40 protein-coding genes (2 of these 40 running past the window's edge) are annotated in these 57671 nt (G+C 67.4%); 22 read left to right on the plus strand and 18 right to left on the minus strand.

The features are described from left to right. The 5 genes in view from HHL15_RS05135 to pdxH are tightly spaced (at most 57 nt apart) and all read left to right on the plus strand, a layout consistent with a single transcriptional unit that may run on beyond the window. Positions 1–2681, plus strand: partial view of a response regulator gene (locus HHL15_RS05135; protein WP_169144760.1) — the 3' portion only. Its footprint begins 733 nt before the window's first position; only the last 2681 of its 3414 coding nucleotides appear in the window; its start codon lies off the left edge, out of view; it ends in the stop codon at positions 2679–2681. Beyond that, entirely contained in the window at positions 2678–5623 is a 2946-nt protein-coding gene (locus HHL15_RS05140) for an EAL domain-containing protein (RefSeq protein ID WP_169144761.1), read from the plus strand. Before HHL15_RS05135 ends, HHL15_RS05140 begins: the two co-directional genes overlap by 4 nt. 57 nt (positions 5624–5680) lie before the next feature. Further along, on the plus strand, positions 5681–6811 hold the full coding sequence (locus HHL15_RS05145; protein ID WP_169144762.1) for a metallophosphoesterase family protein: 1131 nt from the start codon (positions 5681–5683) through the stop codon (positions 6809–6811). After that, positions 6808–9447: an AAA family ATPase gene (locus HHL15_RS05150; RefSeq protein WP_169144763.1), complete on the plus strand. Its 2640-nt coding sequence runs from the start codon at positions 6808–6810 to the stop codon at positions 9445–9447. Before HHL15_RS05145 ends, HHL15_RS05150 begins: the two co-directional genes overlap by 4 nt. A gap of 10 nt (positions 9448–9457) precedes the next feature. Then, positions 9458–10105 carry a pyridoxamine 5'-phosphate oxidase gene (gene pdxH / locus HHL15_RS05155; RefSeq protein ID WP_169144764.1) on the plus strand — a complete coding sequence of 216 codons (648 nt, stop codon included), beginning with the start codon at positions 9458–9460 and terminating at the stop codon, positions 10103–10105. 98 nt (positions 10106–10203) lie between these two features. On the opposite strand, the gene HHL15_RS05160 is transcribed toward pdxH, so the two are convergent. The 3 genes from HHL15_RS05160 to HHL15_RS05170 form a co-directional block, all read right to left on the minus strand. After that, the gene (locus HHL15_RS05160) at positions 10204–10482 is read right to left on the minus strand and encodes a hypothetical protein (protein WP_169144765.1); all 279 of its coding nucleotides are present in this window, start codon (positions 10480–10482) and stop codon (positions 10204–10206) included. 14 nt (positions 10483–10496) lie between these two features. Further along, the gene (locus tag HHL15_RS05165; protein WP_169144766.1) at positions 10497–11183 is read right to left on the minus strand and encodes a hypothetical protein; all 687 of its coding nucleotides are present in this window, start codon (positions 11181–11183) and stop codon (positions 10497–10499) included. A 288-nt stretch (positions 11184–11471) separates the two neighbouring features. Beyond that, a complete protein-coding gene (locus tag HHL15_RS05170; RefSeq protein WP_169144767.1) occupies positions 11472–23855 on the minus strand; it encodes a hemagglutinin repeat-containing protein in 12384 nt (4127 codons plus the stop codon). Between the two features lie 253 nt (positions 23856–24108). Between HHL15_RS05170 and HHL15_RS05175 the strand changes: the two genes are divergently transcribed. The 8 genes from HHL15_RS05175 to HHL15_RS05210 all read left to right on the plus strand — a co-directional run bounded on the left by HHL15_RS05175 (position 24109) and on the right by HHL15_RS05210 (position 32219). Beyond that, positions 24109–24822 (plus strand): CerR family C-terminal domain-containing protein, encoded by a 714-nt coding sequence (locus HHL15_RS05175; RefSeq protein WP_169144768.1) that lies wholly within the window; start codon positions 24109–24111, stop codon positions 24820–24822. Next, entirely contained in the window at positions 24819–26285 is a 1467-nt protein-coding gene (locus HHL15_RS05180; RefSeq protein WP_169144769.1) for an efflux transporter outer membrane subunit, read from the plus strand. Before HHL15_RS05175 ends, HHL15_RS05180 begins: the two co-directional genes overlap by 4 nt. After that, complete coding sequence (locus HHL15_RS05185; protein ID WP_169144770.1) at positions 26282–27430, plus strand: efflux RND transporter periplasmic adaptor subunit; 1149 nt, start codon at positions 26282–26284, stop codon at positions 27428–27430. The genes HHL15_RS05180 and HHL15_RS05185 overlap by 4 nt, the downstream gene beginning before the upstream one ends. Positions 27431–27440: 10 nt before the next feature. After that, positions 27441–30536 carry an efflux RND transporter permease subunit gene (locus HHL15_RS05190; RefSeq protein ID WP_169144771.1) on the plus strand — a complete coding sequence of 1032 codons (3096 nt, stop codon included), beginning with the start codon at positions 27441–27443 and terminating at the stop codon, positions 30534–30536. Between the two features lie 122 nt (positions 30537–30658). Continuing rightward, positions 30659–30967 (plus strand): DUF883 family protein, encoded by a 309-nt coding sequence (locus tag HHL15_RS05195; RefSeq protein WP_169144772.1) that lies wholly within the window; start codon positions 30659–30661, stop codon positions 30965–30967. Positions 30968–30979: 12 nt separating this feature from the next. Continuing rightward, positions 30980–31363, plus strand: coding sequence for a phage holin family protein (locus tag HHL15_RS05200; RefSeq protein WP_169144773.1), 384 nt, complete (start codon positions 30980–30982; stop codon positions 31361–31363). Continuing rightward, positions 31360–31644 (plus strand): YqjK-like family protein, encoded by a 285-nt coding sequence (locus HHL15_RS05205; RefSeq protein WP_169144774.1) that lies wholly within the window; start codon positions 31360–31362, stop codon positions 31642–31644. The genes HHL15_RS05200 and HHL15_RS05205 overlap by 4 nt, the downstream gene beginning before the upstream one ends. A 17-nt stretch (positions 31645–31661) precedes the next feature. After that, positions 31662–32219 (plus strand): hypoxanthine-guanine phosphoribosyltransferase, encoded by a 558-nt coding sequence (locus HHL15_RS05210; RefSeq protein ID WP_169144775.1) that lies wholly within the window; start codon positions 31662–31664, stop codon positions 32217–32219. Positions 32220–32240: 21 nt separating this feature from the next. Here the strand turns inward: HHL15_RS05210 and HHL15_RS05215 are convergent, their stop codons facing one another. Continuing rightward, positions 32241–32693: a MarR family winged helix-turn-helix transcriptional regulator gene (locus tag HHL15_RS05215; RefSeq protein ID WP_169144776.1), complete on the minus strand. Its 453-nt coding sequence runs from the start codon at positions 32691–32693 to the stop codon at positions 32241–32243. An 85-nt stretch (positions 32694–32778) separates the two neighbouring features. On the opposite strand from HHL15_RS05215, the gene HHL15_RS05220 reads away from it, so the two are divergent. Further along, positions 32779–33987: an aminotransferase-like domain-containing protein gene (locus tag HHL15_RS05220; protein ID WP_169144777.1), complete on the plus strand. Its 1209-nt coding sequence runs from the start codon at positions 32779–32781 to the stop codon at positions 33985–33987. 39 nt (positions 33988–34026) lie between these two features. Here the strand turns inward: HHL15_RS05220 and HHL15_RS05225 are convergent, their stop codons facing one another. The 9 genes from HHL15_RS05225 to HHL15_RS05265 all read right to left on the minus strand — a co-directional run bounded on the left by HHL15_RS05225 (position 34027) and on the right by HHL15_RS05265 (position 46547). Beyond that, positions 34027–35460, minus strand: coding sequence for a cobyrinate a,c-diamide synthase (locus HHL15_RS05225; protein ID WP_206198603.1), 1434 nt, complete (start codon positions 35458–35460; stop codon positions 34027–34029). Beyond that, a complete protein-coding gene (gene cobA / locus HHL15_RS05230; RefSeq protein WP_169144778.1) occupies positions 35457–36251 on the minus strand; it encodes a uroporphyrinogen-III C-methyltransferase in 795 nt (264 codons plus the stop codon). Before cobA ends, HHL15_RS05225 begins: the two co-directional genes overlap by 4 nt. A 23-nt stretch (positions 36252–36274) precedes the next feature. Further along, positions 36275–38224 (minus strand): SAM-dependent methyltransferase, encoded by a 1950-nt coding sequence (locus HHL15_RS05235; RefSeq protein WP_169144779.1) that lies wholly within the window; start codon positions 38222–38224, stop codon positions 36275–36277. A 246-nt stretch (positions 38225–38470) separates the two neighbouring features. Next, positions 38471–38935, minus strand: coding sequence for a DUF2269 family protein (locus HHL15_RS05240; RefSeq protein ID WP_206198604.1), 465 nt, complete (start codon positions 38933–38935; stop codon positions 38471–38473). Then, on the minus strand, positions 38923–40185 hold the full coding sequence (locus HHL15_RS05245) for an SDR family oxidoreductase (protein WP_169144780.1): 1263 nt from the start codon (positions 40183–40185) through the stop codon (positions 38923–38925). The genes HHL15_RS05240 and HHL15_RS05245 overlap by 13 nt, the downstream gene beginning before the upstream one ends. 157 nt (positions 40186–40342) lie before the next feature. Continuing rightward, positions 40343–40870 (minus strand): GbsR/MarR family transcriptional regulator, encoded by a 528-nt coding sequence (locus HHL15_RS05250; RefSeq protein WP_169144781.1) that lies wholly within the window; start codon positions 40868–40870, stop codon positions 40343–40345. Positions 40871–40984: 114 nt separating this feature from the next. Beyond that, the gene (locus tag HHL15_RS05255) at positions 40985–44872 is read right to left on the minus strand and encodes a DUF3683 domain-containing protein (protein ID WP_169144782.1); all 3888 of its coding nucleotides are present in this window, start codon (positions 44870–44872) and stop codon (positions 40985–40987) included. A gap of 239 nt (positions 44873–45111) precedes the next feature. After that, positions 45112–46089, minus strand: coding sequence for an SGNH/GDSL hydrolase family protein (locus HHL15_RS05260; protein ID WP_169144783.1), 978 nt, complete (start codon positions 46087–46089; stop codon positions 45112–45114). A 101-nt stretch (positions 46090–46190) separates the two neighbouring features. Beyond that, positions 46191–46547 (minus strand): RidA family protein, encoded by a 357-nt coding sequence (locus HHL15_RS05265; RefSeq protein WP_169144784.1) that lies wholly within the window; start codon positions 46545–46547, stop codon positions 46191–46193. Positions 46548–46575: 28 nt separating this feature from the next. On the opposite strand from HHL15_RS05265, the gene ilvA reads away from it, so the two are divergent. After that, complete coding sequence (gene ilvA / locus HHL15_RS05270) at positions 46576–48165, plus strand: threonine ammonia-lyase, biosynthetic (protein WP_268967081.1); 1590 nt, start codon at positions 46576–46578, stop codon at positions 48163–48165. A 113-nt stretch (positions 48166–48278) separates the two neighbouring features. Next, positions 48279–48749, plus strand: coding sequence for a phasin family protein (locus HHL15_RS05275; protein WP_169144786.1), 471 nt, complete (start codon positions 48279–48281; stop codon positions 48747–48749). Positions 48750–48819: 70 nt separating this feature from the next. Here the strand turns inward: HHL15_RS05275 and HHL15_RS05280 are convergent, their stop codons facing one another. The 4 genes from HHL15_RS05280 to HHL15_RS05295 form a co-directional block, all read right to left on the minus strand. Then, positions 48820–49968, minus strand: coding sequence for an NAD(P)/FAD-dependent oxidoreductase (locus tag HHL15_RS05280; RefSeq protein WP_169144787.1), 1149 nt, complete (start codon positions 49966–49968; stop codon positions 48820–48822). A gap of 7 nt (positions 49969–49975) precedes the next feature. Then, a complete protein-coding gene (locus HHL15_RS05285; protein WP_169144788.1) occupies positions 49976–50140 on the minus strand; it encodes a rubredoxin in 165 nt (54 codons plus the stop codon). Between the two features lie 42 nt (positions 50141–50182). Continuing rightward, complete coding sequence (locus HHL15_RS05290; protein ID WP_169144789.1) at positions 50183–50668, minus strand: rubrerythrin family protein; 486 nt, start codon at positions 50666–50668, stop codon at positions 50183–50185. Between the two features lie 203 nt (positions 50669–50871). Further along, positions 50872–51654, minus strand: a complete 783-nt coding sequence (locus HHL15_RS05295) for an exodeoxyribonuclease III (RefSeq protein WP_169144790.1) — start codon at positions 51652–51654, stop codon at positions 50872–50874. Between the two features lie 38 nt (positions 51655–51692). On the opposite strand from HHL15_RS05295, the gene pyrE reads away from it, so the two are divergent. The 4 genes from pyrE to HHL15_RS26885 all read left to right on the plus strand — a co-directional run bounded on the left by pyrE (position 51693) and on the right by HHL15_RS26885 (position 54663). Then, complete coding sequence (gene pyrE / locus HHL15_RS05300; RefSeq protein ID WP_169144791.1) at positions 51693–52340, plus strand: orotate phosphoribosyltransferase; 648 nt, start codon at positions 51693–51695, stop codon at positions 52338–52340. Positions 52341–52344: 4 nt separating this feature from the next. Continuing rightward, entirely contained in the window at positions 52345–52977 is a 633-nt protein-coding gene (locus HHL15_RS05305) for a hypothetical protein (RefSeq protein WP_169144792.1), read from the plus strand. Between the two features lie 243 nt (positions 52978–53220). Continuing rightward, complete coding sequence (locus tag HHL15_RS05310) at positions 53221–53862, plus strand: MBL fold metallo-hydrolase (RefSeq protein ID WP_169144793.1); 642 nt, start codon at positions 53221–53223, stop codon at positions 53860–53862. A 69-nt stretch (positions 53863–53931) separates the two neighbouring features. Then, positions 53932–54663, plus strand: a complete 732-nt coding sequence (locus HHL15_RS26885) for a response regulator transcription factor (protein WP_169144794.1) — start codon at positions 53932–53934, stop codon at positions 54661–54663. Between the two features lie 47 nt (positions 54664–54710). On the opposite strand, the gene mscL is transcribed toward HHL15_RS26885, so the two are convergent. After that, positions 54711–55133: a large conductance mechanosensitive channel protein MscL gene (mscL, locus tag HHL15_RS05320; RefSeq protein ID WP_169144795.1), complete on the minus strand. Its 423-nt coding sequence runs from the start codon at positions 55131–55133 to the stop codon at positions 54711–54713. Positions 55134–55357: 224 nt separating this feature from the next. Here mscL and HHL15_RS05325 point away from each other — a divergent pair, with 224 nt between their 5' ends. Both HHL15_RS05325 and HHL15_RS05330 read left to right on the plus strand, forming a co-directional pair. Further along, entirely contained in the window at positions 55358–56929 is a 1572-nt protein-coding gene (locus HHL15_RS05325) for a FecR domain-containing protein (protein ID WP_169144796.1), read from the plus strand. Next, positions 56926–57671 carry the beginning of a CHASE2 domain-containing protein gene (locus tag HHL15_RS05330; protein WP_169144797.1) on the plus strand. The gene runs 1591 nt beyond the window's last position, so the window shows 746 of its 2337 coding nt (coding positions 1–746); the start codon lies at positions 56926–56928; its stop codon lies off the right edge, out of view. Before HHL15_RS05325 ends, HHL15_RS05330 begins: the two co-directional genes overlap by 4 nt.

Raw genomic sequence — 57671 nt, forward strand, 5'->3', positions numbered from 1 at the left:
GCCTGTCCGACAACGAGGCCCAGCTCAAGGCCGTCAACGAAGCCCTCGAGCAGCGGGTCCGCGAACGTACCGCCGAACTGCAGGCCCTCTTCGATTCGGCCAGTGTCGGCATCGTGCTGGTGCGCGACGGCCTGATCATGCACGGCAACCGGCGCCTCGACGAGCTCTTCGGCTACCCGCCCGGCGCCCAGCTGGGCCGCCCGGCCCGCCAGTGGCTGGCCTATCCGGACGCCGGCCTGGCCGACGACGCGGAGTCCACCGCCCGCCTGGCACGCGGCGAGACCCTGTGCCAGGACGTGGAGGTGCGCCGGGGCGACGGCGAACACTTCTGGGTGCGCCTGTCGCGGCGGGTGATCGACCCGGCCAACCCGCGGCGGGGCATGGTCGGCGTGCTCGAGGACATCACCGCCGAACGCGACGCCATGGACGAGATGCTGAAGGCCAAGACCCTGGCCGAGGAGGCCTCGCGGATGAAGTCCGACTTCCTGGCCAACATGAGCCACGAGATCCGCACCCCGATGAACGCCATCATCGGCATGCTCTACCTGGCCCTCAACGCCGAGCTCACCCCCAGCCTGCAGAACTACCTGTCCAAGGCCCAGGGCTCGGCCCACGCCCTGCTCGGCATCCTCAACGACATCCTGGACTTCTCCAAGATCGAGGCCGGCAAGCTGGAGATCGAGGCCATCGAGTTCGGCCTCGACACGGTGCTGGAGCAGCTCAAGGACAGCATCGGCCTGCAGGCCGAGCACAAGGGCATCGAGTTCCTGATCCGCTACGACGTGACCATCCCGCCGGTGCTGGTGGGCGACCCGCTGCGCCTCGGCCAGGTGATGCTCAACCTGTGCAGCAACGCCATCAAGTTCACCGAGAAGGGCGAGGTGGAGCTGGCCTTCCGCTGCCTCTCCGCCACCGACGACGAGCTGGTGCTGCATTTCTCGGTACGCGACACCGGCATCGGCATGGAGCCGGAGCTGGTGGACCGCTTGTTTCAGAAATTCACCCAGGCCGACCAGACCACCACCCGCCGCTTCGGCGGCACCGGCCTCGGCCTGGCCATCAGCAAGCACCTGGCCGGGCTGATGGGCGGCCGCCTGTGGATCGAGGACTCCCACCCCGGCAAGGGCACCACGGTGTGCTGCACGGTGCGCCTGCAGATCCCCCGCGAAGCCCGCCAGCGCGGCCGCCTGGTGGAGCGGGCCGGCCCGCTGCTGCAGGGCATCCGCGTGCTGGTGGTGGACGACAACGAGGTGTCCCGCGAAATCCTTGCCGAGATGCTGCGCTTCTTCCAGCTCGACGTGGAGGTCGCCTCCAACGGCGCCAGCGCCATGGGCATGCTGCAGACCGGCGACGGCCCCCCCTTCGACATCGTGCTGATGGACTGGCGCATGCCGCCGATGAACGGCGACGAGGTGATCCGGCGCATCCACGCCAACCCGGCCATCGCCCCCAAGCCGCGCATCATCATGGTCACCGCCTATGGCCGCGAAGATGTGCTGCGCGCCGCCGCCCAGGCCGGCGCCGGTGGCATCCTGATCAAGCCGGTGTCTCCCTCGGCCCTGCTCGACACCCTGCTCAACACCCTCGGCCGCGGCCGCATCCTCGAGGACAACCCGCCGCGCCTGCCCCATGCCGGGCTGTGCGACCTGCGTGGCGCGCGCCTGCTCCTGGTCGAGGACAACGACATCAACCGGGAATTCGCCACCGAGCTGCTGGCCCGCATGAACACCGAGGTGGCCTGCGCCGGCAACGGCCAGGAAGCCCTCACCATGCTCCAGGCGCGCCCCTACGACGCGGTGCTGATGGACATCCACATGCCGGTGATGGACGGCCTGGAAGCCACCCGGCAGATCCGCGCCCTGGGCACCCAGCCTGGTGGCGAGCGCTTCCGCGACGTCCCCATCATCGCCATGACGGCCCTCGCCATGGCCCACGACGAGCAGCGCAGCCTCGAAGCCGGCATGAACGACCACATCACCAAGCCGGTATCCCCCGAGCGCCTGCAGGCCGCCCTGTCGCGCTGGCTGCACATCCCCCTGCAGGCCCCGGCCGGCGACGGGCACGCGCAGGCCGCCCTCCCGGAGGACCTGCAAAGGCTCGACGGGCTCGACGCTGCCCAGGGGGTGCGCCGCATCGGCGGCGACGCGGAGGCCTACCGCAAGCAGCTGCGGCGCTTCCGCAACCGCTATGCCGACACCGCGCAACACCTGCGCGGCCTGCTCGACACGGATGCCCTGCCTCAGGCGGAGGAGTACTGCCATGCCCTCAAGGGGGTGTGCGGCAACATCGGCGCGGATGCCCTGTCCGCCTGCATCGCCTCGATCGACGCGGCGCTCAAGCAGCACCGCCGGCCCGACGCCGCCACCCTGGCGCAGCTGGACACCCTGCTGCACCGGGTGCTCGAAGCGATTGACAGCCTGGACGCAGCCGTCGCACCCTCCAGCGCAGCCCCCCGGCTGAGCAACGCCGACGCCGCAGCCCATGTCTCCCGCCTGGCCAGGCTCCTCGAGACCGACCTCGGCGCAGCCCAGGCGGTGCTCGCCGGGTTGCGCGCCGGCACCCTCGGCAGCGAACACGAAGCCTCCATCCGCAAGGTGGCGGAGAAGATCGACCTCTTCGAGATCGACGACGCCCTCACCCTGCTCCAGGAACTGCACACGCAACTGGCCCGACAAGCATGAGCGACCTCTCCCTGCACCTCCCGGACAAGACCAAGCCGCGCATCCTGGTTGTGGATGACGTCAGCGAGAACCTGCACATCCTGGTCGGCATCCTGCGCGCCGACTACGCCGTGGTGGTGGCCACCAACGGCCCCAAGGCCCTCGAGCTGGCCAGCCGCCTGCCGGCCCCCGACCTGGTCCTGCTGGACATCCGCATGCCTGGCATGGATGGCTATGAGGTGCTCCACCGGCTCAAGTCCGACCCCGGCACGGCGGACATCCCGGTGATCTTCGTCACCGCCCTGTCCGAGTCCGCCGACGAGGCGGTGGGCCTGCGCCTGGGCGCCGCCGACTACGTCACCAAGCCGATCAACCCAGAGCTGCTGCTGCTGCGCGTGCGCAACCAGCTCGAGCTGCGCGTGCACCGGCGCCGCCACCACGCCGCCAGCCTGGGCATCGACGCCCTGCGGCGGGAGGAGAAGCCGGCCCTGCTGCTGGTGGACGACATCCCCGACAACATCCACGGCCTGGCCGCGGTGCTGCAGGACGACTACCGGATCATGGTGGCCTCCAACGGCGCGCGCGCCCTGGAGGTGGTGAGCGGCCCCCATCCGCCCGACCTGGTGCTGCTCGACATCATCATGCCGGACATGGACGGCTACGAAGTCTGCCGGCGCATCAAGGCCACCCCCGACGGCAGCCGCATCCCGGTGATCTTCGTGACCGTGGTGGACCGCGTGGTGGACAAGGTGCAGGGCTTTTCGGTGGGCGCCGCCGACTACATCACCAAACCCTTCGACATCGACGAGGTGCGTGCCCGGATCCGCACCCACCTCGACCTGAGCCGCCTGCAGCGCTCCCTCGAGGACCTGGTGGACGAGCGCATGGCCTCCCTGCACGAGGCCAACGAGGCCCTCGCCGAGAGCAAGGAGAAGTACCGCATCCTGGCCGAGTACTCGCCCAACTGGGAATACTGGGTCGACCCCCGTGGCGACTATCTCTACCTGTCCCCGGCCTGTCTGGAGGTATCGGGCTACGGCCCGGTGGATTTCATCGGCGACCCGGACCTGATGCGCAAGCTCATCCACCCGGACGACCTGCCGATCTGGGATGCCCACGACGAGCGCCAGGCCACTCCCGGCGGCTACCGCCTGCCGCCCTTCCGCATCCGCGCGCGGGACGGCTCGGAGCGCTGGATCGAACACGTCTGCCAGCCTGTCATCGACGCCCACGGGCATTTCCTGGGCACCCGCGGCACCCACCGGGACGTCACCGAGCGGGTCATGGCCGAAGAACAGCGCGACCTCGCCGCCACCGTCTTCGCCAACACCTCCGAGGCGGTCATCATCACCGACGCAGACAACCGCGTCCTCACCATCAACCCGGCCTTCACCGAGATCACCGGCTACACCCAGGACGACACCTTCGGCCGGCCGGCACGCCTGCTGCAGGCCGACCAGCTCGAGCCGGACAGCCACCGGGCCCTGTGGACCGCCGTGGAACAGACCGGCCGCTGGCAGGGCGAGATCGCCGGGCGGAGCAAGGACGGCCATGCCTTCATCGCCTGGATCACCGTCAGCACCGTGTTCCGCGACGACCGGGCGGTGCACCGCCGGGTCGTGCTGTTTTCGGACATCACCGAGAAGAAGAAGGCCGACAACCTGATCTGGACCCAGGCCAACTACGACCACCTCACCAGCCTGCCCAACCGGCGCCTGTTCAATGACCGCCTGGAGCGGGAGATCAAGAAGGCCCAGCGCGACAGCACCACCATCGGCCTGCTGTTCATCGACCTCGACCGCTTCAAGGAGGTGAACGAGACCCGCGGCCACGAAGTCGGCGACCTGCTGCTGGTGGAGGCCGCCAGCCGCATCCGCCAGTGCGTGCGCGACTACGACACGGTGGCCCGGCTGGGCGGCGACGAGTTCATGGTGATCCTGTCGGAGCTGCAGGATGGCACCGACATCGGCCGCATCGCCCAGGACATCATCGACCGCCTGTCACGCCCCTTCGAGCTGCACCGCGACGAGCACTTCGTCTCGGCCAGCATCGGCATCACCCTCTACCCGGAGGACGGCAACAGCATCAGCGAGCTGATCAAGCATGCCGAGCGCGCCATGTACCTGGCCAAGGACGCCGGCCGGGCCTGCTTCCGCTTCTTCACCCGGGCCCTGCAGGAAGGCGCCGAGGAGCGGGTGCGCCTGGCCAGCGAGCTGCGCCGCGCCATCGACGCCGGCCAGATCGAGCTCTACTACCAGCCCATCATCGAACTGGCCAGCGACCGCATCGTCAAGGCCGAGGCCCTGATGCGCTGGAAGCACCCGGAGCTCGGCTTCGTCAGCCCGGCCACCTTCATCCCGATCGCCGAAGACACCGGCACCATCCACGACCTGGGCGAATGGGCCTTCGCCCAGGTCGTGAAACAAACCGGCCAGTGGCGCAACCTGCTCGGCCCCGACATCCAGATCAGCCTGAATGTGTCGCCAGCCCAGTTCAACACCGGCCCGCAGACCTTCCAGCGCTGGATCGACGCCCTGCGCACAGCCGGCGTCCCCGGCGCCAACCTGGTGGTGGAGATCACCGAGGGCCTGCTGATGGATAACGCCCCGGGCATCCGCGACAGCCTGCTGTGCTTCCGCGACGCCGGCATCGGCGTCTCCATCGACGACTTCGGCACCGGCTACTCGTCGCTGTCCTACCTCAAGAAGTTCGACATCGACGTGCTCAAGATCGACCAGTCCTTCACCCGCAACCTGAGCCCCGACGGCGCCGACTTCGCCCTCTGCGAGGCCATCGTGGTGATGGCCCACAAGCTCGGCCTGAAGGTGGTCGCCGAGGGCGTCGAGACCGCGGAGCAACGGGACCTGCTGTGCCAGATCGGCTGCGACTACGCCCAGGGCTACCTGTTTTCCCGGGCAGTGCCGGCGGGCGAGTTCGAGGCACTCACCCTGCGCCATACATGACATGACGCGGCCCGCCCCGTGCCACAATCCGGGGCTTGCCCACCCCACCCGATGCCCGTGATCAAGCTCCTGCACACCGCCGACTGGCAGATCGGCAAGCTGTTCGGCCAGTTCGACGCCGATGACGCCAGCGCCCTGGCCGAAGCCCGCATCGCCACCGTCGAAGGCCTCGCCCGCCTGGCCACCGAGGAACAGGTGGACCTGGTGCTGGTGGCCGGCGACGTCTTCGATGCCCAGGGCATTGCCGAAAAAACCGTGCGCCGCCTCTTCAACGCCCTGGCCGGCTACCGCGGCCCCTGGGTGATGATCCCCGGCAACCACGATGCCGGCCTGGCCGAATCCGTGTGGACCCGCGCGGCCCGCCTGCAGGCCATCCCGGCCAATGTGACGGTCTGCCTGAGCCCGGGGCCCGTGCTGCTGGCCAGCCCGCCGCTGGCCATCCTGCCCGCACCGCTGACCCAGCGCATCACCTACACCGACCTCACCGAGGGCTTCGCCGCCACCGACACCCCGGCCGGCCTGCCGCGCATCGGCCTGGCCCACGGCAGCGTGCAGGGCCTGCTGGCCGACGGCATCGACTCCACCAACCCCATCGCTGCCGGCCGTGCCACCCAGGCCCGCCTGGACTACCTGGCCCTCGGCGACTGGCACGGCACCCGCCAGGTGGATGAACGCTGCTGGTACGCCGGCACCCCCGAGACCGACAACTTCAAGGGCAACGACTCCGGCAACGCCCTGCTGGTCGAGATCGACGGCCCTGGAGCCTTGCCGCGCGTCACCCCCGTCGCCACCGGGCGCTACCGCTGGCACGACCGCACGAGCGAGCTCCTGGTGGGCAGCGACACCGACCGGCTGGTGGACGAACTGGCCGGTTTCGGGGCCCTGGACGTGATCCAGCTGAGCGTTACCGGCCACACCGATCTGGCCGGGCACCGCCGCATCCAGCAGGCCATTGGCACCACCGGGGGGCGTGTCCGCAGCCTCGCCGCCGACCTCTCCGCCCTGCGCCTCGCCCCCACCGACGAGGACATCGCTGCGCTGCAGGCCGACGGCTACCTCGGCGAAGTCATCGACACACTGCGCCAGGGCCAGGAAGGCAACGACGCGGCCGCCGCCGGCGTCGCCCGCGATGCGCTGGCCCTGCTCGCCAGCCTGCTCGACGAACAGCGCGGAAGCGACACCCGATGAAGCTCAAGCGCCTGCGCCTCGAACAGTTCCGCCGCTTCCGCCAGCCCTTCCAGATCGACGGCCTGACGCCCGGCCTCAACCTGTTCACCGGCCCCAACGAAGCCGGCAAGAGCACCCTGGTCGCCGCCCTGCGCGCCGCCTTCTTCGAGCGCTACCGCTCCAGCGCGGTGGACGACCTGCGCCCCTGGGGCGACAGCGCCGCCGCGCCGACGGTGGAGCTGGACTTCGAGCTGGGCGGCCACGACTACCGCCTCACCAAGAGCTTCCTGCACAAGAAACGCTGCGAACTGCAATGGAACGGCCAGCAACTCGACGGCACCGACGCCGAAGACCGGCTGGCCGAGCTGCTCGGCTTCCAGCACGCCGGCAAGGGCGCCAGCAAGGCCGAGCACTGGGGCATCCCCGGCCTGCTGTGGATCAGCCAGGGCAGCGCCCAGGAGATCCGCGAGCCGGTCGCCCACGCCACCGACCACCTGCGCCGGGCCCTCAACACCTCCCTCGGCGAGGTAGCCGCCAGCGGCGGTGACGACCTGCTGGCCAACGTCGAGGCCCGCCGCAACGAACTCCTCACCGCCGCCGGCGGCAAACCCCGCGGCGACTACGCGGCGGCCCGCGAGCAGGAGAAGGCCCTGGAAGACGAGCTGGCCAGCCTGGACCAGGACATCGCCCAGTACAGCCAGAAGGTGGACCGCCTCGCCCGCCTGCGCCAGGAGCACACCCGTGAAGGCACCGAGCAGACCTGGGTGGCCTTCCGCGCACAGGAAGCCGACGCCCGCGCCCGGCTCGAGGCGCTGCAGGGCGTCGAACGGGAGCTCGCCGGCACCCGCCAGCAGCAGGCCCGAGGCGAAGAGCGCCTGCGCCTGCTGCGCAGCCACCTCGACGCCTTCGAACGCGAAGAGAAGGAGCTGGCCACCCGTCGCGCCGCCACGGCCGCCGCCCAGCACACCCTGGACGAAGCCGCCGCGGCCCTGACCCACTGGCAACCCCGCCACGACGAGGCCGCCCGGCGCTACGACAGCGCCCGCCACGCCCTGCGCCTGGCCCGCCAGGAGGACACCCGGCGCAACCTGGTCCGCAGCCGTGACGAGCAGCGCCGCCAGGCCGAAGCGGCCGGCGCCGCGCTGACCCAGGCCGAAGCCGCCCACGCCATCCTGCAGGCCCTCCGCCAGCAGGCCGCCGCCGGCGCCATCAAGGACAGCGAGCTGAAGACCCTGCGCGAGCTGGGAAGCCAGCTCACCGAGAACCGCATCCGCCGCGAAGCCTCCGCCACCCGCCTGGGCTACACGCTGGACGCCGGCGTGCGCCTGACACTCGACGGCCAGGGCCTGGAAGGCCGTGGCGAGCGCCACCTCTTCGACCACAGCCAGATCGACCTGCCCGGCCTCGGCCGCCTGGAGATCACCCCCGGCGGCACCGGCCTGGCCGAACTGCAACGGGCCGCCGACGAACTCGAGGACCAGCGCAGCGCGCTGCTCCAGCGCCTTGGCCTGAACAGCCCCGAAGAGGCCGAGACCCGGGCCGAAGCCCGCCGGCAGCTGGAGGCCGACCTGCGCAGCGCAGAAACCGGATTCAAGGCCCTCGCCCCCAAGGGGCTCGACGCCCTGCGCCTGGAACACGCCCAAAGAACCACCGGTGCCGCCGAGGCCGAAACCTCGCTGGCCGCCCTCGCCCCACCGCCGGAGCAGCCGCCACCCGCGGTAGCCACCGCCGAAGCCGAAGAAGAGGCTGCACGCCAGGCCCTGGCCATCCTCGACAGCCAGCTCGCCACCGCCCGCCTTGCCGAAAGCAGCGCCCGCGCCGCCTTCGCCGCCGCCACCCAGGAGCAGGCCAGCGCCCAGGCCCGCCTGGATGATCCGGCGCGCGGCCAGCGCCTCGGCGCCGCCAACGCCGAGCTGACCGACGCCCGCGCCGAACAGGACACCCTGTCCCGACGGGTCGCCGCCCTGGAGCAGCAGATCGCCGAAGCCCATCCGGACATCCTGCGCCAGGACGTGGAGCGCTACCGCAGCAGCGCCGGGGCCGCCGAAGCCCGCCACCGGGAGCGGGCCACCGAGATCTACCGGCTCGAGGTCGAGCTCGAGGCCGCTGGCGCCCGGGGCCTGGACGAACGCCGCGCCGAGATCGACCGCGACCTCGCCCAGGCCCGCCGGCGCAGCGCCGAACTGGCCCGCCGCGCCGCTGCCCTGGATCACCTGCTGACCCTGCTGCGCAGCCACCGCCAGGCCCTCACCCAGCGCCTGCAGGCCCCCCTGCAAAAGCACCTGGCCCGCTATCTCCAGCTACTCTTCCCCCGCGCCCGCCTGGACATCGACGAGAACCTCGGCCCCGGCCCTCTGACCCGGCCAGGCCCCCAGGGCGACGAAACCGGCAACCTGGAAGCCCTCAGCTTCGGCGCCCGCGAACAGATGGGCGTGATCACCCGTCTGGCCTATGCCGACCTCCTGCGCGAAGCCGGCCGCCCCACTTTGCTGGTCCTCGACGACGCCCTCGTGCATAGCGACGAAACCCGCCTCGCCCAGATGAAGCGGGTCCTCTTCGACGCCGCCGGGCGCCACCAGATCCTGCTGTTCACCTGCCACCCCGAAAAGTGGCGCGACCTCGGCGTGGCCGCCCGCACGCTGGACAGCACCCCCTAAGGACACCCCCATGAACGACAAGACCAAGCTCGCCGACCTGCGCAAATCCTACGAACGGGGCAGCCTCGACGTGGACGACGTGGCCTCCGACCCCTTCGCCCAGTTCGGCCACTGGCTGAACGAAGCCCTCTCCGCCGAAGTCCCCGAACCCAACGCCATGACCCTCGCCACCGTCGGCCCCGACGGCCGGCCATCCACCCGCATCGTGCTGATCAAGGACTACGACGAACGCGGCGTCGTCTGGTACACCAACTACCGCAGCCGCAAGGGCCGCGAACTGGCCGACCACCCCTTCGCCGCCCTGCAGTTCCACTGGGTCGAGCTCGAACGGGTCGTGCGCATCGAAGGCAAGGTGGAAAAGGTCTCCGACGCCGAATCCGACACCTACTTCGCCAGCCGCCCCCTGACCAGCCGCATCGGCGCCTGGGCCTCCAACCAGAGCGAACCCATCCCCGGCCGCGGCACCATCGTCGCCAAGGCCGCCGAATACGGCCTCAAGTTCGGCCTCAACCCCCCCCGCCCCCCCCACTGGGGCGGCTACCGCCTGATCCCCGACCGCTGGGAATTCTGGCAAGGCCGCGCATCCAGGCTGCATGACCGGATCGTCTATGAGCAGGACGGCAATGGAGGCTGGACGCGCTCGCGCTTGTCACCGTGAGCGGCGGGAACTTTGGCTGGGTGGGTGCCTGAGAGTCGAACGCTCAGACATCAAACGCGCATGCCTGCCGAAATACCTGGGCGGGCCTCCCCCCGCAATTACTTCCTGCACTGATGAGGACTGAGATCCGTCGCCTCCCGGCCGGTTTCCTTGTCGATCACCACCACGCGCGCACCGGGGTAAGCCAGACAGGTGCCATTGATGGCCGAATAGACAGCACGCCCCTGGGCCATGAAGGAACGCCCCGGATTGATGGGCTTGCCCTCGCCATCGTATGCGGTCAGCGAATAGAAACCCTGCGGGCTGGCACAGCCTCCAGCCGCCAACAGCAACACCAGCAGGCAAGAAGAGCGCAAACAACTATGGTGCAGAATCATCCCGACATCCTCCCTCACTCAGTCCTGAAATAAGGCTGACACCAGGTCGGTGCCTGCCTGGGCTTGTTCTTGTAATGTTTGAAGCAGTCCTGCTTGAGGATCTCCATCGCCTGCAATCTCGTCGTCTCCACTTCAGATGCGGCGAGGTCCGTCCAGGGCTCTACCTTCACAGACTCCAGCAAACGATGAAACAGCACATCCATCGCTTGGAAAGCCTCAGGGTTCTTGATTGACTCCTGGTTGGCCCTCATGGAGATCGCAATCGTGAAACCGCTGTCGGCCACGGGTGTTACATAGATTTTGTAGGGACCACCAATCATATTTAGTTGTGGAGGCTGAAGCGTGGCAACGTAAGCCATCCAGGTGTTCTTTCCGATGACTTCCCAAGCCTTCTTCAAATCCCTCTGGGGGTACGTCTCATCAAGGATGGCAGTCCATTGAGATAGAGTCCGCTCATAGAATCGCATCTCGACACCCATTCCAATTCCCTGCCAATTCTGCTCACACATCCACCCCAATCCATCCTCCCGCTCCTCGTACCTCTTTTCGTCGGGCTTGTCCTTGACATCGCCTTCCTGTCTTGTGCTGATCGGCACCTGGCGCTTGACGCTACGAAAAAGCGCATTCACCCCCGTCGCTCCTCCCTCAAAACGCTCCTGCCATATTGAGCCTTCGCGCTCGAAGATGGGGAAGACATACATTGGCCCTCCTCGGTAAAAGCCGTCTGAGTCCACTGCGCTCGCCCGCAAAGAACCATAGCGGCACGAAGACGACACTGGCCACCCATGCCGAATCCAATAACGATCCAGAAAACGAAAACCGTACGTCTTGAGGTTCCAGGGGATCGGAGAATCCAACGCCCCGGGCTTCAACAACCGATCTTCCATAGCTTTATCCGACAACTGCTGAAAAACGAAACCACATGAGGATAGGTTTACGCCCAACAAGAAACTCAGAAACACCTTTTTAATTACTCTCACAGCACCCTCTCAATCCGCTACCTTAATCGGATTCATATCCCCATCGTAGGTAACACCCCCAATGTACTGAATCAAGGAACTACTATTCTGACTTGCACCTTTTGGCGCATCGGGCGTCAGGTACTGAACTTGCTGACACCCTGCAGCCCCCGTCCCGTAGCAACTGTGGGCACTGTTGGAAGTTGTGAGGACATTCCAGAACTCCGACAGACTCAGGACCCCAGGATTACCGCCAGCGACAACACTGACAGGATCGTTCTTGAAGTAGGCGTACCGTATATTTTCAACATTCCCCGTCCCGACTACTTTCTGGGCGGACTGGGTATAGGCCTCAGCCGAAACAGCCCCTCCCACACCTTGCATGGAGAGACTGGGAATAGTGACTCCCTGATCAGCAAGAATTGCATTCGCGTTCATTTGCACGATCGTTCCTCTACTATGCCCCAGACTTACAGCCCCCCCTGAAGAGCTTCCATTTCCTGACCTTACGTTTCCACCAAACACCCGCAGCCCCTCAGCATAGGCATAATCCTGATTGGTATATCCTGCCACCGGCGCTAGGGTCTTCTCGTAGCCCGCAATCATTAATTCACCGAGAGCAGTATTTGCAGGCACGTAGTGCATCAAATATACTTCTGATGGCTTTTGACCATTAACAGGCGCGGCATTCTGCATTGCCAACTGGCTAGCCCTATCCAGGGGATTAAGAATGCCATTCACGGCCAACACCGAGCCTGGACTCGCCTTGGCAAGTTCCGCCTGAACCTCCTCGGGCTTGCCAACGATCAGTTCCGCTTTGACCATCTCCGGCTTTGCAGTGCAGTTTTCACCCGCAGGGCAAGTAACTTTATAGAATCGAGGCTGCTCTTTGAACATCACGCGATAGGCATCATCCGTAAAGGTCGTAAACTGCTTGATGGCTGCTTGCTGCGCGACCCGTCTATCCTCCACTTCAGTCAGCACTCGACGCCCGTCATACATTGGAACACTTTGTTGTGAGGCGCCAGTATCCCGATTGAGTTCGCTAACCGTCTGTTCGACACTTTTACCACTCAACGCGCGCTGCCCCGCAGAGTCTGAAATGGTGATTTGCGCTTCACTCACTACAGCACGGGTGGCGCCTTCCGATGCTCTATCCTCGGAGGCCTGGTTCAAGCCATTGATCACCAGCCCCTTGCTCAGCCCATATTTGCCCTGGGTGAACATATCTGAACTCAGCGTAATTCCGCTGCTACTTGCCTCAACGCTGGAGTGATTCGAAAGATCACCCGTTGTAATGGTCCCTGAGACGAGTACATTCTTCTCGTCAAGCACGGCTTTTTCCGTGCTAACAATCGCCCCGCCTTTCAGGTCGGTATTGCCCCCGACATGAATCTGAAACCCATCGTCCCCCGCCTTTATGGCACTTTGCTCGCCCACATTCACATAGTTGCTCGTAACCTGGCTCTTGCTCAACGACACACTGGCCGTAGACGCACCTGCACATATGGGAGGAACACATACACTGACGCCGATACCCGCACTACTGTTCTGGCTTGAATAACTTGCGCTATCTTGAAGACTCTCGACGGACAGATCCCCGGCAACATTTCCTACAATGCGAGGCGCCTCAACTACAGCTCCCTTCAAGACAGTATTACCACCGGAATCCAACTCAACCTCCTGCCCGCCGCGGACATGAGTGTTGATGTAACGCGTGCTGGAGCCCTCGCTATTACCCTTGGCTTGGCTGGCAGAGGCCTGAAAGCTGATTCCATTTTGCGCGCCTCCCCAACTTATCCCCACTCCGACACTGGCAGAGCTGCTCTTGCTGCTGCCACGATCCTCCTGAGTATCAGCAGCAGCCCCTAGCGAAATCTGGTCATCGGCCTTGATCCGTAGCACCTGCCCCGCACTGACCTCTGAGCTTCGCACAGTTATGTCGCTATCTGCCGCACCGCCAGTAGCAATGAGACTTACATTGCCCCCCGCGGCTACGCGAGCGCTACTCGCACTGTCGGATTTCTGACTTTGGGTCACTTGGCTGCGGCTTGTGCCGAGGCTGATGTTAATTTGTACACCACCGACCTGATCTGCGAGGCCTGCATTGGCACGACTCTGCCCCGCAGAGACAGTTCCGTAAGCACTGTAGCTGGACAGTAGCGCTGCCGCGCCAGCCAGGGCCTGAGTACGTGAGTCATCAGTACGTGAAATGACTTGACTCATTTGCTGAGTGGTACGGGCTGCCTCTATGACCGGACTACTGACCCCAAGACTGATTCCACTTTGGCGCATCCGAAGCTCGAACTGCGTTGCCTCAAGTTCCCGCGCTTCGACCACGTCAATTCGCTTGGCATTGACATTGACATCACCAACAGGAGCCAGCACTTCTGAACCGACCTGGTTATAGGCACCACCAGCTGAAATGGTCACGCTGCCTTGCAGACTGGCTATGGTAGAGCCCACAGCCTGGGTACTGCTCTGGCTCTTTATCGAACTGACTTCGCTTGAGCCCAAAGTGAGTTTGCCGCCGCCAGCGAACAGGCCACTCTTTCTGGTCTGACGAGAACTACTGCCGCTCGCATCGTGTGCGTCCGCCAAGATAGATACATCACCCTTCGCTTGCAACACGGTTCCGTTCAAACTGACCACACCGCTATTGGCAACGAGCACGTTGCCCTGGTCATCTTTCAATTCATTCATGCCTGAGCCGATAATGGATATGTCGCGCCCGGCATCCAGCACAACTGTATCCCCAAGCACGGCACTGCCCTGAGCCAGACTGCTTTGTCCTTGCTCTTTGGTGTGGGTACTCTTGCTACTCAAGAAGCCACTCTTAGCCGTGTAGGTTTCCTCGAAATTGTTATGCTCCGTATGCTCAGAACCTACAAGGACATCTCGCTTCGCGCTAAGGGATGTCTGCCCCTGCCCACCATTGACCACGGCGCCTTTGAGCAAAATATCACCTTGATCTTCTTTGTCGCCGAAGGCAGCAATGATTACCCCCTGTTCGGCGCTAAGTGTCGCTCCGGAGAGAGTTTCGTCGTAGGTAAGCTTCTTATGGTCATAGCGCTTACGGTGCTCCTCAGTAAGAGTAGCCATGCTGTCGGTCGCCGCAGCAATGCTCACATTGCTACCCAGCAGCACAGCACGCCCCTGAGTCTTGAGATTAGCTCCGACTAGTTTTACGTCACCGCCCCCTGCGATGACCAACTCGCCATCTCCTGCATCGATCTCAACTCCCTGATTATTGGAAGCATCACGAACAAGCGCACTGCGGCCAACCTGCTGCTGCTCCAACGTGCGGCTCTGCAATGTATCGAGGCTAATTTCCTGGGCTGAACGAATATCTACGCCATGCGCGCCAGTGAGCTTGCCTCCGGAAACACTGATGTTCCCCTGCGCTTCCATGGCGAGCACTCCTCCAGACTCCAACACCCCTCCCGTCGCGCTGTCGCGGTGCGTCAGCTTGAGTTGCTCCCCGCTCCGGGTGACCAGGCCCGGAAGGAAAGCGGCGCCGTCGGTCTGGGTGACCTTGCGGGATTCGGTGTGCGTGCTGTTCTGGACGCTCCCGACGACCAGGTGGCCGCCGGCGACGATGCGCGTCTCGCCGCCGGACTTGAGGTCGGCGCCCAGGATGAAGGTGCTGCCGCCGCTTTCCAGGTCGAGCTTGCCACCGGCCTGAAGCCGGGCGTCCTGATGCTGGATGTCACGCTCGATCTGCGTGGAGACCTGGCTGCCACTGGCGGTGAGGCCGGTGATTTCGGTCTCTCCATTGTTGTAGGTGTAGGTCCGTTCATTGGCGACCGTGTGGGTCTGGGTGCGGCTGTTCTCGATGCTGAGGGCCTGGATGTCGATCTTGCCGCCGACCCGGCCGGTGAGGTCTCCGCTGGCGCTGAGGTCGGCGCCGGTCGACGTGAGGTTCTTGCCGACGTTGAGATCCAGGTCGCCATCACGGGCCTGGATACCGGCCCGCTGGTCGGCGCGCTGGACCACCGTGGTGTCGCTGTCCGTGGTGGTGGTAGCGCCAAAGAAGCTGTCGTAGTCGGTGTGACTACGGGTCGTCGTGTCCTTCTGGTCGACCGCGTAAAGCGTGCGGTTGAAGAGGTCGCCCGCTACGCTCACGGCAAGGCTGCCGGCTTCGATGCGGCCGGAGTCGTTGATCAGGTCGCCCCCGGCATAGATCGCGGCATCCTTGTCGACGAGGATCTGGCCGCGGATGTTGTTCAGTTCCCCATCGACCGACAGGGCGAGACTGGCGGCTTCGATCCGGCCGTTGCGGTTGTCGAGGCTGGCGCCGAACAGGCCCAGGGCGCCGCCAGCCTTGATGGCGGCGCCGAAGTTGTCGATGCGGCCTTCCGACTTGATCAGCAGCTGGTCGCTGACTTCCAGAACACCCCGGTTGGTGAGGTTTCCGGAGAGCACGAGCTCCAGGTTGTTGGCGGCGAGACCGCCCGCAGGCGTGCTGAAGCTGCCCCAATCGGGGAAGGCGAGGCCGTAGCGGGCGGCTTCGGTGGCAGGAAGGGTCTGGCCGGGGGTGGGATCGGGGGTAGGGCTGGAGGTGCCGCCACCTGCCGGCACCTGGGGTGCGGCGGGATCCACATTGACCCAGGCCTGGGGGGAGGCGCTGTTGCCGGGCTGGGCAGGGACAAGCACGCCGGTCTCATCGGATGGTGCTTCACGGGCCGCTATGGCGGTACGGGACAGATCAGCCAGGCCGGCGCCGCTGAGCATGCTGCGAGTGATGCTCTCGGCCGTGACCTGCAAGGGGCGGCCAGGCGCCACGACTGCTGCGCCACTCCCTGCCGTGGTCGAGGGCGTCATGATGTGGATACCCGGGTCGCCCTGGGGCGCCAGGCCCAGCCCTGCGACAAGCCCACGGACTCCCGCCATCATCAAGGCCGGGACCCGATTGTCCCGGGCGGCGGCCAGCGCAGCCTGGTCAGCCGAGCTGTCGACGCCGGCCACAATGGTGAGATCCACACCGGACAGACTCAGCGCATCGGCCTTGATGGTACCGGCCTCAGGACTCCTGAGGGTGATGGCGGTGGGCCCCCCGGTGGCATCGAGACGGGCGAGGCTCAGGGCATCGGTGGCCTCGGTCTGGCCCGAAGCATTGGCCCAAAGCAAGGTCTGGGGCAGATTCTCAGCGGTGTAGTCGAAGCGGCCAGCTACCTTGGCATCGGAGGCCTGGTTGCGCAGGCTGCCCTCGAAGTAGCCATTGACCACAAAGCTGGCACGCTGGCCTACATCGGAATGGCTCTCCAGGTAGGCGCCACCCAGGGTCGGCATGCCAAGCAGAAGGTAGCTGCCGTTCGACAGGTTGGGCTCGCCGGCGACCGTCCGGTTGCCGGTGGCCAGGTTATCGACGACACCGTAAGCATTGCCGCCGAGGAGCACATTGCCGGTATTGACCAGCACGCCACTCCACACCGTGTTGACAGCCGGACTGACCCAGACCTCTCCCACACCCACCTCAAGACCCGCCACGTCGAGACGCAGCGTGCCAAGCGCCACCAGCGGGTTGCGGGCCGGCTGCAGGACGAGGGACGGGGTATCCAGCCGGGCATCGCCCCGGGACGCCACCGTGCCGCTGTTGGAATAGCTTGTCGCCTTGATCTCCAGCGTGGATCCGGCCAGCACGGTGCCGCTGGCGGCATTGCTGAAGGCGCCGCTGCCAGCATCGATGCTGATCCGCTCGGCAGCGGCACCATTGCCGTAGATGAGGCCGGCGTTCTGGATGCCGTTGCCGGCCTGGAGGCTTACCGAGCGGGTGGCCAGCAGGGCGCCGCCCGTGCTGTTATCCAGCGTCGTGGCGGCCTTCACGGTGAGGCTGTCATCGGCGACGAGAGTGGCCCGGTTGGTCACGCTGCCCGTGCGGGCATTCACCGTGAGCTCCCGGCGGGCCTGCACCAGACCCTCGGTGACCACCTCGGCCCCCCTGAGCGTCACGTCCCGGGCCTGCATCACCGGAGCCAGGCCCTCCCGTTCCCCTGCCACTGAGGTGAGACGGCCCGTGACATTCACGTTCAGATCACCACCGGTGGCAAGGCGCCCGCCCGTATTGGCGAAGGAGCCCGCGGTGATGGTGATGCCATCTTCCGCCGCGATCACCCCGGTGTTGATGGTGGGCGTCGTGGAGCCGAAGTTGCCTTCGGTCAGGACGTCGTTCTCGCTGCGGGTATTGCTCAAAGCAGCGTTGCCCAGGTTGATGTCGATGCGCCGCGCCTGGATGACACCCTGGTTGTCCACCTCACCGCCGCTCAGGCTTAAGCTCCCGCCCACCGCCAGCACGGCCGGGCTTTGCACGAAACGGAAATCCTTGTCGGGATCGGGTGCGCGTGGCGGCGGAGTGCCCGACGACGGCGTGCAGACTTCGGGCGTCACACAGCGGGACGACTCGGTCACCTGGTTGACGAAGCCCCCCACGGCGGTGATGCGGGCATCGCCCTCCACCACCACGCGGCCGCTGTTGGTGAACACCCCCGCCGCATAGGCATCCAGGCTACCGGCGCTGAGCGTGCCCAGGTTGCCCAGTTGAACGGTCTCGATGCCAAGATGCCCGGCGGAAACCACCCCATAGTTGTATACATCAGGACCCAACAGCCTGACCCGGTCACCGGTGATCTCCCCGGTGTTGCTGATGAGGCCGCTTGCAGCCACATCCACACCGGCAATCCTGCCGGTATTGAGGAGCCCACCGTCGAAGGCGAGGGTGCTACCCGCCAGCGTGCCGCTGTTGGTGGTGTAGCCGCTCACCGCTACCGCGTCGCTGTAGAGGGTCCCCCGGTTGTCGAGACTGCCCGCGATATCCACCTGCCCGGCCGTAATGCGCCCCAGGTTGGCCAGGCTGCCCCCCGAAAAGACGAAGCGGGCGCCACCGGGAATCACGTCGCCGGCATTCTCGAAACGGTTGGCGGACAGCAGCACGGAACCACCGCTGCTCAACACCGATCCCCCGGCACCGATACTGCCCTGCTCGCGGGCGGACAGCTCGATGTCACCATTGGCCACCATCCCACCACTGCCTGTCTGATTGGCCTGGATGTTGCGAGCCCGGATCCGGATGCCTCCGACACTCTGCAGCAGCCCCTCACTGACGAAGTCCCCCGCGATGTCCAGGCGCAGGTCTCCATCCACCAGCAGGCTGCCGCGGCTCTCCAGGCTGCGGCCCACGCTGTTGGCGGACAGGGGGCCGTGGAAGCGGGTGTTACCCAGGAAGACGAGGTCCTGGCCGGCTGCAAAAGATGCAGCGCCGCCGGCCTCCAGCGCCTCGGCGAAGACCACCGAACCCGTGCTGGCGCGAGCGTCGAGTGCGCCCCCCACCAGCACATCGGAGGCAAGCCGGACGTCACCGGCCGCCGCGAGGGAAAGCGCCCCGACTGCGGTGACAGGCCCCGCCAGGCGGACATCCGCCTGGCGGCTGACCAGTTGGGCGTCGCCCACCGCAAGGGTTTCCCCGCCCACGCCCACCAACCGGTCGGCGGCCACCTTCAAGGCACCACCGGAGCGCAGGTCACCGGCAATCGTGAGCGCTCCCGTGCCCGCCTCGATGCCCACCCGCGCCGGCGATAGCACACTGCCGGCCACCTCCACCCCGGCCCCGGCCTGGAGAGCCAGGCCCCCCCCTGCCACCAGCTCTCCGGTGTAGCGCTGGCTACCGCCACTGCTCAGCGCTGCAGCACCGAAGACACGCGTGTCTCCCTGTGTCAGGGCGCCACCAGCCCGGACCAGGGCATCCCCGCCGACACTCACCGCACCGGCCTGGACCACATCCCGCCCGGCAGCCAGATCGAGCTGGCCGACCACCACGGTCTCACCGGCTACCTGGTAGTCCCGACCCCCGCGGACCCGATAGTCGCCACCAGCCCGGACCTGGCCTGCCGTGATGTCACCGGCCGCGTCGACAGACACTGCTGCTGCATTGTTCAGCCCACCCTGCAAGCCCCCCACGGACAGGTCGGCGCCCGACTTGAGCGTCACGGCATCGTTGGACACGACAGTCCCGCCAATGAGGAGAGCACCTTTCTCCGAAGCAAGACTGATCGCCCCGCCGGCCATCACATCCCGGGCAGCCGTGAGGGATGCAGCGGCGCGGACGTCCACGGTGCCGGCAGCACGCCAAGCACCCTCGGCGACCAGGTTGCCGCCGGTGCGCACGTCCAAACTGTCCCCGGACGCCACATCACCCAGCAGCCGGACATCCTGCCCGGCCACGAGCGTGACCTTCCCCAGGCTGGCAAGCACGCCCTCCTGGCTCACCCCACCACCGGACACCACGTCCACGGCGCGGTTGCCGATCAGCTTGCCGGTATTCTCGAGACCCGCGGATCCGGCCTGCACGCTCACCCGGGAAGCGCTCTGCACGCCTGCGGCGGAGATCTGCCCTCCGCTGAGGAAGATGTCTCCGTCCGCCCGTGCCTCCGCCGAGAGCAGGAGCGCATCGCTGCCCGCATCGACGCTCAGCCTGCCTGCCGACACGAGGTTTCCGCTGACGGTGATGCCGCGACCTGAGAGGCTCACATCGCCATCACTGACGACCGGCCCGGCCAGCGAGACGGCGGCTGCCGCCTCCACGCGGATGGGGTCGTTCGCCACCAGCGTAGCCGACGACACGCCGCCCCTGGCACTGCGTATGACAAGACTTCCCCCAGCCGCCAGGGCCTGGGTGGACACGCCATCCCGTCCATCCAGTACGGCGTCTCCGCCCGCGACAAACTCGCTGCCCACCCCGACGCTGCCCTCGCGGGCGATCAGGGTCGCATCCTTGCCGGCACCACCCCTGGCCAGCTTGAGCGTGCGCCCTGCCTCGAGCCGCAGCCGGCCATTGGCCGCGACGAGGCCATCGCTGTCCAGGTCACGGGCACTGGAGACACCGAGGTCACCGCCAGCCACGATGAGACCACCGCGATTGATCACCGATGCTCCGCTGACAATGGTGAGTCCATCGGTCGCGGACAGCGTGCCCTGGTCGTTGAACAGCCCCTGGACCAGCTGGAGGCTGGCAGACCCGCCCGCCCTCAGGCTGCCCAGGTTCTCCACGGAAGCTGCGTTCAGGCGCAGCAGGCCGGCGGACTCGATGACGCCATGGTTGCTGACACCGCCGCTCAGATCCAGATCGAGGCTGCCCCCGTACAGCACACCGCTATTGGCCAGGGACGCCCCGTGGATGACCGCCGAATCGGCGGCGACCAGACCGGTATTGCTGACCCGGCCACCGTCGATACGCAGCACGCCACCGCCGAGGCTCCCGCTATTCACCAGGTCGCCGCCCAGCTCCACCCGGTCTCCGATCACGCTTCCGGCATTGTCGAGACCACCGGACAGTACGATGCTGGCACCCTCGATCCCGCCCCGATTGACCGTTGCGCCCAGCACCTCGACCCCGCCGGCAGAAACCTGTCCTGTCGCCTCATTCGTCAGGCGGCCATCCACCCGCAGCGTCTGACCCGCCAGCAAGCCGGTATTGGCGAGGGTGCCGCCGCTGAAACCGAGGGTGCCTCCGGTGGCGAGGACCGCACCGTCCGTCTCGAAACGCGGACTGTCGATGCGCACGCCAGCCCCGCCGACGATCGCTCCCAGCGCCCCCAGCCGGACGGACTCACGGGCCGCCAGGCTGATGTCGCCATTGGCGAAGACACCGCCGGCCCGGGACTCGTCAAAGACAAGGCGGTCAGCCCGGATGGAGACCCTGCCCAGGCTCTCGAGGCGCCCTTCGCTGACAAAGACGCCCGCGGTATCCAGGACGAAATCGGTGTTGGCATGCAGCAGCCCGTAGTGGGCGATCAGCCCATCCGAGCTGCCCAGGGTCAGGGGGCCGTAGAAGAACGCGTCCCCGCCGAGGACGAGGCCCCGCGCGCCGCTCAGGGTCGCCGCCCCGCCCACCGCAAGGGCTCCATCGAAACGGATCGGGCCCGCCGTGGAACGGACCTCAAGATCGCCCGCCAGCCCCGTACCGCCCCCAAAACGGATCATCCCCGGCGCCACCGCGGTGACGCTGCCGGCGCCCGCCAGAGGGCCGCCGATGTCGATGCCACCCTGCCCGCTGGCAAGGCTCACGGGGCCACCGGCCTTCACGGCACCCGCCACCACGATGCCATCCCGCGCATCGGCGTCGAGGGCTGCGTTGGACCCGAGAGCCCCGCCCACCGACAGCGCACCATCACTCACCGTGACATTCAGCGGCCCGTTGGCGAGGAGGTCGCCGCCGATGTCCACACCCGTACGGGCCTGAACTGTGAGCGCATCGCCCGCACCAACATTGCGCATGGAGACGCTGCCACCACTGACATCAAGCCGGCCTGCGGCGACCACGTCCCGCGCCGAGACACGCGCACCGGCCAAGCGCACGCCGCCACCGGCAGACACATCACTGTCCAGCTTCAGCGCCTGCGCCGCTTGCAGGCTTACATCCCCGCCCCCCAGCAGCAGCCCTGTGATCTGTATGTCGCGGGCCGCAGTGATGCTCACATCGCCACCAGCCTGCAGCTCGCCGCTCACAACGCCACCCTGCCTGCTGGTCAGTGCGAGCTTGCCGCCGGCGGACACCGCAGCGGTCGTGATGCCGTCCCGGGCGCTCAAGGCTGCATCACTGCCGGCCACCAGCGTGCTGCCCAGGCTTAGCGCGCCGCCGCGGGCCTCCAGGCCGACCCGGCCTCCCGCACCGCTCTCGGCAAGGGCCATGCGCCCGCCGGCGACGAGGTTCAGGTCGCCATTGGCCACCACCCGCCCTTCGCTGAGCAGGTCTCCCGCTGTCTCGATGCGCAGGTCGCCGCCGGCCTCGACCTTCCGGGGCAAGGCGACACTGCCTGCAACAATGCTGGCATCACCCAGCACGGCCACGTCACCGCCAAACACGGCACGGCCCGCGGCCAGGTCGAGGGCACCGGCCGTGACCGCACCGGAGATGTCCACCGACCCGCCGGCCTGCAGGCTCGCACCGCCACCCACGCTGATCCGCCCGCCGGCCAGGATGTCGGAGCCGGCGTCCACGCTGAGCTTGCCGCCGACATTCACATCGCCTCCAAAGCCGACGGATGCACCCGCGACCAGCCGGGTGTTGCCTGTGACGGTCACTGCTCCCGGCGCCACCAGGTCACCCGACACGGCCAGTGCCAGGTTGCCCTGGACCTGGAAATCGCCCCGCCCGTCGCCGAGGCTCAGCTCACGGGCGCGGATCTGCGTGTCGGTGGCCGCCACGCCGGCCGTCAGGCGCACCCGGTCCGCGTCGAGGCTCAGGCTGCCACCCGCAGCAAGGGGGGCTGCAACATCCAGCGTGTCGCCCGCCACCAGGTTCGCGTCGCCGGAAACCCGGGCCGGGCCCTGCAGGGCCAGCTGGCCGCCGGCCCGCGCCGAGAGGTCACCACCGGCCTCGGTCGCGCCCTGGAGGCTGAGGTTGCCGGCGGCATCCAGCGTGATGGACTGCTGTGCATGCAGGTCGCCCAGGCTCAGATCACCGGCGCTCCGGGCCAGCAGGCCCCGGCTGTCTGCCAGCAGAGGGCCGGCGAGCCGCACCCCGGCCCCCTGCTCGGTGGATACGATGCGGATCTGGCTGCTGCTCATGGCCCCGAAGGCCGTGCCGTCGATAGCGTAGGCCCGCGCCGCGGCCGGGCCCGCCTGGACGGGTGCGATGTTGTCGAACTGGCCATCCTGCTCGGCCACACGCCCCGCCCCCGCCAGCAGGCTGATGCCGGCGAGCTCCGGGTTAAGGTAGTGGGCCCGCACGGGGCCATCCAGGTGGATGCCCACGGCGATCAGGTCGACCTTGCCGACCGTGCCTTCGAGCCCCCGCCCCTCAATGCTCAGCTCGCCACCCGCCACGTCGAAGGCCAGCCCGGACGCCTCGGCAAGGGGCACCGGACTGCCGCCAGCCCCCAGCCAGACGGGCGTACCGGTGGAGAGCATGAAGCGCGGGCTGTTCAAGGTGCCGCAGCCGGCGCAGCTCACCCCATGGGGGTTGGCCACGATGACGGTGGCCGGCGCACCGAAGACCTCCAGCGTACCCGCCAGGCGTGAGGTGGCCCCGGGCGCCACGACCTCGTTGACGATCACACTGGCCGGCGCGCCCCCCGCGAGATTGGGGTTGGCCTCGACACTGCCGCCAAGGAAAGTGGTACCGCCACGGGTGCTGTTGTTGAGGACCGCCCCTTCAGCCTCGACATCGAAGCGCTGGAAGCGGTTGTAGGACGTCCCGGCCGCATTGGGCCGGGTGATGTCGATGGCCGGCACACCGGTGCTGGTCTGTCCGACTCCGGGGCGGAAGGCGATGGGTCCGTTGGGATCGGCGATGGGCGCGCCGTAGGCGCCCCCCGGCAGGATGCAGCCCGACCCGAACACCACCAGCAGGATGCGGGCAGTCAGCCTGCGCCAGCGGGAGCAGCTCGGCAGGTCGGTCGCGAGGTCGGCAGGGTGCATCGATCGGATCTCCAGGCAGGTGGGGCCGTACGGCTTTAATGCATTTGACATTAAAGCAAACCACACCGGCGAAGATAACCTGAATATCCATTCAGACTATCCAATACACATAATGTTGCAAGAACGGCCTAGTCCATTCGACCAGGACGCCCCATTTCGGGTAGCAATCTATTGACCGGATTAAGTCAACCGACTAATTTAATTCAGTCATCTGACTTAGATCCTTACCGCATAAGGATGGCATCCCGTATTCATGAGCACCCAGGCAAACAACAACTCTTCCCACACGCCAGTCCGTGCCGACGGCACCCTGGCCCGCAAGCGCCTGCTCGACACGGCCCTGCGTCTCTTCGCCGAGAAGGGGTACCAGAAGACGTCCACGCGCGAGATCGCCGACCAGGCGGGGGTCAACCTCGGCGCCATCAGCTACTACTTCGGCGACAAGCCAGGCCTCTACCGGGCGGCCTTCTGCGAGTCCTGCTGCGATACCACCAACGCACCGGATATCCAGCTGGCCTGCGATTGCGTGCCCGATCACCGGGCCGCCGGCCTGTCCCCGGCCGAGGCGCTGGGCGTGTTCTTCCGCAACTTCCTGCAGCCCCTCAAGCAGGGCGACCAGGTGCGGCTCTTCATGCGCCTGCATTTCCGGGAGCTGGTCGAGCCCAGCGGCGTCCTCGGCAACGAGATGGAGGAAGACATGGCCGCGCTCTTCCGGGCTCTCGCCGGTCTGGTCGCGGATGCCCTGACGCTGCCTGCCGCCGACCCCGACGCTCTCCGCCTGACCCATGCCGTGATGGGTGTGGCCATCCACTTCTTCGTTGCCCAGGATCTGGTCGAGCAGACCAGCCCCCAGCTGGTGGCCCGACCGGACGACATCGACACCCTCGCCGACCGCCTCGCCCTGTATGCGGAAGGCATGATCGCGGCCGAAACCCACCGCCGCACCCACACCGGGAGTTCCCGATGACCCGCTCCGCCCACCTCCTCCACCTGGCCGCCACCCTCGTCGTATTCGGCAGCCTGCCCGCCTGCTCCGTGTTGCCGAGGGTCGGCCCCGACTACGCCGCCCCCGCAGTCCAGGCACCGCCAGGCTGGCAGGCACCCCTGCCCCACGACGGCCAGCTCGGCGAGTTGGGCACCTGGTGGGCCCGCCTGGATGATCCGCTGCTGCCCGATCTGATCAACGCCGCCCAGCGCGAAAGCGCCACCCTGGCCCAGGCCCGGGCCCGCATCGCCCAGGCCCGCGCTTCCGCCGTGGCCGCCGGCGTGGCTGGCCTGCCGACCCTGGATGCCAGCCTCGCCGCCAAGCGGGCCGCCTTCACTTTCGGCGCCCCCACCACCTTCCAGACCACCCGGCAGGCCTCGCTGATGGCCAACTGGGAGATCGACCTGTTCGGCGGCATCGGCCGCCAGCAGGAGGAGGCCGATGCCCGCCTCGGCGCCAGCCAGGCGCGCTGGCACGACGCCCGGGTGTCGGTGGCAGCCGAGACTGCCGACGCCTACCTGCAGCTGCGCTACCAGGAGCGCCGGGTCGCCCAGGCCGAGGCCGACGCGGCCTCCCGGGCCGAGACCGCGCGCCTGATCGACACCCTCGGGCGGGCCGGGCTGAGCCCCCCGGCCCAGGTCGCCCTGGCCCGCGCCAGCGCTGCCGACGGTGCAGCCACCCTCACCGAACTCAAGGCCAGCCGCGATCGCCAGATCAAGGCCCTGGTCGCCCTCACCGCGCTCGACGAAACCGATCTGCGGCAACGCCTCGCCAAGGCCGCCGGCCGCTTCCCGCAACCCGCCGCCTTCACCGTGGACACCCTGCCGGCCCGCCTGCTCGCCCAGCGCCCCGATGTGGCCGCCGCCGAACGCGACCTGGCGGCCGCCAATGCCGCCATCGGCGTGGCTGGAGCCGCCCGCTATCCGCGCCTGAGCCTGTCGGGCTTCATCACGCCCCTGCGCCTCAACACCAACGGCGACCGCATGTCAGCCACCACCTGGTCGCTCGGGCCGACGCTCTCGATGCCGGTCTTCGACGGTGGCCGCATCGGTGCCAACGTGGAATCCGCGCGGGCCACCTACGCCGCGGCAGAATCCGCCTACCGCCAGAGACTGCGCGATGCGGTCAGCGAAGTGGAGCAAGCCCTGATCCGCCTCGACGCCGCCCGCCAGCGGGAGGCCGACGTGCGTCGCGCCGCCGCCGGCTACCGGGAAGCCTTCACCGCCACCGAAGCCCGCCAGCGCGCCGGCCTGGCCAGCCTGATGGAGCTGGAGGACGCGCGCCGCACCCTGCTCGCCGCCGACACCAGCCTGTCGGGCTGGGAGCAGGAACGCGCCTCCGCCTGGGTCGCCCTGTACCGGGCGGCCGGCGGCGGCTGGGCCGCCAGCGACACCGACACTTCCGCCAACCTTCCCCAAGCCGCCCTGCCCGGAGCTGCCCGATGACCACCCCCCGCACCTTTCTGCCCGCCCTGCTCTCCCTGCTGCTGCTCGCCGCCTGCTCGTCCGGCGGCGACACCCCGGCCCAGCCTGCCAAACCGGCAGAGCCCGCCGCCCCCGCCAAGCCCGCCCTGACGGTCACCGTGGTCGGCCCCGAAGAGCGTGAGGTGGATCGCCGCCTGGCCGCCAACGGCAGTGTCGCCGCCTGGCAGGAAGCCTCCCTCGGCGCAGAATCCGGCGGCCTGCGCCTGACCACCGTTAAGGCCAGCGTGGGCGACCGGGTCAAGCGCGGCGAACTGCTCGCCGAATTTGCCGCCGAAGTCCCCCTCGCCGAGCAGGCCCAGGCCCGCGCCAGCCTGGCCGAAGCGGAGGCGACCCTGGCCGAGGCCCGCGCCAATGCCGCCCGGGCCCGCAGCGTGGACGGCACCGGCGCCCTCAGCCCGCAGCAGTTGCAGCAATACCTCACCGCCGAGACCGCCGCCGATGCCCGCGTCAAAGCCGCCCGGGCCAGCCTAGACGCCGCCGAGCTGCGCGTCCGGCACACCCGGGTGGTGGCCAGCGACGACGGTGTGATCTCCTTCCGCGCCCCCGTCGCCACCCTCGGCGCGGTGGTGCCCCAGGGCCAGGAGCTGTACCGCTTGATCCGCCAGTACCGCCTCGAATGGCGGGGCGAGGTGCCTGCCGCCGAGCTGGCCCGGCTCAAGGTCGGCCAGAAGGTCGTCGTCACCGCCCCCTCCGGCGGCAAGGTGAGCGGCGTGGTGCGTACCATCGCCCCCACCGTGGACAGCCAGACCCGCAACGCCCTGGTCTACGTGGATCTGCCCGCCAGTGCCGGCAGCGGTGCCGATGCGCCGCTCAAGGCCGGCATGTTCGCCCGCGGCGAGTTCGACCTGGGCAAGGGCCGCGGCCTGACCCTGCCGCGCCAGGCGGTGGCCATGCGCGACGGCTTCAATTTCATCTTCCTGGTGGGCGCCGACCGGCGCGTGACCCAGACCAAGGTGGAGGTCGGCTACCGGGACGCCGAGCGGGTCGGGATCAACACCCGCCTGCCGGCCGGGGCCCAGGTGGTGGCCAGCGGCGCCGGCTTCCTGGCCGACGGCGATCTGGTGCAGGTCGCCACGGCCGGCAGCCCGGCCGCCAAGGCCGAGTGAGCGCCACACCATGAACTTCTCCGCCCTCTCAATCCGCAACCCCATCCCGGCGATCCTGCTCTTCGCCCTGCTGACCCTGGCCGGCCTGCTGGCCTTCCGGGGGTCCGGCGTGCAGGACTTCCCCGACATCGAACTGCCGGTGGTCACGGTCAGCGCCAGCCTGCCCGGCGCCGCCCCCGGCACCCTGGAGACCGAAGTGGCGCGCAAGCTGGAAAACAGCATCGCGACCCTGGCCCAGATCAAGAAGATGTACACCACCATCCTCGACGGGGAGGTGACGATCTCCATCGAGTTCGAGCTGGAAAAGAACGCCAACGAGGCCGAGACCGAAGTCCGCGCCGCGGTCAGCCGGGTGCGCTCCGACCTGCCGGCCGACGTGCGCGAGCCGGTGGTGGCCAAGATCCTCACCGCCGGGCGGCCTCTCGGCGCCTGGACGCTCACCTCTCCCACGCTCGACGAGGAGGCCCTGAGCTGGCTGGTGGATGACACCATCACCCGGCGCCTGCTGGCCGTGAAGGGCGTCGGCGCGGTCAAGCGCATGGGCGGCCTGCTGCGCGAGGTCCGCGTGGAACTGGACGCCGACCGCATGGCGGCCCTCGGTGTGAGCGCCGCCGACGTGTCCCGCCAGCTGCGCAGATCCCAGCTGGAAGCCCCCGGCGGCCGCGGCGACGTGGGCGGCGGCGAGCAAGCCGTACGGACCATCGCCACGGTGGCCAGCGCAGCCGACCTGGCGACCATGGACGTGCCCCTGCCCGACGGCCGCAGCGTGCGCCTGGAGCGCATCGCCCGCATCACCGACACCACCGCCGAGCGCCGCTCGGTGGCCCTGCTGGACGGCAAGCAGGTGGTCGGCTTCGAGGTCTCCCGCACCAAGGGCGCCAGCGAGATCACCGTCGCAGCTGGCGTGCAGAAGGCCATCGACGAGCTGCAGGCCGCCCACCCGGAGCTGCGCATCGTGCACGCCTACGACAACGTGGCGCCGGTGCAGGAGAACTTCGACGGCTCCATGCAGCTGCTCTACGAGGGCGCCCTGCTGGCCGTGCTGGTGGTCTGGTGGTTCCTGCGCGACTGGCGCTCCACCCTGGTGGCGGCGATGGCCCTGCCCCTGTCGGTGATCCCCACCTTCCTCGGCATGTACTGGTTCGGCTTCACCCTCAACACCGTGACCCTGCTGTCCATGGCCCTGGTGGTGGGCATCCTGGTGGACGATGCGATCGTCGAGATCGAGAACATCGCGCGCCACCTGCGCATGGGCAAGACGCCCGTCCAGGCAGCCATGGAAGCGGCCGACGAGATCGGCCTGGCGGTGATCGCCACCACCTTCGCCCTGGTCGCCGTGTTCCTGCCCACCGCCTTCATGGCGGGCATCGCCGGCAAGTTCTTCAAGCAGTTCGGGTGGACCGCCGTGCTGGCCATTCTCGCCTCCCTGGTGGTGGCGCGCCTGCTCACCCCGATGATGGCCGCCTACTTCCTCAAGCCGGTGGCCCACGGCGAGGTGCCCGAGGGCCGCATGATGCGAGCCTACATGCGCAGCATGCAGTGGTGCCTGCGCCACCGCTTCGTGACCCTGCTCGGCGCCATCGCCTTCTTTGTCGGCTCGGTGATGCTGATCCCCCTGCTGCCCACCGGCTTCGTGCCGCCGGCCGACCGGGCCCAGACCCTGGTGAACGTGGAGCTGCCCCCCGGCAGCACCCTGCGCGAGACCTGGGACGCCGCCGAGCAGGCACGCGCCGCCATCGGTGACATGCCCGACGTGAAGGCCGTGTTCAGCTCGGTGGGCGGGGGTGCCGCCGGCGACGGCTTCAACCCTGGCGCCGCAGCGGAGGTACGCCGTGCCGTGCTCACCGTAACCCTCAGCCACCGCACCACCCGGCCGCGCAACCAGCAGGCCGTGGAGGTGGAGATGCGCGAACGCCTGGCCAGACTGCCCGGCATGCGCATCACCGTCGGCCCGGCCGATTCCGGGGTCAAGATGATCCTGGTGCTGAAGAGCGACGACCCGGCCGCCCTGGCCACCGCCGCCCAGGCCGCCACCCGTGACCTGCGCACCCTGCAGGGCGTCGGCAACATCACCTCCAGCGCCAGCCTGGTGCGGCCCGAGGTGGTGCTGCGCCCGGACTTCGCCCGCGCCGCCGACCTGGGCGTGAGCGCCGAGTCCATCGGTGAGACCGTGCGCATCGCCACCGCCGGCGACTACGACGTGGGCCTCGCCAAGCTCAACCTGGAACGCCGCCAGGTGCCGATCCGGGTCAAGCTGAACAACGACGTGCGGGCCGACCTGGAAGCCATCGGACGCCTCAGCGTGCCCGGCCGCCATGGCCCGGTACAGCTCGCCAACGTGGCCGACATCCGCATCGACAGCGGCCCGGCCCAAGTCAACCGGATGGACCGCAGCCGCAACGTGATCCTCGAGGTGGAACTGGGCCAGCGCGAGCTGGGCGAGGTCTACAACGAGGCCCTGGCCCTGCCGGCCCTGCGCAACCTGCCGCCGGGCGTGCGCCTGGCCGACTCGGGCGACGCGGAGATGATGCAGGAGCTGTTCGGCAGCTTCGGGCTGGCCATGGGCATCGGTGTGCTGTGCATCTACATGGTGCTGGTCCTGCTGTTCAAGGGCTTCACCCAGCCGGTGACCATCCTGGCGGCCCTTCCGCTGGCCATCGGTGGGGCCTTCGTGGCCCTGCTGGCGACCCGCAGCAGCTTCTCCATGCCGTCCCTGATCGGCCTGCTGATGCTGATGGGCGTGGTGACCAAGAACTCCATCCTGCTCATCGAGTACGCCATCGAAGCCCGCCGCGGACGCGGCGGCGCCCCGATGAACCGCTTCGATGCCCTGGTGGATGCCTGCCGCAAGCGGGCCCGCCCCATCGTCATGACCTCCCTCGCCATGGGCGCCGGCATGCTGCCCATCGCCATGGGCCTGGGCGCCGACCCGAGCTTCCGCGCGCCGATGGCGATTGCGGTGATCGGCGGCCTGATCAGCTCCACCCTGCTGAGCCTGCTGGTGGTGCCGGCGGTATATACCTACGTGGACGATCTGGAGGATCTGATCGCCCGCCTCAATGAGCGCCTGCGCGGCCGCAAACGCCCGGCAGTGGCCGTAGAATGAGGGTTCGCGCGCATTTGCCATGGGGAACGATTGGGATTAGCCTAGGTCAGGAATCATAGAGGGCCATGACAAGCGGCCCCGTCCCACCTTCCTTCCATTCCGAACAACATACGGAGAACGTCATGAGCGACGCACAAGTTACCAAGGACAAACTGGTTTCCGATTTCAAGGCCGTGGTGGCCGACACCGAAGAGCTGCTCAAGCTCACCGCTGGCCAGGCCGGCGACAAGGTGGCTGACGTACGTGGCCGCCTGAGCGAAAAGCTGGTGTCCGCCAAATACAAGCTGCAGGACCTGGAAGCCGCCGTGGTGCAGAAGACCAAGGCAGCTGCCCGCGCCACCGACGACTACGTCCATGACAACCCCTGGAAATCCGTCGGCGTGGCCGCTGGCGTGGGCTTCCTGCTCGGGCTGCTGGTCAACCGTCGCTAAGCCCCGCTCCCCATGAGCGAACCTGCGCCCTCGCGCCTCGGCGAGTCCCTCCGGGGGCTTGCCGACTCCGGGCTGGCCACCGTCCAGACCCGGCTGGAACTCTTTGCCGTCGAGCTCAAGGAAGAAAAGCTGCGTGCAGGCGGCTTTCTCTTCGACACCGTGCTCGCCGCGCTTTTCATCGGTTTTGGCGTGGTCTTCCTGCTCGCCTTCCTGACCGTGCTGCTGTGGGACAGCCAACGCCTGTTGGCACTGGGTCTTGCCACCGTGGGCCTGTTTGCGGCCGGCATCTGGGCAGCCACCCGGGCGGCCACCCGCATGCGTGCCGGCTCCCGCCTGTTTGCGTCCAGCCTGGCCGAACTCGCCCAGGACCGGGACGCCCTGCGCTCCCGCGAATGAACCCCGAACTGGTCGAACTGGCCCTGCGCAAGCAGCGCCTGCAGATCCGCAGCGCCGAACAACGCGACGCTCTGGCCTATCATGCCCAGGCCTTCACGCCCTTGCTGCACGGCATCGACCGGGTGAGTGACGGCGTGCGCTGGGCCCGCGACAACGCCCCGGTGCTGTCCGGGCTCGGCGTCTTCCTGCTGGTCGTCCGCCCCCGCGCGACCCTGCGCTGGGCCCGCCGCGCATGGGTGGGCTGGCAACTGGTGCGGCGGGTCCGCGCACTGATTCCCTGACTCTCCGACTGACCACCATGAACGTCGATCTCGAAGAAATCCGTCGTGCCCGCGAAGAGGCCGACTGTCTGTGCACCCCGGCCGAGGTGGATGCGGCACTCAACCAGCTGGCCGCCGACATCACGGTGCGTCTGCAGGACAAGAACCCGCTGGTGTACGTGGTGATGAACGGCGGCCTGATCCTCGCCGGCCGCCTGCTGCCGCGCCTGCCCTTCCCGCTCGAGCTGGCCTACCTGCATGCCACCCGCTACGGCCACGCCCTGCAGGGCACCCTGCTCGACTGGCGGGTCCGCCCGACCCAGGACCTGCGTGACCGCACGGTGCTGGTGCTCGACGACATCCTCGACGAAGGCCACACCCTGGCCGCCATCATCGCTTTCCTCAAGGAAGAAGGCGCCCGCGAAGTCCATTCGGCGGTGCTGGTCCACAAGGTCCACGACCGCAAGGCCTACCCGGGCATGCGTGCCGACTTCACCGGCCTGGACGTGGCCGACCGCTTCCTGTTCGGTGGCGGCATGGATTACAAGGGCTACTGGCGCAACGCACCGGGCATCTACGCGCTCAAAGGGCACTGAGGGGGCACCGCCTGGCCGGGCTCAGCCCTCCTGCCCCATCCCCGCCAGGCGGGTCATCACGGCCCGCCAGGCCGCCTCACCTTCACCGCCCTCTCCCCCCGCGGCCTCGAAGACGTCGGCCAGCATGGCCAGCTGGGTGCCACTGAGCTCCGCCTCCAGCGCCACCCCGGCTCCGGTCAGCTCCAGCCGCCGCATCCGCCGGTCGTGTTCGCCCACCGACGCCACCACCAGCCCTGCCTCCTGCAATTGTCGCAGCGGCGCATTGAGCGCCTGCTTGGTCACGCCCAGTGTCCCCAGCAGCTCGGTCACCGTGGTGCCTGGCTGGCGGGCCACGAAATACAGGATGCGGTGATGGACCCGCCCCAGCCCCCGCTCGGCCAGGATCCGGTCCGGCGGCGCGGTGAAGGCGCGGTAGGCGAAAAAGAAGAGCTCGATGGCTTCACGCAGCTTGGCCTGACGACTTAGGTCAATCATGTTGACTTTATTCCGGATGGGCAGGTAGGATTTATAGGTCAATATTATTGACTTTTATGCTGCTTTGCACAATCAGGAGAAGCCCATGCCGTCCCATACCGCCGACCGACCGCCCCTTTCCTTGTCCGCCCGGGTGCACGACCTGCACCCGTCGCCGATTAGGGAGATTTTGGCAGTGGTAGGCCGGCCCGGCATGATCTCCTTTGCCGGCGGCCTGCCGGCGGCCGAGACCTTTCCACGCCTGGATGGCACCTCCCCCACCGACGCGCTGCAATACGGCCCGAGCGAAGGCGACCCGGCCCTGCGTGCGCGCATCGCCGACGAGCTCGCCGGGCTCGGCCTGGACTGCGCACCCGAGCGCGTGCTGGTGCTGTCCGGCTCCCAGCAGGGTATCGACCTGGTCGGCAAGCTGTTCATCGACCCAGGCACGCCGGTGGCCGTCGAATCGCCGACCTACCTGGCCGCCCTGCAGGTGTTCCGCTTCTTCGGCGCGCGCTTCCAGCCCTTCAGCTCCACCACCGTGAGTGCCGCCGCCCTCCGTGACGGGCGCCCGGCCTTTGCCTACGCCATCCCGACCTTCCAGAACCCCACCGGCCACTGCTACGGCGACACCGAGCGGGCGCGCCTGGCCGCCGCCTGCGGCGAAGCCGGCGTGCCTCTGTTCGAGGACGACCCCTACCGGGACCTGGCCTACGACACGGTGAGCAGGCGCCCCGTCTGCGCCGACCTGAAGGGCAGCCCGTGGATCTACCAGGGCTCCTTCTCGAAAAGCCTGGCCCCCGGCCTGCGCCTCGGCTTCATGACCGCCTCGGAAGAGTTCTTCACCCTGCTGGTGCGCCTCAAGCAGGCGGCCGACCTGCACAGCAACCGCCTCAGCCAGTGGCTGGTGCTGCAGCAGCTGGAATCCGCCGGCCGAGGTGCGCGCATGGAAAAACTGGTGGCCTTCTACCAGCGCAAGCGCGACTGCTTCGCCGCCGCCCTGGACAAGCACTTCGGCGGCCTGGCCGACTGGCAGGCGCCCTCCGGCGGCCTGTTCTTCTGGCTGCGCCTGCGCCACCCCATCGACACCCGCAGCCTGCTGCCCCTGGCCATCGAGCGCAACGTGGCCTTCATGCCGGGCGAAGCCTTCTACGCCGGCGAACCCGAGTTGGGCACCCTGCGCCTGAACTTCAGCCATGCCTCGGAAGAAGAGATCGACCGCGGACTGGGCGTGCTGGCCGAACTGGTGGTGGACGCCCTGAACGGACGGGTTCAGCTGCCCGCGGACGCGGATCAAAGGGCCGTGCCTGCTTGATGGATCGCGGGCGGCTGAAGCCGCCCCTTGTACAGGCCCCTACAAGGCCCCGCCGAACAGGGCAGCCGTCGCCGCCGGATTCGACGGAAAGTAGAAATGCACGTACGACGCCGTCAGCCGCCCGAGCCGGTAGATGGCTTCGCCTTCGCGGCCAGTCGGGGTGCTGGCCCGGGCGATCGGGGCCAGCGGGGTTTCGCTGCGGGAGTAATGGAAGGTGTGGCCGGTCAGGCGGCCCTCCGGCAGCTCGGCAAACTGCGTGCCGAGCGCGGCCAGGCGGGTCTGCATGCGGGTGTGGCCGGGCAGCAGGCCGGCACCGGGATGCACGCTGCCGTCCCGGTCGGTGAGGGTCTCGAACAGGCTCATCATGCCGCCGCACTCCGCCAGCAAGGGCTTGCCGGCGGCCTGGTGGGCCTTCAGGCCGGCCTGCCAGGCTGCATTGGCAGCCAGGGCGCCGGCGTGCAGCTCCGGGTATCCGCCAGGCAGCCACAGGGCATCACATTGCGGCAGGGCGTCACCTGCCAGGGGCGAGAAGAAGCTCAGCTCGGCGCCCAGCGCCTGCAAGGTGTCCAGGTTGGCCGGGTAGATGAAGCCGAAGGCCGCATCCCTGGCAATCGCCACCCGGCGGCCCTGCAGCAGCGGCGCGGTGGAAGGCGCGGGCATGGCCGGGAAAGCCACGGCAGCCGGCAGATCCGCCGCGCCGGTGCGGGCCAGGTGGTCGGCCAGGCGATCCAGGCGGGCATCCAGGTCGGCGATCTCGGCGGCCTGCAGCAAGCCCAGGTGGCGCTCAGGCAGCGCCGCATCCGCGTCCCGGGGCAGCGCCCCATACCAGGCGATGCCGGGCCGCAGGCTGTCCTGCAGCAGGCGGGCATGGCCTTCGCTTCCCACGTGGTTGGCCAGGACGCCGGAGAAAGGCAGATCAGGCTGCCAGGTCGCCAGCCCGTGGACCAGGGCGCCGAAAGTCTGGGCCATCGCCTTGGCGTCGATCACCGCCATCACCGGAATGCCGAAACGGCGGGCAATGTCGGCCCCCGACGGACTGCCGTCAAACAAGCCCATGACCCCCTCGACCAGGATCAGGTCGGACTGCTGCGCCGCGCGGTGAAGCCGCCAGGCCGCATCGGCCGGACCACATATCCCCAGGTCGAGGTTGTAAACCGGCGCACCGCTGGCCACCGCATGGATCTGCGGGTCGAGGAAATCCGGGCCGCACTTGAACACCGTGACCCGCCGCCCCTGCCGCACATGCAGGCGGGCCAGCGCGGCGGTGACGGTGGTCTTGCCCTGGCCGGAAGCCTGGGCCGCCACGAACAGGGCCGGGCACAGGGCCGCCTGATCTGCCCCGCTCACTGGACTCCCTCCGCCCTCACGGGCTTCGGTGCGGCCACCTTCGGGCGGCCGGGCGGCGCTGGCTGGATTACCTCCGCCCTCGCGGGCTTCGGTGCAATCGCCTTCGGGCGGCCGGGCGGCGCTCATGCGTCCCCCTCTTCCGGGTGGAACCAGGCCAGGCGCGACTGCAGGCTGACCACCTCACCCACGATGGTGAGGGCCGGCGGCGTGATGCCGGCCGCCTTGACCGCCCCGGCCAGGCCGGTGAGGTCGGAGGTGACCACCCGCTGGGCGCGGGTGGTGCCACGGCGCACCACGGCAGCCGGTGTGCTACCGGGCAGGCCGTGCTCCACCAGCCGCGCGCAGATGGTGGCCAGCTGGGTGATACCCATGTAGAAGACCAGGGTCTGGCGCGGCCGGGCGAGCATGTCCCAGTCCAGGTCCACGCTGCCATCCTTGAGGTGGCCGGTGACAAAGACGCAGGACTGGGCGAAATCCCGGTGGGTCAGGGGGATGCCCGCGTAGGCGCCAATACCGGAGGCCGCGGTGATACCGGGGATGACCTCGAAGGGCACGCCGGCCTTCACCAGCTCCTCGACCTCTTCGCCGCCGCGGCCGAAGATGAACGGGTCACCGCCCTTGAGGCGCACCACGCGCTTGCCGCGCTGCGCCTGCTCCACCAGCAGGGCATTGATGCCGTGCTGGGGCAGCGCATGATTGGATGCCTTCTTGCCTACATAGATGCGCTCGACCTCGTCGGGCACGCAAGCCAGGACTTCCTGGCTGACCAGGTTGTCATAGACCAGCACATCGGCCTCGATCAACAATCGGGCGGCACGCAGGGTCAGCAGTTCCGGGTCGCCGGGGCCGGCGCCCACCAGGTACACCCAGCCGGGGCGGGCGGGGTTGCGTTCGCGGGGAAGGGTCCGTGTTGGCACGTCGGCGCTCCAGGGAGAAAGGTTCAGGATAGCGCCGGCTTGCGCCACAGGGCCAGCCGAACCGGCGCGCCAGGGGCAAAGCGCAGACGGCCGGCCACGGTTTCACCGCGGGCCAGGCTGACTTCCTGCCAGGCTTCCGCCGGAACCTCAGCGGAGAAGGCCAGCAGATCAGTACGAGCCTGGTCATCTTCCGCCGTTGCCACCAGGCGGCCGCCCGGCGCCAGGCGGGCCCAGGCCGCGACCAGCCAGTCGCTCAGGCCCGCCGCGCCGCGGATGAACACGGCGTCCGGCATCGGCCATTCACGGCAGCGCAGGGGCGAAGCGGCAGGCGTGGCGGCCAGGTTTTCACCGATGCCGGCCTCCTGCAGGCTGACCCCGAGGAGGTTCGGCTCGATGCCGACGGCCCGCACCCGGGCGGTCGGCACGGCGCGCGCCCATTCAAGTGCGAGGCTGGCCTCGCCATCGGAGATGGCCCAGCCGCTCTCCCAGGCAGCGGGTTGCAACCAGGCCAGGGCCAGCAGGCGGGCCGCCAGCGGCAAGGCCGCCGGGGCACCCTCGCCGAGGGCCGCGTCGGACAGGCCGGGCAGCTCGCTGAAGGCGCCGGACGAGGGCCCGGTGGCGATCACCAGCACCGCGCGGGCATCGACCGGATCACGCAGCTCCACCAGCTCGGAGGCCAGCCAGGCACGCGCCTGCAGGCCAGCCGCGGGGAACTCGCAGACCCACACACGGGCGCGGTCAAAGCCGCAGTCGAGCAGGAGACGGGCCACGGCGCGGGGCGCCTCCGCATCAGCCAGCGGCACCGCCAGCAGGCGATGGGCCCGCAACTGGCCCCGCAAGGCCGCCAGCGGCGCCCGCCGCAGGTCCACCACCGAGACGATCTCGGCGGACACGCCCAGTGCGGCACAGGCCGCCTGGACCCGGCCGACACCCGGCAGCACACGCACATGGGCCGGCCCCAGCTCGGCCAGCAACTCGGGCGCGGGACCGTCACCGGCCGCATCGCCCACCACCACCAGCACGCTGCCCGCATGCCCGGCGCTGCGCACCTCGAGGTGCACGGCGTCCGCTGCGCACAGGCGTTGGGGTGCCTCCAGCCCGAGGTCCTGCAGGCGGTCGAGGGCATCGGCGCTGCCGAGGATCAGGCGGGCCGAACGCAAGGCGGCGTGGGCTGCGGCAGACAGCACCGGAGGCTGCTCGAGCCCCAGGCTGAGGATGGTGAGGGGCGGCAGGGGCTCCGGCTCGCTGGCCGCCTCGACCGGCGCACTGGTCTCGATCACGCTGGCAAGGGACTCGCCAGGTACGTCGCCGGAAACAGGCTCGACATCGGCATCCCCGTCGACCTCGCCGAGGCCGGGCATCTCGACCTGCTCACCCGCAGCCGCCGGACTGCGCTCACCACGGCCGCGACGACGCTTGCGCTTGCGGCGGGGCGCCTCGACGGTGGCTTCATCGGCCGCCCCGTCCACCACCTCGTCCGCGGCACCGGGTTCGTCGTCGCCCTCAGCCTCCGGCGATGACTCGAGCGCTCCGGCATCCGCGAGCGCAACGTCAAGCGGCGCTGCGGGCTCCTGCGCTGCATCGAGTTGCGGTGGCGCGTCCGGCGCGGCAACGGGAGCCTCGGGAATGGCTTCCGGCTCGGCATTGGGCAACTCAGGTGCCACCTCGAGCGCCGGCAGTGCCACTTCCGCGCTCGCAAACAGGTCGGCGGTGACGACATCCAGCGGGGCCGCCTCAACCGCCTTGGGCTTGCGCGGTGCTCGCTTGGCCTTAGGCTTGGTGGCCGGCGCGGTCACCTCCGCGGCGGAGGCTTCGCCCGGCGTCGGAAGGGCATCGGCAGAGGCTGCGTCCGGCGGCGTCTTGCGCGCACTGCGGGCCGGCGCCTTGCGGCGGGCAGGCGCAGGCACGGCAGCGGAATCGATGGCGGCGTCGGCCGGCACGGCCTCCGGGAGGGTGAGATTGTCTTCGCTCATGTTCTGGCGGCCGTACCCATGCACGACCGGAAAAACGGGGGCCGCAGGATAACACGAAGCGTTTTCCCATCCGCGGACAGGCCGGCTCCGGACAGCCTTCCCCCTGGAGCACACCCGTGACGAGATGTCCCATGCTCAAGGGCCTGGAAGACGAAGGGAATATCCACATCGTGGGCGCGCTCCACAACTCCGGCAGCGGCGAGGTCCGCTAATGCTGACGGACCGCGTCGACAGGTGGCGGTGCTGTCACACCGGCTTCGCCACCATCAAGAAGTACACCATGACCATGGCCAGGAATGCCGGATAACCCAGCATCTCCCAGCGCCGCGCATAGTGCCAGTAGCGCCCGGGGAGTGGCGTTCCCTGCTCATGGGCGGCCAGGGCCATCCGCCCCATCCTGATCTGGTACCACACCACCGGCAGCCAGCAGAGGCCAGCCACCCCGTACAGCGCGATCGAGGCGACGATCCAGAGGGCATCCAGGGGGTAACCGGCCAGGTGGATCAGGTAGGCCCCGGTCAAGGGCTGAATGACGACGGCAGGCGTGGTGAACCACCAGTCGGCCTTCACCACCAGACGCGAGACCACGGCGATTGCTGCCACGGAGCCGGATCGATTCGCGAAGAACAGGTAGAAGGCCGTCCCGAAGCCGGTGCCGACCAACAGCACCGAGGAGAGGACATGAATCGTCTTGAGGGTCAGATAGTCCATGATCGCGGCTCCGCAGACAGAATGAAGAGGATGGCCAGGATGGGCAGGTTCTTCAGGACCGGCCCGAAGGGGTGCGTCAGAAACTCCGGCATGGTCATGACTATGATCCCCGTGTAGGCAATCACCAGTGCCGCCTGGGCGCCCCAGAGGGCGCGGCCGGGATAACGGATGCATGCCACCCCCATCGCCAGGTCCAGCACCGACGCGGCATGGAGGGCCAGTATCGCGGGCCACCCCGAGATCCCGGCGCGCCCCAGGAGCGCCAGGCTTTCCGCCACCGGATGGGCCATGAGGCTCACCCAGGCCGTCGCGATCCAGACCCAGGCCAGCGCATGACGCAACAGGCCCGACTGCCAGGCGGCAAGGGCGCGCAGCCCCAGGAGTTCGGCTTCCGCTGGCGCCATGAACTGTTCGATGCGCCTCGGCGGGTGACCCAGCAGACGGGTGGTGCCCGCCATTGAGCCGGCGTTGCCAGCCCTGAGCATGCGCCAGGTGTCCGGCGTCAAGCTCGCGCCGGGTAGCCACGCCGACAGTCTGGCCACGCCCCCCATCAACCGTGCCGGGACCTTCAGGTAAAGCGCCTCACCGAGCCCCATGGCCCGGCGGTAGTGCTCCAGCATGGCGCGAAAGCTCACAGGCGATGCTCCCACCATGTCCACCTGCTGTCCGGCCGGCTCGGTGGGCTGGGCAGCCCGCAACACGCCCTCGGCCAGATCGTCGATGTGGATCGGTTGGAAAATGGCCTGCCCCACGTCGGGAACGGGAATCACAGGCAGACTCGCCAGCATCCGGAACAGGGCCGCAGAGCCACCCGCCTGGCCATGGACCAGGGAGGGACGCAGGATCTGCCACTCCAGCGGCAACCCGCTCAGGAAGCGATCCGCCGCATGCTTGCTCCTGAAGTAGGGCGTGTCGCCGCGCTCCGCGCCCAAGGCCGAAATCTGGATGACCCGCCGCACACCGGCCCTGAGGCAGGCGGCGAACAGGGCGGCCGGCGCTCGATGGTGGATGTCGTCGAAGCGGGCCGACGGACTTTCGGTGATGATTCCGACTGCATTGACGACCACATCGATGCCTTCCAGGCGGCCCGCCCAGCACCAGCAGTCCGTGTCCGTGGCGTAATCAATGAGGATGTCCGCCGGCCCCACCGGGTGCCGGACACCCCTGATGACCTGATGGCCGGCGTGAGTGAACCGGTCGCAAATGGCCTGGCCGATGAGGCCCGAAGCACCGCAGACCAGGACTCTCATCGACCTCCCCCGGCGAGGTCGCAGCCCACCAGAGGCGGCGGGACGGAGATCCCGGTCATCAGCTTGCTGACTTTCATGGCGCCCTCTCTTTAAAACAGTAATTTCAGTAAAAACAGAAATTAATATCCAAAAAAAACGGGCGATGCTGCCCGTCCCTTCAGGGTTTCCGGCGGACCACCTGACTGATCCTGGCACTGACGCCCAAGGTCTTCATCAAGGTCTCCGGCTTCAACCGGAGCATCTCGTCAGCCAGGGTGCCCATGATCTCGATGAACTTCAGGGTCTCCTCGATCCGCTGCCGCGTACCTTCGTGCTCTTCCTCGATGACCGGGTTGTCCAGGCACTCCCGGAGGGCAACCACCGTCGGGTCGATCTCCCGCTGACGGCGCCCTGCAACGATCAGCTTGAACAACTCCCACACATCGGTGGACGTCTCGAAATGGTCGCGGCGATCGCCCTTGAGATGGATGATCCGCACCAGATTCCAGGACTGGAGTTCCTTGAGGCTGTTGCTCACATTGGATCGGGCCACCCCCAGCGTGCTGGTGATCTCTTCCGCATCCATCGGCCGACCGGCCAGATAGAGAAGGGCGTGGATCTGGGCTACGGTCCGATTGACCCCCCAACGTGATCCCATCTCACCCCAATGGAGCACAAAACGCTCGGCTATCGGTTTCAGTTCCATGACCGTTACTTTACCCCTTCCTTTGTTTCTGTCAATACAGAAATCAAGGAAGGGGTATTTCATTCCAAGGCCTGAAGCCCCCGCCAGAGCGCAAAGCCGGCGGGCTGGGCGGACTTACAGCAGCACGCGCTCGATGCCGCCGCTGTTGGCCTTGCTCACGTAGTCGGCCATCCAGTTGTCGCCAAGGAGGTGCTTGGCCATCTCGACGACGATGTAGTCCGCGCCCACGTTGGCATCGTTGGTGTAACGGGACAGGCCCTGCAGGCAGCTCGGGCAGGAGGTGAGGATGGTCACCGGGGTGGCGGCGTCGGCACCGCGCAACAGCTCGGCCCCCTTCTCGATCTCCTCCTGCTTGCGGAAGCGGACCTGGGTGGAGATGTCCGGGCGGGACACCGCCAGGGTGCCGGATTCGCCGCAGCATCGGTCACTCAGATCAACCCGCGTACCCATCAGCTCGTTGGCCACCTTGATGCCGGAATGGACCTTCATCGGGGTATGGCAGGGCTCGTGGTACATGTAGCGTGTACCGGTGATGCCTTCCAGCTTGAGGCCCTTCTCCATCAGGTACTCATGGATGTCCAGCAGCCGGCAGCCCGGGAAGATCTTCTCGAACTGGTACTTCATCAGCTGATCCATGCAGGTGCCGCAGGACACGATCACCGTCTTGATGTCGAGGTAATTGAGCGTGTTGGCGACCCGGTGGAAGAGCACCCGGTTGTCGGTGGTGATCTGCTGGCCCTTGTCCTCCTCGCCGGCCGAGGTCTGCGGATAGCCGCAGCACAGGTAGCCCGGCGGCAGCACGGTGGTGGCGCCGACCTGGTAGAGCATGGCCTGGGTGGCCAGGCCGACCTGGCTGAACAGGCGCTCGGAACCGCAGCCGGGGAAGTAGAACACTGCCTCGGACTCGTCGCGCTTGACCTGCGGATTGCGGATCACCGGGACGATGGTGTCATCCTCGATGTCGAGCAGGGCCCGCGAGGTGCGCTTGGGCAGGCCGCCCGGCATGGGCTTGTTGATGAAGTGGATCACCTGGGCCTTGATCGTCGGCTTGCCGAGGGTGGCGGGCGGATGCTGGACTTGGTTCTGGATCAGGCCCAGCGACTTGCCGATGCGGTGCCCCAGGCGCTGGGCCTTGTAGCCCCACTCGATCATGCCGGTGCGGATGGCCTTGATGGTGGCCGGGTCCTTGGCGGTGAGGAAGGCCATGGCGGCGGCCTTGCCCGGGTTGAAGGACTTCTTGCCTTGCTCCCGCAGCAGGTTGCGCATCTTGATCGACACGTCGCCGAAGTCGATGTCCACCGGGCAGGGCTTCTCGCACTTGTGGCAGACCGTGCAGTGGTCGGCCACGTCCTCGAACTCGGCCCAGTGGGCCAGCGACACGCCGCGGCGGGTCTGCTCCTCGTACAGGAAGGCCTCGATCAGCAGCGAGGTGCTGAGGATCTTGTTGCGCGGGCTGTAGAGCAGGTTGGCGCGGGGCACGTGGGTGGAGCACACCGGCTTGCACTTGCCGCAGCGCAGGCAGTCCTTGATGTCATGGGAGATCTCGCCGATGGCGGTCTGCTCCATGATCAGGGACTCATGGCCCATCAGGTTGAAGCTGGGGGTGTAGGCGTTGTCGAGGTTGCCGCCGCGCAGCAGCTTGCCGCGGTTGAAGCGGCCTTCCGGGTCCACCCTTTTCTTGTAGTCCCAGAAGTTGGCCATCTCGGCGTCGGTGAGATAGTCCAGCTTGGTGATGCCGATGCCGTGCTCGCCGGAGATCACGCCGTCGAGCGAGCGGGCCAGCTCCATGATGCGGTCCACGGCGCGGTTGGCCGTCTGCAACATCTCGTAGTTGTCGGAGTTGACCGGGATGTTGGTGTGCACGTTGCCATCGCCGGCGTGCATGTGCAGGGCCACGAAGACGCGGCCGCGCAGCACCTGCTTGTGCAGCTTCTTGATCTCGTCGCGCAGCGGCCCGAACAGCTGGCCGTCGAAGATCTTGTCGAGGCGCGGCTTGAGCTCGGTCTTCCAGCCGGTACGCACGGAGTAGTCCTGCAGGCGGTGGAACAGGCGCGGATTGGCGGCCCGGTTGGAGAGCTCTCCGGCCACCACGCCATACTCTGCGAAGTGGGGTTCGGCCTCGGCCAAGGGCATGTCGAGGTTGTCGAGCAGCCACTGCCAGCGGCGGCGCACGCTGGCCACGTAATCCAGCGCGTCCTTGCGGCGCTCGCCAATCAGTTCGTCGCGGGAGATGGTGGCGTCGCCGGTATCCAGCGGCAGCTCACCCTGCAGGCGCTCAATCAGGGCGTCGCACAGGGCCAGCTTGTTCTGGGTGGACAGTTCGATGTTGATGCGCTCAATGCCGTCGCAGTAGTCGCCCATCCGCGGCAGCGGGATCACCACGTCCTCGTTTACCTTGAAGGCGTTGGTGTGACGGGAGATGGCGGCGGTGCGCGAGCGGTCGAGCCAGAACTTCTTGCGCTGCTCGGGGCTGACCGCGATGAAGCCTTCGGCGCCGCGGGTGTTGGTCATGCGGATGACCTCGGAGGCGGCGGTCATCACCGCGGCTTCGTCGTGGCCGACGATGTCGCCGATCAGCACCATCTTGGGCCGCCCGTGGCGCTTGGCCTTGGTGGTGTAGCCCACCGCCTTGACGTAGCGCTCGTCCAGGTGCTCCAGGCCGGCCAGCAGCACGCCGGCGGCGTTGCCGGCACCACCCGGCTTGAAGTAGTCGGTGATCTCGACGATGGCCGGCACCGCTTCGCGCACCTGGCCGAAGAACTCCAGGCAGACCGTGCGGGTGACCGGCGGCATCTTGTGCAGCACCCAGCGCGACGCCACGATCAGGCCGTCGGTGCCTTCCTTCTGCACCCCCGGCACACCACCGAGGAACTTGTCGGTCACGTCCTTGCCCAGTCCGTCCTTGCGGCAGGCTGCGCCCGGCATGGAGAGGACTTCCTCGGACAGGAACTTGTAGCCCTTCGCATCAAAGCGCTTGAGGCGGAAGGACACGGTCTTCTGCTCGTGGATCTTGCCGAAATTGTGGTCGAGGCGCTCCACCTCGAGCCAGTTGCCGTCCGGCGTGACCATCTTCCACCAGGCCAGGTTGTCCAGCGCGGTGCCCCACAGCACGGCCTTCTTGCCGCCGGCGTTCATGGCGATGTTGCCGCCGATGCAGGAAGCGCTGGCCGAGGTCGGGTCCACCGCAAACACGCGGCCGGCCGCCGAGGCGGCTTCGGAGACGCGCTCGGTGACCACACCGGCTCCGGTACGGATGGTGGCGTAGGGAGCGGACATCGGGCCGTTGAGGCCAGGCAGCACGACCTCCTCGACCGGGCCCAGGTCAATCAGCTTTTCGGTGTTGATGACCACCGACTTCGCGTCCAAGGGCACGGCGCCGCCGGTGTAGCCGGTGCCGCCGCCGCGCGGGATGATGGTCAGCCCGAGCTCGATGCAGCTCTTCACCAGCGGCGCCATCTCTTCCTCGGTGTCCGGGTAGAGGACCACGAAGGGATATTCGACGCGCCAGTCGGTGGCATCGGTCACGTGGGAAACCCGGGCGTGACCGTCGAAACAGATGTTGTCCTTGCGGGTATGGCGGGCCAGCTCGCGCAGCACGCGCTTGCGCAGTTCGCCGGTCTCGTCGAAGAGGCGGGCGAAACGGTCCACCGCCGCATTGGCGGCCACCACCAGGCTGGCCACCTTGGTGCTGCGCTCGGGATCCTCGCCGCTGGCTTCCTCGCGGCGCTTCTCGACCTCGGACAGGCGGTGGCGCAGGGCGCCGATCAAAGCACCGAGACGATCGCGGTTGGCCAGCAGGTCGTCCTGCAGGTAGGGGTTGCGCTGGACCACCCAGACGTCCCCCAGCACCTCGTAGAGCATCCGCGCGGAGCGGCCGGTGACACGCTCGGAACGCAGGGCGTCGAGGGTGTGCCACGCATCGGCGCCAAGCAGGCGGATGACGATCTCCCGGTCGGAGAACGAAGTGTAGTTATAGGGAATTTCACGCAGGCGCTGGGTCATCGGGGTACCTGGGTTCTGACAGCAGAGAACGGGACATTTTAGCGGACGGACCCGCCTTCTGTCTCCGGAAACAAAGCCTTACGGCTGCAGGGGGTTCTCAGCGGAGGAGGGAGGCAAGGCTGTTGACCCGGAACGGGGGGCAGGGTTCAACCTGCCCGGGCGGGCGGCAGACGCCCGTCAGGCGGCGTACGGGACGGGTAGCAGGCGGCGGGAGGCCATGCCTCCCGGAGAGAAAACGACTATTTCCGGCGCCGCAGGAGCGGCAGCATGGACAGCACGGACAGCACGAGCAGGGCACTCTCGGGCTCGGGAACCTGCGACAGCGCAACCTGGCCGACGATGGCATGCATCGCGGTGGTCGGGTGCACGCCGTCGGCGTACATGGAGTCGCTGCAGGCCGGCGCGCCAGGCTGCAGGCACGGCACCAGCACGTTGCCCAGACCGTAGCGGAGGCCACCATTCAGGCCATCCTGCGTCACCGCCTGGGAGATGCCATAGAAATCGAGCTCGGTCACCCCTACTGCAAAGGAATTACGGAATGCCGCCAGACGCAGGGCCAGTCCGGTGTTGAAGTAGTCAGTGGTCTGCGCATAGGCGGCAGACGTGCCCAGCGCCAATGCTTCGGGCGTCGTGGCGAGGTCCGGGACATTGGCCACCAGGAAGCTCTTCGCTCCCTTCGCCGCCAGGAAACCGAGGCTGACCATCAGATTGTCGAGGGCACTGTCGGCGGCGGCCTCCCGCCCCTGGATGTCAGGCAGACCCATGCCACTGTTGCCTTCGACAACCGAGAACAGGTCATTGGCGCCGATCCCGATCACGTACAGACCATTGGGGTCGGCGACGCCACCGCTGACCCCCGCCCAGAAACCGAGAGCCTGTGCCTGCAGCCCGACATTGGTCAGCCCCCCGTAGCCATCCAGCCCGGTCTGGGCGCCGATGAAGGCGTAGTTGCTGCCGCCGACCTGGAATGGCGCGGCGGCCGAAGGCATGCCCAGCCCCTGGGCCAGGTATTCCACCCACACGGGCCCGTCGGAACGCCGTCCGTCGAAATAGGGTGGTGGCGGGAAGCTGCCCCCGCTGGCGATGAAGAGATTGCCCGTGTCGGACAGGCTGTCCCCGAAGAAGGTCAGGCTCGAATAACCTGCATGGGCCGCCATGGCGCCAGCAGACAGGCACAGGCCGACAAGGCCGCGGGACAGACGTGACAGGCAGGACATGGACTTCTCCCTTGAGCAATCGGCCGGCGGCCGGATCATTGCGAAAACGCCCGGCGCTCCGGGCAATTCGATCAGGACACGCCGCAGGATCCCGGCTCCTGTCAGGGAAGGCAGGCCGCCTGCACGGCAATCTCGACCCGCCAGCCCGGATGCGCCAGCGCGGCCACCTGCACACAGGCCCGCGTCGGCGCCGTGCCGGGGGGCACCCAGGCATCCCATACGGCATTCACTGCATCATAGTCGCTGATGTCAGTCAGGTAGAGGGTTGCGAGCAGCATGCGGTCCTTGCTGCTACCCGCATTGAGCAGCAAGGTCTCCACGCTGGCCAGCATGGCTGCCGTCTGGGCCGTGATGCCGGCAGTGGCGTCGGGCGGCACCTCGACGCAATACACCACGCCGTTATGGACGGTGTAGTCGGAATAGCGCGGTGTCGTACCGGCACGCAGGATTTCACTCATCTTGGATTCCTCGGTGAAAAAAGCGCCTATGTTGCAGTGCGAACGCTCCGGCTGCTACCCTCAAGCACTTCCCCAGCCGAAAAGCACAGGTTCAGCCATGAGCGCGCAGCACCCCGACTATCTCCAGAAGATCCTCACTGCCCAGGTCTACGACGCGGCGATCGAAACGCCCCTCGACCTGGCTCCGAACCTGTCGGCGCGCATCCACAACACGATTTACTTCAAGCGCGAGGACATGCAGCCCGTGTTCAGCTTCAAGCTGCGCGGCGCCTACAACAAGATGGCCAGCCTCAGCCCGGCGGCCCTCAAGCGCGGCGTGATCTGCGCCTCCGCCGGCAACCACGCCCAGGGCGTCGCCCTGTCGGCGAAGAAGCTCGGCGCCCGCGCCGTGATCGTGATGCCCACCACCACGCCGGCGATCAAGATCGACGCGGTCAAGCGCCACGGTGGCGAGGTGGTGCTGGCCGGCGAGAGCTATTCCGACTCCTACGGCCACGCCAAGGAACTCGAGAAGGCCGAGAAGCTCACCTTCGTGCACCCCTACGACGACGTGGAAGTGATCGCCGGCCAGGGCACCATTGCCATGGAGATCCTGCGCCAGCACTCCAAGCCCATCCACGCGGTGTTCTGCTGCGTCGGTGGCGGTGGCCTGCTGGCCGGCGTGGCCGCCTACATCAAGCGGGTGCGCCCGGAGATCAAGGTGATCGGGGTGGAAACCGTGGACGCCAACGCCATGACCCAGTCGCTGGCTGCCGGCAAGCGCATCGAACTGGCCACCGTGGGCCTGTTTGCCGACGGCGCCGCGGTCAAGCTGGTGGGCGAGGAGACCTTCCGCCTGTGCCAGGAATACGTGGACGAAATGGTGGTGGTGGATAACGACGCCATCTGCGCAGCCATCAAGGACGTCTTCGAGGACACCCGCTCCATCCTCGAGCCCGCCGGCGCCCTGGCCGTGGCCGGCGCCAAGGAATACGCCAAGCGCCACAACCTGAAGGACAAGACCCTGGTGGCGGTGGCCTCCGGTGCCAACATGAACTTCGACCGCCTGCGCTTCGTGGCCGAAAGGGCCGAAGTGGGCGAGCAGCGCGAAGCCGTGCTGGCCGTGACCATCCCGGAGAAGCCGGGCTCCTTCAAGAAGTTCTGCAACCTGCTCGGCAACCGCAACATCACCGAGTTCAACTACCGCTACGCGGACCGCCAGAAGGCCCACATCTTCGTCGGCGTCAGCGTGCACAACCGGGCCGAAGGCGGGCGCATCACCGAGCTGCTGCAGCGCCACGAGCTGCCCTGCCTGGACCTCACCGACGACGAGATGGCCAAGAGCCACATCCGCTACATGGTCGGCGGCCACGCGCCCCAGGCGGAGAACGAAGTGCTCTACCGCTTCATCTTCCCGGAGCGTCCGGGCGCCCTGCTCAACTTCCTCGACACCCTGCGTTCGGACTGGAACATCAGCCTGTTCCACTATCGCAACCACGGCGCCGACTTTGGTCGCGTGCTGGTGGGCATGCAGGTGCCACCCCAGGACCGGGAAGCCTTCCAGGATTTCCTCGGACGGCTGGGTTATGAGTATGTGGATGAAACAGGCAACCCGGCCTACCGCATGTTCCTGGGTTGAAATCGGGCCGCCACCACCACCCGGCGCGCAAACTTGATGTCGCGCAATGGCGGTGGGCCCTGGCGGGACTAAGGTTGGACCTTGGTCACCGCCCAATGGAGAAGGCAGACGCCATGATCACTCTCGAATCGATGCTCGCCAACCCGGGCAAGGACAACCTCGACGCGGTGTCCTCACTCTACCTCGGCGCCTTCGTCGCCGCCCAGCGCCTGGTGGCCCTGAACATCCGGGCCACCCAGTCGCTGATGGAAAGCAACATGTCGTCGGTCCAGGCTCTGGCCCGGGCACGCAACCTTGAAAACTGGCAGGAGGCACAGTCGGCTGCGACTCAGCAACTGGTCAACCAGATCGTCGGCTACGCCGGTGATTTCAACGAAGTTGTTGCAGAAAATCAGAAAGAACTGACAAGCCTGCTCCAGGCGGCACCTCCGGTGCCGGCATCCGGCAAGCCTGCCGCCAATCTGCTGGCCATGAGCGAAGTGGTCCAGACCATGCTCGACGCTGCGCTCCACTCACGGAACGCAATGCTCGACATGGCGATGCGGGTGGATCAGCGACGCCAGGACGCGGCGCCGGAAAGCTAGGCCGCCGCCGGATCCGGCGCTTCAGGCGCCCAGGTTGCGGATCCCACCCCCGCGCCCTGATAGCACCGGTCTACAACCAGGCCGGCAGACTGGCGGCCAGCACCTGCTTGCGGCTGGTCGCGGCACCCAGCAGGGCGAAGCCGGCCGGGCTGCCATCAGGCGTCAGGAACAGGGCCTCCAGCCCGCCCTCCGGGTGCGTCAGCACCCATTCACCGGCCAGCCCGGCCGGAGGAGGCGCCGCCACTGTCGGCAGGGCCGGCGTCTTGACCAGTACCGGCATGGCCGGGTAGCTCACCGCGGTCGGCGTACCGGTGAGGGTTTTCGCCAGGGCCCGCACCTGCTGCATGATGGGCATCACGAAGGGCAGGCTCAACCCCACCACTTCGGCACAATCGCCGATCGCAGACACACCCGCAGCACTGCTGGCCAGGTGACGGTCGGTGACGATGCCGCGCCCGACCTGGATAGCGGCCGCCTCCGCCAGGCCGATGCGCGGGCGCAGGCCTACCGCGGACAGCACCAGGTCGGCCTCGGCCACGCTGCCATCGCTCAGGCGCAGCCGGTAGGTGGCGCCCTGGCGATCCACGCCGATGGCCGAAATGCCCATGCGGAACACCACCCCCGCCGCCTCCAGCCCTGCCCGGAAGTACGCACCTGCTTCCTCGGGCAGCAGGCGGCCGAGCGGCCACGGCGCCGGGTCGAACACGGTCGGCTCGATCCCCCGGGCCAGCATGTCGTTGGCAAACTCGCAACCAATCAGGCCGCCCCCCAGGATGGCCACCCGGCGGGCCCCATCGAGGCGGGCACTGAAGCGCGCAAAGTCGTCCAGGTCATTCACCGACAAGACCTCCGGAGCCGCATCGCCATCCAGGGGCAGGCGGATCGGATCGGCGCCAAGGGCCAGCACCAGGTCCCGGTACGGCAGCACTTCTCCATCCTGCAGGCTGACCTGGCGGGCCGAGGTGTCGATGGCCGTCACCTGCCGCCGGGCCAGGATCCGGGCATCCAGTTCCTCGGCCATGCGCTCGGCCGTCTTCATCACCAGCGTGGCGGCGCTCTTGCCGCTCGCCAGGGCGTTGGACAGCATCGGCTTGGAATAGAAGGGCGCGTCATCGCGGCTGACCAGCACGAGGGGCACGCTCTTGTCGAGCTTGCGGATCTCGCGGGCCAGGTTGTAGCCCGCGAGGCCGGTACCGAGGATCAGGATGGGAGCGGTCATGACGTCCTCAGATCTCGACCATCTCGAAATCGGACTTGGCCACACCGCAATCCGGACAGGCCCAGTCGTCAGGGATGTCGGCCCAGCGGGTGCCGGGGGCAAGCCCCTCCTCGGGGAGGCCGGCAGCCTCGTCGTAGATGAAGCCGCATACGATGCACTGGAAGGTTTTCATGATCTTGGTTCCTTTATGTCTGGATGTCGGGTCGGGACGGGCTCAGCCGGCGATCTTGTCGAGGGCTGCCTGGTAGTGGGCGGCATGTCGCTCTTCAACCTTGGCGAGGGCCGCAAAACGCTTGGCGGCCTTCTCGAGTACGGCCTTGAACTGGGCCGCGTGCTCCCTGGACTCTTCGATCTGCTCGTCGATTTCTTGCACTGCGGCGTGGTTGCCTTCTTCCACCGCAGCGTGGCGGAAGGACGGGTACATCTCGGTGTACTCGTAGGTCTCACCCTCGATGGCGAACTGCAAGGCGCGGGCCGGGCTCATGCTGGCCTTGGGGTAGAGCAGGTCGAGGTGACCGAAGGCGTGCATCACCTCCTGGTCGGCGGTGGCTTCGAAAGCCCGTGCCGTCTCCTCGTCGCCCATCTCGCGGCTGAGCTTGGCGAAGTAGCGGTACTTGATGTGGGCCATGGCCTCGCCGGCGAAAGCGGCTTCGAGGTTCTGGATGGTGGCCGAGGCGGGATCGTGGAAGGGGTTTGCCATGATGATGATCTCCTTTAAGGGTTGTCTCGATCGCTTGGATTCGATGGAGACCATCTTACGGATGGTGGATTTATTCTAGAAATTGATTGATTAAAGAATTACTATTAAACATAACTATCGAACGCACCGTACCTGGCAGGCAGCAGATCAAGAATGGCGCAGCCCATGACCATCACGGGCTGCGCCACCGGCAGGGCCTTGCCTTACCAGGACACGTCGTAGTCGACCGTCAACGGCGCATGATCGCTGAAGCGCTCGTCCTTATAGACAGCCGCCCGCTGGGCACGGCTCCCGATGCCGGGCGTGGCGATCTGGTAGTCGAGACGCCAGCCCACGTTCTTGGCCCAGGCCTGGCCGCGATTCGACCACCAGGTGTAGCAGGTGTCGGTGGCCTCGGGATGCAGGCGCCGATAGGTGTCCACCCAGGCCTGCTCGTCGAACAGGCGCGACAGCCAGGCCCGCTCTTCCGGCAGGAAGCCCGAGTTCTTCTGGTTGGAGCGCCAGTTCTTGAGATCGATGGCCTGGTGGGCGATGTTCCAGTCACCACAGATGATCACCTCGCGGCCACTGTCGCGCAGGGCCGCCATATGAGGCAGGAAGATATCCATGAAACGGAACTTCGCAGCCTGGCGCTCCTCGGAACTGGAACCGGAGGGCAGATACAGGGACACTACGGAGAGATTTCCGAAATCGGCCTGGAGGTAGCGCCCCTCGGCGTCGAATTCCTCGTTTCCAAGCCCCTCCACGATCCGGTCGGGCGGCCTGCGGGTGTAGATGCCTACGCCGCTGTAGCCTTTCTTGAGGGCGCAATGGAAGTGTCCGGCAAGGTCGCCGGGCGCGCGCATTTCGGGGCTGAGGTCCGCCAGCTGAGCCTTCAATTCCTGCACGCAGACCACATCTGCCTGCTGATTGCCGAGCCACATGAGGAAGCCTTTCACGCTGGCCGAGCGGATGCCGTTGAGATTGGCCGTGACGACGCGTAACATTTTGGGTAATTTGGCCTGTTTTTTGATTGGGAAATGCCGTGGATTTTAGCCGTGATTTCATCGCCCTCTCCTGCGAAAAGGGGATCCTGCGCTTCGGGGAGTTCGTGACCAAGGCAGGTCGCCTGTCCCCTTACTTCTTCAACGCCGGCCTTTTCAATGACGGTGACTCCTTCGGCAAGCTCTGCGAGTTCTATGCACGCACGCTGGTGGCGGCAGGCCTTCCCTGCGACATGCTGTTCGGTCCGGCCTACAAGGGCATTCCCTTGGTCGCCGGTACCGCCATGCGCCTGGCCGAACACGGCCACAACCTGCCCTTCTGCTTCAACCGCAAGGAGGCCAAGGACCACGGTGAAGGCGGTACCCTGGTGGGCGCGCCGCTGGCCGGCCGGGTCGCCATCCTCGACGACGTGATCTCGGCCGGCACCTCGGTACGCGAATCAGTGGAGATCATCCGCGCCCACGGCGCCACCCCCTCGGCGGTGGTGATCGCCCTCGATCGCATGGAGCGCGGCACCGGCACCCTGTCTGCCGTCCAGGAGGTCCGCGAGGCCTACGGAATTCCTGTCCTCGCCGTGGCCAGCCTGACCGATCTGATCGCCTTCCTGGGCGACACGCCGGCCCTGCAGGCCAATCTCCCGGCCGTCGAGCGCTACCGGGAAACTTACGGCGTCAGCGGAGACCTCTGAAACCATGCGACGCCTGGCCCTGCTTTGCGCACTGTTGGTCAGTCTTCCCACCCCAGCCCAGACGGCGCAGCGGGGAACGGTGTACTGCTGCACGGACAACGGGCATCAAGTTTGTGGTGATGTCTTGCCGGCCCAGTGCTTCGGCAAGAGCTACCGGGAGATGAGCCCGCAGGGCACCGTCCGGCGTGTCGTGGAGGCCCCCCTGACAACCGAGCAGATGGCACGCAAGGAGGCCGAGGAGCGGGAGCGGCGCGCCGAGATCGCCCGCCAGCGCGCCGAGATGCGCCGCAACCAGTCCCTGCTCGAAACCTATTCCAGCGTGGCCGACATCGATGCCCGCCGCGACCGGGCCATCGAGGGCGTGCAGTCGGAACTGAAGCGCGGCGAAGTCATCCAGGCCCAACTCCAGAAAAAGCGCGCCGGCCTGCTGCGCGAAGCCGAGTTCTACCAGAAGCGGGCCATGCCCGCCGCGCTGGCCGCCTCCATCCGCGACGTGGACAGCGAGATTGCCACCCAAAGCCTGGTGATCGACTCCAAGCGAAAGGATATCGAATCGATCCGCAACCGCTACGAGCAGGACCGCAGCCGCTACATTGCCCTGACCGAAGCCCGCAACTCGCCCCCCAATTCACGCTGAACGCGTCTTCCTGCCCATGCGCCCCCGTTCGGGGCGTGCTCCCCATGAGTGAAAACAAGCGTTTCAAGACGGCCTCCAGGGCTTCTGGGAGACAACAGCTTGCATGGCGGCCATTTTGGGGCGTGCTAAACTGCAGCGCATGCAGGGACTCCTGGCACCGGTCTTGATAATTGGGCCGCCGAGGCGTAATTAGTCGTTGTTTCTCCCCTACCACTACGCCGGTCAGGCCTTCAGAAGATCATCATGCTCAAGTACAAGATCGTCCCCGTCACCCCCTTCGAACAGAACTGTTCGATTCTCTGGTGCGACCAGAGCCGCAAGGCCGCGGTCGTCGATCCGGGGGGCAACATCGAACGCATCCTCAAGGCTGCGGACGAACTGGGTGTCGACATCGAACGCATCCTGCTCACCCACGGGCACATCGACCATGCCGGCGGCACGGCCGGACTGGCCCGCCAGCTTGGCGTCCCTATCGAAGGCCCGGAGCGCGAGGAGAGCTTCTGGATCGACGCACTTCCCCAGCAGAGCAAGATGTTCGGTTTTCCGCAGGTCGAGACCTTTACCCCCGATCGCTGGCTCGCCGAAGGTGATCAGGTCCAGGTCGGCAACGAGTCCCTCTCCGTGATCCACTGCCCGGGGCACACGCCGGGCCACGTGGTATTTTTCAGCAACACTGCGCGCCTGGCAGTCGTGGGGGATGTGCTCTTCGCCGGTTCGATCGGCCGCACTGACTTCCCGAGGGGCGACCACTCCGCGCTCGTCAACTCAATCCGCCAGAAACTGTGGCCCCTTGGCAACGATGTGAGCTTCATTCCTGGTCACGGACCGATGTCTACTTTCGGCGCCGAACGGGAAGGCAACCCGTATGTGGGCGACTACGCCTGAGCTGCGGCTTCGGGCCCGGGCCATTTCCGTCACCGCGTGCATATAACTCTCGATTAAAGGTAAACCAGCGTGCGATTCGCTATTCTCGAAGACGATCCTGCCCAAATGGAAGTCCTGACGGGCTGGCTGCGGGAAGTCGGACATGACGTGCATGGCTTCGGTCTGGCCCGCGAACTGATGCGGGTCGCCAGCCGTGAGAGCTTCGACCTGTTCCTGGTGGACTGGGTGCTCCCGGACCTCACGGGCGAGCAGGTCCTGCGCTGGCTGCGGGTTGAACGCGGCAACGACACTCCGGCCATCTTCATCACCTCCCGGGACTCCGAAGAGGACATTGCCAACGCCTTCAGCGCCGGCGCCGATGACTACCTCATCAAGCCTCCCCGCCGGATCGAGCTGCTGTCACGCATCGAGGCCGTACTTCGCCGTGCCCAGCCCCGCAACCCGAACCAGACCTTGACGGTAGGCCCCTACCACTTCGATCTGGTCAAGAAGGCGCTCAACGTGGACGGCGTGGCTGTCGAAATGACCGACAAGGAATTCGACTTGGCCGCCTTCCTGTTCCGCAACCTCGGGCGCCTGCTGTCCCGGGGGCACCTGCTCGAAGCGGTGTGGGGCCGCAACCCCGATCTGGCCACGCGGACCGTGGATACTCACATCAGCCGGGTTCGCAGCAAGCTCAACCTGCGCCCCGAAAACGGCTTCCGCCTGACCCCCACCTACAACTTCGGCTACCGGCTGGAACGCATCGACCCCTCCGAGCTACCGGCAGCGGGCGACGCCCCGGCCCCGGCGGGCGAATGACAGAGGGGCCCGCGCAGGGCCCCTCTGCTTTGGCGGGTTGCCTATGACTATTTCTTCAGCGAATCACGGATCTCGCGCAGCAGCTTGACATCTTCCGGCTCGGCCGGCGGTGCCTCCGGAGCCGGGGCCGGCTCATCGCGCTTCAGCTTGTTCATCGCCTTGATCGCCACGAAGATGGCCATGGCCACGATCATGAAGTCGATCACCGAGTTGATGAATACGCCATACTTGAACAAGGGTGCACCGGCTTTCTCTGCGGCCTCCATGGTTTCGAAGGTCTTGTCCCCGAGATTCAGGTAAAGGTGCTTGAAATCCACCCCGCCAAGCAGTTTGCCGATCACCGGCATGAGCATGTCCTTGACGAGGGAATCGACGATCTTCTGGAAAGCGCCGCCGATGATGACGCCAACCGCGAGGTCGACGACATTGCCTTTCATGGCAAATTCCTTGAACTCCTGCATGAAACTCATGTTCTTTCCTTTTCGGGTTTGAAATCGGTGGAGCATCGGCCCCGGCCCCCCGGATGATCGGACACCACCGGAGAAGCGCAGGAATGGTAGGCGCCAGCGCAAATAACAGTGCGGCGTATTTAACATGCCCCCGTGATTGCCTGGAGTATTTTGCGAAGTTTTGCACCCTCTGTGGGGCCGGGACTTAATATAACCCCCGAAAAACAGAAAGAAAGAGCGATCACGTGGCCCGTACCCCCTTCCGCTTCCTTGGCATCGCCCTGAGCCTGATGGTCTGGCAGGGCGTTGGCGCGTCCGAGCTTGAGATCATCCACACCGCCAGGGCCGGTGACACCCTCATCGGCATCGAGCGCGAATATCTCGCCCCGCCCTACCGCTGGCGTGGGCTCAAGACCCTCAACCGCGTCGACAATCCGATGCGCATTCCGGTCGGAACCCCCTTGCGCATCCCGGAGAGCTGGCTGCGGGTCGAACCCCGCAGCGCCAGGGTCGTGGCCCTCAACGGCGATGTGACGATGAACGGCCGCCCCCTCTCCGCCGATGCGCGGGTCCCGGCTGGCGCCATACTGCGTACCGGCACGGGCGGCTTCGTGACGCTCGCCATGCCCGACGAATCGCGCCTGACCGTACAGCCCGGCAGCCAGGCACAGGTGGAAAAGATGCAGGGCTACAAGGGGATCACGGGACAGAGCACCCAGATCAACCTCGAGCAGGGGCGCCTGGAAACCACCGTCACGCCCCAGCGCGGCCCCGCCGCCCGTTACCAGATCCGCACCCCCACCGCCTCCCTGAGTGTGCGCGGCACCGCCTTCCGGGTCGGCTCCGATCCGGCCGCCCAGTCGTCCCAGGCCGAGGTCACCGAGGGCGAGGTGGCCATGAACAACGCCAGCCGCGACGATGCACGTGCCCTGCCCGCAGGCTATGGTGTGGTGGCACGGGCCGGCGAGGCGATACCCCAGCCGCGCCCCCTGTTGCCGGCCCCGCTCGTGGGCATCCCGCCCATCCTCGAGCAGATCGACCTGGCCATCCCCATCACGCCAGTAGTCGGCGCCGTCGCCTATCGTGCCCAGCTCGCCCGGGACGAAAGCTTCAGCGACATGGTCTCCGCTGAGCGCCTGAGCACCGCAGTGGCGCACTACAAGGGGTTGCCCGATGGCAGCTATGTGCTGCGCGTGCGGGCCATCGACGAAGCCGGACTGGAAGGCCATGACAGCACGACACGCTTCACGCTGCGCGCCCGCCCCACACCGCCGAGCCCGGCCACCGATGGCAGCCTGAGCTGGACCCCCGGCCCGGAAAGCGGCTCCCGCTACCGCATCCAGGTCGCCGGCCCCGAAGGCTTCGAGCGGCCGGTCTTCGAGCAGGACACCGACGCCCGCAGCATCGAAGCGGCACTTCCTCCCGGGCGTCACGGCTGGCGCGTGGCCAGCCTGCGCCCGGACGGCCAACCCGGGCCATGGAGCAGGACCGCCGTATCGGACATCCGCCGGGCACCCGGCGGGGCTCAACTGAGCGTCTTCAACAACCGCCTCCGATTCGCCTGGCAGGGCCTGGCCGGACAGATCTACGACGTCCAGATCGCCGCCGACGAAGCCTTCACGCAAGTGCTCCTCGAGGAGAGCATCGGTGAAGCCGCCGTCACCTGGCCCTCTCCTGGCCTGGGCAGCTACTATCTGCGCCTTCGCGCCCGCGATCCGGACGGCGGAGTCTCCCCGTGGTCCGAAACCCAGACACTGCGCCCGCTCCTTCCGATGCTGACCTGGTCCCTGTCGTCTCCCGGCCGTCCGAGTCCGTGAGATCCGACTCCCCCCCCCTGCGCCGCCCGACGCTGGAGTGGTTTGCCGTCACGCTGTTCTGCGTGCTGCTGGCGGCCCTGTCGGCGGTGGAGGGCTGGCTCTGGCGCATCGACCAGTCCATCTACGACGGGATCCTGTCGTCCTGGCCCCGCCCGGTCAGCACTGACGTAGCCGTCATTTCCATCGATGATGCGAGCCTGTCCCGGATAGGCCCGTGGCCCTGGTCCCGGCGCGTCCACGCCGCCCTGATCGACCGGGCCCACTCCGCGGGTTCGTCCGCCATCGTCCTCGACATCCTCCTCGATGCGCCCAGCCGTGATGATCCGGGAGCCGACGCAGCCCTCGCCCAGGCCATCCGCAACCACGGCCAGGTGATCCTGCCCCTCGCCCAAGCGGTGACCGGTGCGGTGCTGAGCGGCGAGACCCTTCCGCTTGCGCCTTTCACGGAAGCCGCCGCCGCCCTCGGCCACAGCCAGACAGAATTCGACCCGGACGGGATCGCCCGCAGCGTCTACCTGTGGGAGGGCTTCGGCGGTGCCCATCATCCCCAGCTCGCGCTGGCCCTGCTGCGCCTCGTCGAACCCCAGGCGGCCCGCAACTTCCCGCCTCCGGCCCCCGAGTCGGGCGCCGACCAGCAACAGTGGCAGCGCGCCGACTGGCTGCGCATCCCCTTCGCCGGTCCGCCCGGCACCTATCCCCATTACTCCTACCAGGCCGTCCTGAATGGCGACGTCCCTGCCTC

It is taken from the genome of Zoogloea dura (assembly GCF_012927165.1).
Lineage (GTDB): Bacteria > Pseudomonadota > Gammaproteobacteria > Burkholderiales > Rhodocyclaceae > Zoogloea > Zoogloea dura.

Coding starts and splice junctions, on each gene's coding strand:
- HHL15_RS05140 (WP_169144761.1), top strand. CDS start 2,678: ATGAGCGACCTCTCCCTGCACCTCCCGGACAAGACCAAGCCGCGCATC.
- HHL15_RS05150 (WP_169144763.1), top strand. CDS start 6,808: ATGAAGCTCAAGCGCCTGCGCCTCGAACAGTTCCGCCGCTTCCGCCAG.
- pdxH (WP_169144764.1), top strand. CDS start 9,458: ATGAACGACAAGACCAAGCTCGCCGACCTGCGCAAATCCTACGAACGG.
- HHL15_RS05160 (WP_169144765.1), bottom strand. CDS start 10,482: ATGATTCTGCACCATAGTTGTTTGCGCTCTTCTTGCCTGCTGGTGTTG.
- HHL15_RS05165 (WP_169144766.1), bottom strand. CDS start 11,183: ATGTATGTCTTCCCCATCTTCGAGCGCGAAGGCTCAATATGGCAGGAG.
- HHL15_RS05170 (WP_169144767.1), bottom strand. CDS start 23,855: ATGCACCCTGCCGACCTCGCGACCGACCTGCCGAGCTGCTCCCGCTGG.
- HHL15_RS05175 (WP_169144768.1), top strand. CDS start 24,109: ATGAGCACCCAGGCAAACAACAACTCTTCCCACACGCCAGTCCGTGCC.
- HHL15_RS05180 (WP_169144769.1), top strand. CDS start 24,819: ATGACCCGCTCCGCCCACCTCCTCCACCTGGCCGCCACCCTCGTCGTA.
- HHL15_RS05185 (WP_169144770.1), top strand. CDS start 26,282: ATGACCACCCCCCGCACCTTTCTGCCCGCCCTGCTCTCCCTGCTGCTG.
- HHL15_RS05190 (WP_169144771.1), top strand. CDS start 27,441: ATGAACTTCTCCGCCCTCTCAATCCGCAACCCCATCCCGGCGATCCTG.
- HHL15_RS05195 (WP_169144772.1), top strand. CDS start 30,659: ATGAGCGACGCACAAGTTACCAAGGACAAACTGGTTTCCGATTTCAAG.
- HHL15_RS05200 (WP_169144773.1), top strand. CDS start 30,980: ATGAGCGAACCTGCGCCCTCGCGCCTCGGCGAGTCCCTCCGGGGGCTT.
- HHL15_RS05205 (WP_169144774.1), top strand. CDS start 31,360: ATGAACCCCGAACTGGTCGAACTGGCCCTGCGCAAGCAGCGCCTGCAG.
- HHL15_RS05210 (WP_169144775.1), top strand. CDS start 31,662: ATGAACGTCGATCTCGAAGAAATCCGTCGTGCCCGCGAAGAGGCCGAC.
- HHL15_RS05215 (WP_169144776.1), bottom strand. CDS start 32,693: ATGATTGACCTAAGTCGTCAGGCCAAGCTGCGTGAAGCCATCGAGCTC.
- HHL15_RS05220 (WP_169144777.1), top strand. CDS start 32,779: ATGCCGTCCCATACCGCCGACCGACCGCCCCTTTCCTTGTCCGCCCGG.
- HHL15_RS05225 (WP_206198603.1), bottom strand. CDS start 35,460: ATGAGCGCCGCCCGGCCGCCCGAAGGCGATTGCACCGAAGCCCGCGAG.
- HHL15_RS05235 (WP_169144779.1), bottom strand. CDS start 38,224: ATGAGCGAAGACAATCTCACCCTCCCGGAGGCCGTGCCGGCCGACGCC.
- HHL15_RS05240 (WP_206198604.1), bottom strand. CDS start 38,935: ATGGACTATCTGACCCTCAAGACGATTCATGTCCTCTCCTCGGTGCTG.
- HHL15_RS05245 (WP_169144780.1), bottom strand. CDS start 40,185: ATGAGAGTCCTGGTCTGCGGTGCTTCGGGCCTCATCGGCCAGGCCATT.
- HHL15_RS05250 (WP_169144781.1), bottom strand. CDS start 40,870: ATGGAACTGAAACCGATAGCCGAGCGTTTTGTGCTCCATTGGGGTGAG.
- HHL15_RS05255 (WP_169144782.1), bottom strand. CDS start 44,872: ATGACCCAGCGCCTGCGTGAAATTCCCTATAACTACACTTCGTTCTCC.
- HHL15_RS05260 (WP_169144783.1), bottom strand. CDS start 46,089: ATGTCCTGCCTGTCACGTCTGTCCCGCGGCCTTGTCGGCCTGTGCCTG.
- HHL15_RS05265 (WP_169144784.1), bottom strand. CDS start 46,547: ATGAGTGAAATCCTGCGTGCCGGTACGACACCGCGCTATTCCGACTAC.
- ilvA (WP_268967081.1), top strand. CDS start 46,576: ATGTTGCAGTGCGAACGCTCCGGCTGCTACCCTCAAGCACTTCCCCAG.
- HHL15_RS05275 (WP_169144786.1), top strand. CDS start 48,279: ATGATCACTCTCGAATCGATGCTCGCCAACCCGGGCAAGGACAACCTC.
- HHL15_RS05280 (WP_169144787.1), bottom strand. CDS start 49,968: ATGACCGCTCCCATCCTGATCCTCGGTACCGGCCTCGCGGGCTACAAC.
- HHL15_RS05285 (WP_169144788.1), bottom strand. CDS start 50,140: ATGAAAACCTTCCAGTGCATCGTATGCGGCTTCATCTACGACGAGGCT.
- HHL15_RS05290 (WP_169144789.1), bottom strand. CDS start 50,668: ATGGCAAACCCCTTCCACGATCCCGCCTCGGCCACCATCCAGAACCTC.
- HHL15_RS05295 (WP_169144790.1), bottom strand. CDS start 51,654: ATGTTACGCGTCGTCACGGCCAATCTCAACGGCATCCGCTCGGCCAGC.
- HHL15_RS05305 (WP_169144792.1), top strand. CDS start 52,345: ATGCGACGCCTGGCCCTGCTTTGCGCACTGTTGGTCAGTCTTCCCACC.
- HHL15_RS05310 (WP_169144793.1), top strand. CDS start 53,221: ATGCTCAAGTACAAGATCGTCCCCGTCACCCCCTTCGAACAGAACTGT.
- mscL (WP_169144795.1), bottom strand. CDS start 55,133: ATGAGTTTCATGCAGGAGTTCAAGGAATTTGCCATGAAAGGCAATGTC.